General features: G+C 43.8%; 54 protein-coding genes and 4 pseudogenes (1 of these 58 running past the window's edge). 40 read left to right on the top strand and 18 right to left on the bottom strand.

Going from position 1 to position 57671, the window contains the following annotated elements:
• Positions 1–85 precede the first annotated feature (85 nt).
• From NSQ39_RS10500 to mutL, 16 genes are all read left to right on the top strand, one after another.
• The gene (locus NSQ39_RS10500; protein ID WP_046132857.1) at positions 86–877 is read left to right on the top strand and encodes a YmfK family protein; all 792 of its coding nucleotides are present in this window, start codon (positions 86–88) and stop codon (positions 875–877) included.
• A gap of 17 nt (positions 878–894) precedes the next feature.
• Positions 895–1800, top strand: a complete 906-nt coding sequence (locus NSQ39_RS10495) for a helix-turn-helix domain-containing protein (protein ID WP_175076232.1) — start codon at positions 895–897, stop codon at positions 1798–1800.
• Between the two features lie 62 nt (positions 1801–1862).
• Positions 1863–2444: a CDP-diacylglycerol--glycerol-3-phosphate 3-phosphatidyltransferase gene (gene pgsA, locus NSQ39_RS10490; RefSeq protein WP_175076233.1), complete on the top strand. Its 582-nt coding sequence runs from the start codon at positions 1863–1865 to the stop codon at positions 2442–2444.
• Between the two features lie 19 nt (positions 2445–2463).
• On the top strand, positions 2464–3714 hold the full coding sequence (locus NSQ39_RS10485) for a competence/damage-inducible protein A (protein WP_175076234.1): 1251 nt from the start codon (positions 2464–2466) through the stop codon (positions 3712–3714).
• Between the two features lie 184 nt (positions 3715–3898).
• Positions 3899–4945 (top strand): recombinase RecA, encoded by a 1047-nt coding sequence (recA, locus tag NSQ39_RS10480; protein WP_046132861.1) that lies wholly within the window; start codon positions 3899–3901, stop codon positions 4943–4945.
• Between the two features lie 344 nt (positions 4946–5289).
• Positions 5290–6849: a ribonuclease Y gene (gene rny, locus NSQ39_RS10475; RefSeq protein ID WP_046132862.1), complete on the top strand. Its 1560-nt coding sequence runs from the start codon at positions 5290–5292 to the stop codon at positions 6847–6849.
• An 85-nt stretch (positions 6850–6934) separates the two neighbouring features.
• Positions 6935–7732, top strand: coding sequence for a TIGR00282 family metallophosphoesterase (locus tag NSQ39_RS10470; RefSeq protein WP_216899022.1), 798 nt, complete (start codon positions 6935–6937; stop codon positions 7730–7732).
• A gap of 202 nt (positions 7733–7934) precedes the next feature.
• Positions 7935–8195, top strand: coding sequence for a stage V sporulation protein SpoVS (spoVS, locus tag NSQ39_RS10465; protein WP_003181955.1), 261 nt, complete (start codon positions 7935–7937; stop codon positions 8193–8195).
• 103 nt (positions 8196–8298) lie between these two features.
• Positions 8299–9213, top strand: a complete 915-nt coding sequence (locus NSQ39_RS10460) for a dipeptidase (RefSeq protein ID WP_175077294.1) — start codon at positions 8299–8301, stop codon at positions 9211–9213.
• A gap of 124 nt (positions 9214–9337) precedes the next feature.
• Positions 9338–10381 (top strand): L-threonine 3-dehydrogenase, encoded by a 1044-nt coding sequence (gene tdh / locus NSQ39_RS10455; protein WP_175077296.1) that lies wholly within the window; start codon positions 9338–9340, stop codon positions 10379–10381.
• A 15-nt stretch (positions 10382–10396) separates the two neighbouring features.
• The gene (locus NSQ39_RS10450; protein ID WP_175077293.1) at positions 10397–11572 is read left to right on the top strand and encodes a glycine C-acetyltransferase; all 1176 of its coding nucleotides are present in this window, start codon (positions 10397–10399) and stop codon (positions 11570–11572) included.
• Between the two features lie 131 nt (positions 11573–11703).
• Positions 11704–13233, top strand: a complete 1530-nt coding sequence (gene miaB / locus NSQ39_RS10445; protein WP_046132915.1) for a tRNA (N6-isopentenyl adenosine(37)-C2)-methylthiotransferase MiaB — start codon at positions 11704–11706, stop codon at positions 13231–13233.
• Between the two features lies 1 nt (position 13234).
• A complete protein-coding gene (locus NSQ39_RS10440; protein ID WP_046132866.1) occupies positions 13235–13666 on the top strand; it encodes a RicAFT regulatory complex protein RicA family protein in 432 nt (143 codons plus the stop codon).
• Positions 13667–13857: 191 nt separating this feature from the next.
• Positions 13858–14406 carry an outer spore coat protein CotE gene (cotE, locus tag NSQ39_RS10435; RefSeq protein WP_046132867.1) on the top strand — a complete coding sequence of 183 codons (549 nt, stop codon included), beginning with the start codon at positions 13858–13860 and terminating at the stop codon, positions 14404–14406.
• Between the two features lie 111 nt (positions 14407–14517).
• Entirely contained in the window at positions 14518–17124 is a 2607-nt protein-coding gene (gene mutS / locus NSQ39_RS10430) for a DNA mismatch repair protein MutS (protein ID WP_046132868.1), read from the top strand.
• Between the two features lie 16 nt (positions 17125–17140).
• On the top strand, positions 17141–19030 hold the full coding sequence (gene mutL / locus NSQ39_RS10425) for a DNA mismatch repair endonuclease MutL (RefSeq protein WP_175077292.1): 1890 nt from the start codon (positions 17141–17143) through the stop codon (positions 19028–19030).
• 833 nt (positions 19031–19863) lie between these two features.
• Here the strand turns inward: mutL and NSQ39_RS10420 are convergent.
• The gene (locus NSQ39_RS10420; protein WP_157759333.1) at positions 19864–20022 is read right to left on the bottom strand and encodes a hypothetical protein; all 159 of its coding nucleotides are present in this window, start codon (positions 20020–20022) and stop codon (positions 19864–19866) included.
• Positions 20019–21125: a Rap family tetratricopeptide repeat protein gene (locus NSQ39_RS10415; protein WP_046132870.1), complete on the bottom strand. Its 1107-nt coding sequence runs from the start codon at positions 21123–21125 to the stop codon at positions 20019–20021. The genes NSQ39_RS10420 and NSQ39_RS10415 overlap by 4 nt, the downstream gene beginning before the upstream one ends.
• Positions 21126–21402: 277 nt before the next feature.
• On the opposite strand from NSQ39_RS10415, the gene NSQ39_RS10410 reads away from it, so the two are divergent.
• From NSQ39_RS10410 to NSQ39_RS10400, 3 genes are all read left to right on the top strand, one after another.
• Complete coding sequence (locus NSQ39_RS10410) at positions 21403–23232, top strand: ribonuclease YeeF family protein (RefSeq protein WP_254416499.1); 1830 nt, start codon at positions 21403–21405, stop codon at positions 23230–23232.
• Between the two features lie 103 nt (positions 23233–23335).
• Complete coding sequence (locus NSQ39_RS10405) at positions 23336–23776, top strand: SMI1/KNR4 family protein (protein ID WP_046132461.1); 441 nt, start codon at positions 23336–23338, stop codon at positions 23774–23776.
• 73 nt (positions 23777–23849) lie between these two features.
• Positions 23850–24182, top strand: a complete 333-nt coding sequence (locus tag NSQ39_RS10400) for a hypothetical protein (protein WP_046132497.1) — start codon at positions 23850–23852, stop codon at positions 24180–24182.
• A 490-nt stretch (positions 24183–24672) separates the two neighbouring features.
• On the opposite strand, the gene NSQ39_RS10395 is transcribed toward NSQ39_RS10400, so the two are convergent.
• Positions 24673–25029, bottom strand: a complete 357-nt coding sequence (locus tag NSQ39_RS10395) for a hypothetical protein (protein WP_046132498.1) — start codon at positions 25027–25029, stop codon at positions 24673–24675.
• Positions 25030–25516: 487 nt separating this feature from the next.
• Between NSQ39_RS10395 and NSQ39_RS10390 the strand changes: the two genes are divergently transcribed.
• The 3 genes from NSQ39_RS10390 to NSQ39_RS10380 all read left to right on the top strand — a co-directional run bounded on the left by NSQ39_RS10390 (position 25517) and on the right by NSQ39_RS10380 (position 28318).
• A complete protein-coding gene (locus tag NSQ39_RS10390; RefSeq protein WP_175077290.1) occupies positions 25517–26647 on the top strand; it encodes a serine hydrolase in 1131 nt (376 codons plus the stop codon).
• Between the two features lie 1005 nt (positions 26648–27652).
• Positions 27653–27892, top strand: a complete 240-nt coding sequence (locus NSQ39_RS10385) for a flagellar brake protein (RefSeq protein WP_254416500.1) — start codon at positions 27653–27655, stop codon at positions 27890–27892.
• A 45-nt stretch (positions 27893–27937) separates the two neighbouring features.
• Positions 27938–28318, top strand: coding sequence for a flagellar brake protein (locus tag NSQ39_RS10380; protein ID WP_254416501.1), 381 nt, complete (start codon positions 27938–27940; stop codon positions 28316–28318).
• A 352-nt stretch (positions 28319–28670) separates the two neighbouring features.
• Here NSQ39_RS10380 and NSQ39_RS10375 read toward each other — a convergent pair whose 3' ends face one another.
• Both NSQ39_RS10375 and NSQ39_RS10370 read right to left on the bottom strand, forming a co-directional pair.
• Positions 28671–29054, bottom strand: coding sequence for a VOC family protein (locus NSQ39_RS10375; RefSeq protein WP_046132499.1), 384 nt, complete (start codon positions 29052–29054; stop codon positions 28671–28673).
• 757 nt (positions 29055–29811) lie between these two features.
• Entirely contained in the window at positions 29812–30105 is a 294-nt protein-coding gene (locus NSQ39_RS10370) for a YozQ family protein (RefSeq protein WP_065894524.1), read from the bottom strand.
• Between the two features lie 712 nt (positions 30106–30817).
• Here NSQ39_RS10370 and prpF point away from each other — a divergent pair.
• Complete coding sequence (prpF, locus tag NSQ39_RS10365; protein ID WP_254416502.1) at positions 30818–31888, top strand: 2-methylaconitate cis-trans isomerase PrpF; 1071 nt, start codon at positions 30818–30820, stop codon at positions 31886–31888.
• A gap of 49 nt (positions 31889–31937) precedes the next feature.
• On the opposite strand, the gene NSQ39_RS10360 is transcribed toward prpF, so the two are convergent.
• The gene (locus NSQ39_RS10360) at positions 31938–32480 is read right to left on the bottom strand and encodes an RraA family protein (protein ID WP_254416503.1); all 543 of its coding nucleotides are present in this window, start codon (positions 32478–32480) and stop codon (positions 31938–31940) included.
• A 5-nt stretch (positions 32481–32485) separates the two neighbouring features.
• Between NSQ39_RS10360 and NSQ39_RS10355 the strand changes: the two genes are divergently transcribed.
• The 3 genes from NSQ39_RS10355 (at position 32486) to NSQ39_RS10345 (ending at position 34958) form a co-directional block, all read left to right on the top strand.
• Positions 32486–33097: a TetR/AcrR family transcriptional regulator gene (locus tag NSQ39_RS10355; protein ID WP_175077289.1), complete on the top strand. Its 612-nt coding sequence runs from the start codon at positions 32486–32488 to the stop codon at positions 33095–33097.
• A 622-nt stretch (positions 33098–33719) separates the two neighbouring features.
• Complete coding sequence (ybaK, locus tag NSQ39_RS10350; protein ID WP_046132466.1) at positions 33720–34202, top strand: Cys-tRNA(Pro) deacylase; 483 nt, start codon at positions 33720–33722, stop codon at positions 34200–34202.
• A 300-nt stretch (positions 34203–34502) separates the two neighbouring features.
• Positions 34503–34958, top strand: a complete 456-nt coding sequence (locus NSQ39_RS10345) for a hypothetical protein (RefSeq protein ID WP_052948559.1) — start codon at positions 34503–34505, stop codon at positions 34956–34958.
• Positions 34959–35562: 604 nt separating this feature from the next.
• Here the strand turns inward: NSQ39_RS10345 and NSQ39_RS10340 are convergent.
• Positions 35563–35631: pseudogene (locus NSQ39_RS10340) on the bottom strand (putative holin-like toxin); the annotation flags it as partial.
• A gap of 243 nt (positions 35632–35874) precedes the next feature.
• On the opposite strand from NSQ39_RS10340, the gene NSQ39_RS10335 reads away from it, so the two are divergent.
• The gene (locus NSQ39_RS10335) at positions 35875–37224 is read left to right on the top strand and encodes an amidohydrolase family protein (protein WP_216899024.1); all 1350 of its coding nucleotides are present in this window, start codon (positions 35875–35877) and stop codon (positions 37222–37224) included.
• A 46-nt stretch (positions 37225–37270) separates the two neighbouring features.
• On the opposite strand, the gene NSQ39_RS10330 is transcribed toward NSQ39_RS10335, so the two are convergent.
• From NSQ39_RS10330 to NSQ39_RS10320, 3 genes are all read right to left on the bottom strand, one after another.
• Positions 37271–37948 (bottom strand): YqeB family protein, encoded by a 678-nt coding sequence (locus tag NSQ39_RS10330; RefSeq protein WP_236809869.1) that lies wholly within the window; start codon positions 37946–37948, stop codon positions 37271–37273.
• Positions 37945–38529 (bottom strand): TetR/AcrR family transcriptional regulator, encoded by a 585-nt coding sequence (locus NSQ39_RS10325; RefSeq protein ID WP_046132469.1) that lies wholly within the window; start codon positions 38527–38529, stop codon positions 37945–37947. The genes NSQ39_RS10330 and NSQ39_RS10325 overlap by 4 nt, the downstream gene beginning before the upstream one ends.
• Positions 38530–38701: 172 nt before the next feature.
• Positions 38702–40006 (bottom strand): glycosyl hydrolase family 8, encoded by a 1305-nt coding sequence (locus NSQ39_RS10320; protein WP_175077286.1) that lies wholly within the window; start codon positions 40004–40006, stop codon positions 38702–38704.
• Between the two features lie 1448 nt (positions 40007–41454).
• On the opposite strand from NSQ39_RS10320, the gene NSQ39_RS10315 reads away from it, so the two are divergent.
• Positions 41455–41631 (top strand): hypothetical protein, encoded by a 177-nt coding sequence (locus tag NSQ39_RS10315; RefSeq protein ID WP_046132471.1) that lies wholly within the window; start codon positions 41455–41457, stop codon positions 41629–41631.
• A gap of 190 nt (positions 41632–41821) precedes the next feature.
• On the opposite strand, the pseudogene alr reads toward NSQ39_RS10315, so the two are convergent.
• Both alr and NSQ39_RS10305 read right to left on the bottom strand, forming a co-directional pair.
• Positions 41822–43004: pseudogene (gene alr / locus NSQ39_RS10310) on the bottom strand (alanine racemase).
• Positions 43005–43328: 324 nt separating this feature from the next.
• On the bottom strand, positions 43329–43610 hold the full coding sequence (locus NSQ39_RS10305; protein WP_046132472.1) for a hypothetical protein: 282 nt from the start codon (positions 43608–43610) through the stop codon (positions 43329–43331).
• A 141-nt stretch (positions 43611–43751) separates the two neighbouring features.
• On the opposite strand from NSQ39_RS10305, the gene NSQ39_RS10300 reads away from it, so the two are divergent.
• Together NSQ39_RS10300 and NSQ39_RS10295 are read left to right on the top strand one after the other, a co-directional pair.
• Entirely contained in the window at positions 43752–44462 is a 711-nt protein-coding gene (locus NSQ39_RS10300) for a DUF421 domain-containing protein (protein ID WP_046132473.1), read from the top strand.
• Between the two features lie 170 nt (positions 44463–44632).
• On the top strand, positions 44633–45301 hold the full coding sequence (locus NSQ39_RS10295; RefSeq protein WP_046132474.1) for a YoaK family protein: 669 nt from the start codon (positions 44633–44635) through the stop codon (positions 45299–45301).
• 226 nt (positions 45302–45527) lie between these two features.
• Here the strand turns inward: NSQ39_RS10295 and NSQ39_RS10290 are convergent, their stop codons facing one another.
• Positions 45528–45866: a hypothetical protein gene (locus NSQ39_RS10290; RefSeq protein WP_175077285.1), complete on the bottom strand. Its 339-nt coding sequence runs from the start codon at positions 45864–45866 to the stop codon at positions 45528–45530.
• A gap of 211 nt (positions 45867–46077) precedes the next feature.
• Here NSQ39_RS10290 and NSQ39_RS10285 point away from each other — a divergent pair, with 211 nt between their 5' ends.
• Positions 46078–47463: an MFS transporter gene (locus NSQ39_RS10285; RefSeq protein ID WP_175077284.1), complete on the top strand. Its 1386-nt coding sequence runs from the start codon at positions 46078–46080 to the stop codon at positions 47461–47463.
• A gap of 354 nt (positions 47464–47817) precedes the next feature.
• Positions 47818–48129: a YbjQ family protein gene (locus tag NSQ39_RS10280; protein ID WP_175077283.1), complete on the top strand. Its 312-nt coding sequence runs from the start codon at positions 47818–47820 to the stop codon at positions 48127–48129.
• 44 nt (positions 48130–48173) lie between these two features.
• Here NSQ39_RS10280 and NSQ39_RS10275 read toward each other — a convergent pair whose 3' ends face one another.
• Both NSQ39_RS10275 and NSQ39_RS10270 read right to left on the bottom strand, forming a co-directional pair.
• Complete coding sequence (locus tag NSQ39_RS10275) at positions 48174–48815, bottom strand: TVP38/TMEM64 family protein (RefSeq protein WP_175077282.1); 642 nt, start codon at positions 48813–48815, stop codon at positions 48174–48176.
• Between the two features lie 35 nt (positions 48816–48850).
• The gene (locus NSQ39_RS10270; RefSeq protein WP_175077281.1) at positions 48851–49867 is read right to left on the bottom strand and encodes a serine hydrolase domain-containing protein; all 1017 of its coding nucleotides are present in this window, start codon (positions 49865–49867) and stop codon (positions 48851–48853) included.
• Between the two features lie 476 nt (positions 49868–50343).
• On the opposite strand from NSQ39_RS10270, the gene NSQ39_RS10265 reads away from it, so the two are divergent.
• From NSQ39_RS10265 to NSQ39_RS10255, 3 genes and pseudogenes are all read left to right on the top strand, one after another.
• Complete coding sequence (locus NSQ39_RS10265; RefSeq protein WP_175077280.1) at positions 50344–51528, top strand: macrolide family glycosyltransferase; 1185 nt, start codon at positions 50344–50346, stop codon at positions 51526–51528.
• 469 nt (positions 51529–51997) lie between these two features.
• Positions 51998–52390 (top strand): annotated as a pseudogene (locus NSQ39_RS10260) (amino acid permease); the annotation flags it as partial.
• Positions 52391–52458: 68 nt separating this feature from the next.
• Positions 52459–54014 (top strand): IS3 family transposase gene (locus NSQ39_RS10255; protein WP_231947364.1). Its coding sequence is split into 2 segments (ribosomal slippage): positions 52459–53116 and positions 53116–54014, totalling 1557 coding nucleotides; the frame shifts between segments, so codons are not numbered across the junction.
• 54 nt (positions 54015–54068) lie between these two features.
• Here NSQ39_RS10255 and NSQ39_RS10250 read toward each other — a convergent pair.
• From NSQ39_RS10250 to NSQ39_RS10240, 3 genes and pseudogenes are all read right to left on the bottom strand, one after another.
• A pseudogene (locus NSQ39_RS10250) lies at positions 54069–54263 on the bottom strand (DMT family transporter); the annotation flags it as partial.
• A gap of 11 nt (positions 54264–54274) precedes the next feature.
• Complete coding sequence (gene erbA / locus NSQ39_RS10245; protein ID WP_046132488.1) at positions 54275–54592, bottom strand: SMR family multidrug efflux transporter EbrA; 318 nt, start codon at positions 54590–54592, stop codon at positions 54275–54277.
• A 247-nt stretch (positions 54593–54839) separates the two neighbouring features.
• Complete coding sequence (locus NSQ39_RS10240; RefSeq protein ID WP_175076115.1) at positions 54840–55085, bottom strand: hypothetical protein; 246 nt, start codon at positions 55083–55085, stop codon at positions 54840–54842.
• Positions 55086–55215: 130 nt separating this feature from the next.
• Between NSQ39_RS10240 and NSQ39_RS10235 the strand changes: the two genes are divergently transcribed.
• From NSQ39_RS10235 to nrdI, 5 genes are all read left to right on the top strand, one after another.
• A complete protein-coding gene (locus NSQ39_RS10235; RefSeq protein ID WP_175076114.1) occupies positions 55216–55620 on the top strand; it encodes a YmaF family protein in 405 nt (134 codons plus the stop codon).
• 110 nt (positions 55621–55730) lie between these two features.
• Positions 55731–56675, top strand: coding sequence for a tRNA (adenosine(37)-N6)-dimethylallyltransferase MiaA (gene miaA, locus NSQ39_RS10230; protein WP_175076113.1), 945 nt, complete (start codon positions 55731–55733; stop codon positions 56673–56675).
• A gap of 40 nt (positions 56676–56715) precedes the next feature.
• Positions 56716–56937, top strand: coding sequence for an RNA chaperone Hfq (hfq, locus tag NSQ39_RS10225; RefSeq protein ID WP_006640257.1), 222 nt, complete (start codon positions 56716–56718; stop codon positions 56935–56937).
• Positions 56938–57087: 150 nt separating this feature from the next.
• The gene (locus NSQ39_RS10220; RefSeq protein WP_046132492.1) at positions 57088–57300 is read left to right on the top strand and encodes a hypothetical protein; all 213 of its coding nucleotides are present in this window, start codon (positions 57088–57090) and stop codon (positions 57298–57300) included.
• A gap of 248 nt (positions 57301–57548) precedes the next feature.
• Positions 57549–57671, top strand: the 5' portion of a protein-coding gene (gene nrdI, locus NSQ39_RS10215) for a class Ib ribonucleoside-diphosphate reductase assembly flavoprotein NrdI (protein ID WP_046132493.1). It continues 273 nt past the right edge of the window; 123 of the gene's 396 nt are visible here — the first part of the coding sequence; it begins with the start codon at positions 57549–57551; its stop codon lies beyond the right edge, outside the window.

The following is a 57671-nucleotide window of genomic DNA, read 5'->3' as shown; positions in this document are numbered from 1 at the left end:
ATATTCTGCTTTCTAATTGAGACAAAATGCTTTATGATAAAGGAAGGTAAATTTTTGCCACGATGATGGATAGGGAGGTTATCATTTGGCAAAGCTCGAATGGTATTTAGAATACGAAATCCAAGTCAACCGTCCCGGACTTCTGGGAGATATATCCTCTTTATTAGGTATGTTATCGATTAATATTGTCACAATTAACGGCGTTGATACGTCAAGAAGGGGCCTTTTGTTAAAATGCCGTCATATAGATCAAATCAAACGTCTCGAATCCATTTTAAACACGATGGAGACGATTAAGGTTACAAAGCTGAGGGAGCCGAAACTGAGGGATCGCCTCGCCGTAAGGCACGGACGCTACATTCAGCGGGATGCCGATGACAAAAAAACGTTCCGCTTTGAACGCGACGAGCTCGGGCTGCTTGTCGATTTTATGGCCGAACTGTTTAAAAAAGACGGGCATAAGCTGATCGGAATCCGAGGAATGCCGCGTGTCGGCAAGACGGAATCGATCGTGGCCGCGAGCGTGTGCGCCAGCAAAAGGTGGCTGTTTGTGTCTTCAACGCTTTTGAAACAAACGATCAGAAGCCAGCTTGTCGCTGATGAATACAACACGGAGAACGTCTTTATACTGGACGGAATCGTGTCGACGAGAAGAGGATCTGAACGACATTTGCAGCTCGTCAGTGAAATCATGCGGCTGCCCGCGACAAAAGTCGTCGAGCATCCGGATATTTTTGTGCAAAATACGGAATATACAATGGATGATTTCGATTACATTATCGAATTGCGTAACAGCCCTGATGAGGTTATTACATATGAACATGCCGAGGAACCGCAAATGTTTGACCATACTGGTTTTTCTGGCTTTGATTTTTAAAATGGAAGGTGTTTGTTGTGACTGAACTAGGAAATCGGCTCAAAGAAGCCAGAGAGGAAAAAGGGATGTCGTTAGACGACCTTCAGGCGGCAACGAAAATCCAGAAAAGGTATTTGACGGCGCTTGAAGAGGGAAACTATGACGTTATTCCGGGAAAGTTTTATGTAAGAGCTTTTATTAAACAGTACGCTGAAGCCGTCGGACTGAACTCAGAGCAGCTGTTTGAAGAGTTCAAAAAGGATATCCCTGACTCCTACAATGACGAGGTTTCTGATAAGCTTTCTTCGATCAAGCCTCAGAGGGAGCTTCCGGGGCCCGCCTCCAAAGCGCTTGAGCTTTTGCCTACACTGCTTGTCTCGGCAGGCGTGATTGTCGTGATCGCGATCATTTACGTCATTGTCCAGGCCGTGATGGGCGGAGGAAATGAAAATTCCGCCGAACAGACGAAAACGGTAGAGACAGAGAGCAAGTATGACGTCTCAAAAGATTCGCCGCTGAAGAATGAAAATCAAAAAAACGCGGACAACGAAAAATCAGGCGCTGAAGATAAAAAAGACGACGCCGCCCAGAAAGCCGCTGACAAAAAAGAGCTGACCATCAAGGCCGCAGACAGCCAGGGCTCTTCCACAACCTATGAAGTATCGGGAGCCGACAAGCTTGAGCTTGAGGTGACAACGACCGCGGATTCATGGGTCAGGGTGCGGGACGCGAAAGGAACCTCCCTTAAAGAAGGCATGATGAAAAAAGGAGATTCCTTTCAAAAAAATATTACCGACCAAGATCAGATCGAATTGCGGGTCGGATATGCGCCTGGCGTAGAAATCAAAATCAACGGAAAGGTTCTTTCCTACGAACTTGATCCGAAGAATGTGATGACACAAAACATAACGATTGAAAATAAAAAGGAGAAAAAGTCATCTTAACTGCCCGGATGACTTTTTCTTTCGTCCATCAGCAATAAAACGATACATAATGGAGGAACTCTATGTTTAACTTACCGAATAAAATTACGCTTTCGAGAATCGCCTTAATTCCTATTTTCATGATCATCATGCTCGTTCCGTTCAATTGGGGGTCGCTGTCTTTCGGAAACGAATCGATTCCGGTCGCACATCTGATCGGCGCTCTTTTGTTCATCTTCGCCTCGGTTACCGATTGGGTTGACGGCTATTATGCAAGAAAGCTGAAACTCGTGACGAATTTCGGGAAATTTCTCGATCCTCTGGCGGACAAATTGCTCGTGTCTTCTGCTTTGATCATTTTGGTCCATTATCACCTTGCACCGGCCTGGATGGCGATCGTCATCATCAGCCGGGAGTTCGCCGTGACGGGACTCCGCCTTGTGCTTGCGGGGACTGGCGAAGTCGTCGCTGCGAATATGCTTGGAAAGGTAAAAACGTGGGCGCAGATCATCGCCATTTCGGCTCTCTTGCTGCATAATCTTCCATTTGAGCTCGTCTCGTTCCCGTTCGGCTCTCTCTCGCTATGGGTGGCCGTCTTTTTCACCATCGTATCCGGCTGGGATTATTTCGCCAAGAACTGGGATGCTTTAAAAACATCGAACTAAACATAGGGAAGTGGATAACATGAAACTTGAAAGAAAAGCTGAAATCATCGCCGTCGGTTCAGAGCTTTTGCTCGGACAGATCGCCAATACGAACGCTCAGTTTATCAGCAAGCATTTGGCGGAAATCGGAATCAACGTTTTTTATCATACAGCGGTCGGAGACAACCCTGAACGCTTGAAACGGGTCATTCAAACCGCGCAGGAAAGGTCTGATTTCATCATCTTTTCAGGGGGGCTTGGGCCGACGAAAGACGATTTGACAAAAGAAACGATCGCCCGGGTCATCGGGCGTCCCCTTCAGCTTGATGAGGAAGCATTTCAATCGATTGAAGACTATTTCAAAAAAACGAACCGGACGATGTCTCCGAACAATCGAAAGCAGGCGCTCGTTCTCGAAGGTTCGGATGTGCTGCCAAACCGGTTCGGAATGGCTCCGGGGATGCTGCTTCAGCATGAATCGCGTTTTTACATGCTGCTTCCGGGGCCCCCGAAGGAACTTGAGCCGATGTTTGAAAACGAAGCGAAGCCGCTGATTTTGGAAAAACTCGGTTCAAAGGAGAAGATCGTCTCAAGGGTGCTGCGCTTCTTCGGAATCGGTGAATCCCAGCTTGAAACGGATTTGGAAGACCTTATCGATGCGCAGACGAACCCGACGATCGCCCCTTTGGCGGCAGATGGGGAAGTCACCCTCAGGCTGACGGCAAAACACGCCGATCCGGCTGAGACGGAGCGCCTTCTAAAAGAAACGGAAGACCGCATTTTAGAGCGCGTCGGCGAGTTCTTTTACGGATACGATGATACATCGCTTGTCGAAGAGCTTGCGAAAGCCTGCGTCCGCAAAGGACTGACGCTGTCTGCCGCGGAAAGCTTTACAGGAGGGCTTTTTTCCAGCTGGCTGACGGAATTGAGCGGGGCCTCCGAATACTTCAAAGGCGGCGCCGTCTGCTACACAAACGAATTGAAAGTGTCAGCGGCCGGCGTTTCGGAAGACATGCTGCAGCGGTACGGTGCGGTCAGCGCGCAATGCGCAAAGGAGCTTGCAGCGGGCATCAGAAGCAAAACCGGAAGCGACATCGGCATCAGTTTTACCGGTGTGGCCGGTCCGAATACGCAGGAAGGGCATCCGGCCGGGAAGGTATTTATCGGCATCTCGGTCGGCGGCAAACCGGAGGAAGCGTACGAGTTCATGTTCGCGGGCTCAAGATCGGCCGTCAGGAAGCGTTCTGCCAAATACGGCTGCCATCTGCTCCTGCACATTTTGGGTAAATAAGCGATAATTCCGTTTTCGGAGAATCTTCCTTTTAAAAAAAGACTGCTTTCGCTCTTTGCAAAATGATTTTTTATCGTTTAAAATCCGCTGAAAAAAATCGAATATGCGTTCGCTTTTTTCTTGGCAAATCCGAGCAAACAAGGTATAGTAGATATAGCGGAAGTGATAAAGGAGGAAAAAACAGATGAGTGATCGTCAGGCAGCCTTAGATATGGCGCTTAAACAAATAGAAAAACAGTTTGGAAAAGGTTCCATCATGAAACTCGGAGAACAAACCGAGACGAGAATTTCAACCGTTCCGAGCGGCTCTTTAGCGCTCGATACAGCCCTCGGGGTGGGCGGATATCCGCGCGGACGGATTATTGAAGTATACGGCCCTGAAAGCTCCGGTAAAACGACGGTGGCGCTTCACGCGATTGCCGAAGTTCAGCAGCAGGGCGGACAGGCGGCGTTCATAGACGCCGAGCACGCGCTTGATCCCGTTTACGCGCAAAAATTAGGGGTTAACATTGACGAGCTGCTGCTGTCCCAGCCTGACACGGGGGAGCAGGCACTTGAAATTGCTGAAGCGCTTGTCAGAAGCGGAGCCGTTGACATCGTCGTCATCGACTCCGTTGCGGCGCTCGTGCCGAAGGCGGAAATCGAAGGAGACATGGGAGACTCGCATGTCGGGCTGCAGGCCAGACTGATGTCCCAGGCGCTGCGGAAGCTTTCCGGAGCAATCAATAAATCAAAAACGATCGCGATCTTTATTAACCAGATCCGCGAAAAAGTCGGCGTCATGTTCGGAAACCCTGAGACGACCCCAGGGGGAAGAGCCCTGAAGTTCTATTCTTCCGTGCGGCTTGAAGTGCGCCGCGCCGAACAGCTCAAACAAGGCAACGACGTCATGGGGAACAAGACGAAAATTAAAGTCGTGAAAAACAAAGTGGCGCCTCCATTCCGGACGGCCGAAGTAGACATTATGTACGGCGAAGGAATCTCCAAAGAAGGGGAAATCATCGACCTTGGAACAGAGCTTGACATCGTCCAAAAAAGCGGGGCATGGTACTCCTATCAGGATGAACGCCTTGGACAGGGCCGCGAAAACGCGAAGCAGTTCCTAAAGGAAAACAAAGATGTGCTTTTGATGATCCAAGAGCAGATCAGGGAGCATTACGGCTTGGATAACAACGGTGTTTCGGCTCCAAAAGAAGAAGAGGAAGACATTCAGGAAGAGCTCGAATTTTAATTTTAAGGCTGCCGGCTGGCAGCCTTTTCTTTTTCTTTCGCAAATCCGCCGTCCCCTTCCAAAAATCTCCGGCCTGTTGCCGATTCAGCGGATGTATGTCCGGTGGATTGCTCATATCTTTTGAAACGTTAAGATCGTAAGCTTGACAAGTATTTGCCACACAATTACAATGAAATTGTATCACTTGTTTTTCTTAACATGATTGATAAACATTTAAACTTGACAAGGGCTGTGAAGCTTCTTCATTCCCTGTGAAGGTTCTGTATGTTGAGAAGAAAGTACAATGTACATGCCGACACTTACTTTTAGCAAGAAACAAGTTCATAGCAAGAGGAGGTGAAAGTATGAGTCCATTAACCATTCTCATCTCCATTTTGCTGAGCCTATTCTGTTTAGTTGTTGGCTACTATGTTCGTAAAATCATTGCCGAAGCAAAAATTTCAGGTGCGCGCAACGCAGCCGAACAAATTCTTGGAGACGCAAAGCGGGATGCTGAAGCGTTGAAAAAAGAAGCCCTTCTTGAAGCAAAGGACGAGATTCATACGCTTCGGATAGAAGCTGAACAAGAAGTTCGTGAAAGACGAAATGAGCTTCAAAAACAAGAAAACCGTTTACTCCAAAAGGAAGAGAACCTTGACCGAAAAGATGAATCGTTAGATAAACGGGAAGCGATGTTGGAGAAGAAAGATCATTCTCTGAATGAACGACAACAACATATTGAAGAGATGGAAAGCAAAGTGGATGAAATGATTCGTAAGCAGCAGTCGGAATTGGAGCGTATTTCAAGTCTGACGCGTGATGAAGCGAAGCAAATCATTCTGGATCGGGTTGAAAAAGAGCTTTCCCATGACATCGCGATCATGATGAAAGAAACTGAAAATCGTGCGAAAGAAGAGGCTGATAAAAAAGCGAAAAATATTCTTTCATTGGCTTTACAGCGCTGTGCGGCTGATCATGTGGCAGAGACGACGGTTTCCGTTGTCAACCTTCCAAATGATGAGATGAAAGGCCGTATTATCGGACGTGAAGGGCGAAACATCCGTACGTTGGAAACATTGACTGGAATCGACCTTATCATTGACGATACGCCGGAAGCCGTTATCCTTTCAGGATTTGATCCGATCAGGCGCGAAACAGCAAGGATCGCTCTTGATAAGCTCGTTCAGGATGGCCGCATTCATCCTGCCAGAATCGAAGAAATGGTTGAGAAATCCCGCCGTGAAGTGGATGATTATATTCGCGAAATGGGCGAACAGACGACGTTTGAGGTAGGAGTCCACGGTCTTCACCCCGATTTAATCAAAATACTCGGCCGCTTGAAGTTCAGAACAAGCTACGGACAGAATGTACTAAAACATTCAATGGAAGTGGCATTCTTGACCGGACTAATGGCTGCTGAGCTTGGAGAAGACGTTACGCTTGCGAAAAGAGCGGGCCTTCTTCACGACATCGGGAAGGCGATTGACCACGAGGTGGAAGGAAGCCATGTCGAAATCGGCGTGGAACTGGCCACCAAGTATAAGGAGCATCCTGTCGTTATCAACAGTATCGCATCACACCACGGGGATCAGGAGCCGACTTCCATCATCGCCGTGCTCGTGGCCGCAGCCGATGCGCTGTCAGCCGCAAGACCTGGAGCAAGAAGCGAAACGCTCGAAAATTATATTCGCAGGCTTGAAAAACTGGAGGAAATCTCCGAGTCCTACGAAGGTGTTGAGAAATCGTTTGCGATACAGGCCGGACGGGAAGTGCGGATCATGGTGAAACCAGACTCGATTAACGATCTTGAAGCCCATCGTTTGGCGCGGGATATTCGAAAACGAATTGAGGACGAGCTCGACTACCCTGGACATATTAAAGTAACCGTCATCAGGGAAACGAGAGCCGTTGAATACGCAAAATAAAGTGGTGCGCATGCACCACTTTATTTTTTTGTTTCCTTGTGTAACACTATTAAAGAAACCTATTGAAAAAAGAAAGGGTCAAAGCATGAGAATTTTATTTGTTGGAGATGTCGTCGGTTCGCCCGGCAGAGAGATGATTAAAACGTATTTGCCAAAACTGAAGCTGAAATATAAACCGCACGCCGTCATCGTGAACGGGGAAAACGCAGCACACGGGAAAGGAATCACCGAAAAAATTTATCATCAGCTCATTCAAGCGGGTGCCGATGTCATCACCATGGGAAATCATACGTGGGATAAAAGGGAAATATTTGATTTTATCGATAGCGCTCCGCAGATCGTCAGGCCCGCCAATTTTCCTAAAGGCACGCCTGGCAAAGGAATCGCTTACATCAAAACAAACGGCAGCAAGGAACTGGCTGTAATCAATTTGCAAGGCCGTACATTTCTGCCTCCGATCGATTGTCCGTTTGAAAAAGCGGACGAATTGATTGAAGAGGCTTCTAAAAGAACGCCGTATATTTTTATCGATATGCATGCCGAAGCGACGAGCGAAAAGCAGGCGATCGGCTGGTATACGGACGGACGCGTTTCGGCTGTTGTCGGAACGCATACACACGTGCAGACGGCGGACAACCGCGTCCTTCCAAAAGGGACGGCTTATATTACCGACGTCGGCATGACAGGTCCTTATGACGGCATTCTCGGCATGGAGCGGGAGACGATCATCAAACGGTTTAAGACGAGTCTCCCGGTACGTTTTGAAATCGCCGAAGGCCGTACGACGTTAAGCGCGGTTGTCATTGATATCGATGACCAAAGCAAAAAAGCGGTTAAGATCGACCGGATATTAATCAATGATGACCACATGTTTTTCGAATAGAAGAACGAAAAATCATTTTAGAAAAATATTAAAAAGAAAGCAGGAATATCCCAGTCTTTTCGTGAATATAGTAAAAATGGAAGGTACCCTGCTATTTTTGAAAAGCAATTAAAAGGGGATGGCTTTTTCAAATGGCAATATCTAACAATGATTGTTCTAATGAACACTCACTTATCCATTGTAAAATTAAGGGGGAGCAGGAATGGAAATATTAAAGGTTTCAGCAAAATCAAATCCAAACTCGGTTGCAGGTGCGCTGGCGGGAGTTTTGAGAGAACGAGGGGCTGCAGAAATTCAAGCAATAGGTGCCGGAGCATTGAACCAAGCGGTAAAAGCGGTTGCGATTGCCCGGGGATTTGTGGCGCCCAGCGGTGTTGATCTGATTTGTATTCCGGCTTTTACGGACATTCAAATTGACGGTGAAGAGCGGACGGCGATCAAATTAATTGTAGAGCCTCGCTGATAGAAAAAGAATGTATTGATTTCATATGTTTCAACCTGCTTACACATGTAAGCGGGTTGTTTTTGGTTTGGCTTTAAAAAATCTGTCATGGGAGGGATCGGTCGTGAACATTTTCGATGCCCATTCAGATTTGCTTTTGAAGCTTTGGAAAAATCCGCGGCTTAATGAATACAGCGATCCTTCGCTGCAAACTCCGGTCAGTGCGCTATTAAACGGAAAGGCAAAGGTTCAGTGTCTGGCCATTTTTCTGCCGGATACGGTGCCGGCGAATCTGCGCCTTGAAATGGCGCTCGTCCAAATTCAGCTGTTCTATGAAAAAGTCGCAAAATATGAACGAATCAAACTGATCAAAAGCAAGTCAGACATCGATTCGCTCAAATTTGATGAAACAGGGATTATCTTAACGATGGAAGGGTGCGAACCGGTATCGAAAAATGTAAGGCTGTTTGATATCTTTTTTCAGCTCGGCGTCAGAAGCTTCGGTTTGACATGGAATTGGGCCAACGTGTTTGCTGACGGCGCCTTGGAAAAGAGAAATGCAGGTCTTACGCAATGGGGGGAAAAATTGATCAAGATCGCCAACCGGCACCGGGTTTGGACGGACGTTTCCCATTTGTCGGAAAAAAGCTTCTGGGATACGGTTGCCCTTGCAAAATACCCGATTGCCTCCCACTCGAATGCGTACAGCCTTTGTCCGCATCCGCGAAATTTAAAAGATGACCAAATCAAGGCGCTGATCAAGAAAAACGGGGTCATCGGCATCACCTTTGTTCCCGAGTTTATAAATAAGACGCCCCGCATAAAAGACATTCTTTCGCATATCGACCATGTCTGCTCTTTGGGCGGTGAACGGCATATCGGATTCGGCTCCGATTTTGACGGGTTCGATAAGGTGATTCCGGGGCTTGAAGCCTACAAGGATTACGACAATCTGATCCATGCATTGGAGAGCCATTATTCTGCAAGACAAGTCAGACGGTTTCTCTATGAAAATTTCATCAGCCGGATTCCGTTTTAAAAAAATATTCCATATTTTTCAGAGGGTGTTCAGATGTCCATGCCACATGTACATCGATATTTACCGATGTATAAAATCGTGCTACAATCCTATTGTAAAGCGATTTGGCAAAGGGGGTATGTTCATCATGAGCGGAAAAATGAAAGCGCTTATCAAGACGCCGGGGGAGCCGGGAGCTGTTTGTGATCTTGTTCCGATACCGGAAATCGGCCAGAACGAAGTGCTGATTAAAGTCAAAGCCGCGTCGATCTGCGGGACTGATGTGCATATTTATAATTGGGATGAATGGGCGAAAAACAGAGTAAAGCCGCCATATGTTTTCGGCCACGAATTTTCGGGCGAAGTAGCGGCGGTCGGGGAAAATGTTTCATCTGTCAAAGAAGGCGATTTTGTATCGGCGGAAACGCACTTCGTCTGCGGCAAATGCATTCCGTGTCTGACGGGAAAACAGCATGTGTGCAGCAAGACGATGATCCTCGGTGTTGATACAGATGGATGCTTCGCCGAATATGTGAAGGTGCCCGAAAGCAACATTTGGAAAAATCCGCCCGGCATGCCTGAGGATCTTGCTTCCATTCAAGAACCGCTCGGAAATGCCGTTCATACGGTTCTGTCAGGCATTGCGGCCGGATCGAAAACGGCTATTGTCGGCTGTGGACCGATCGGCTTAATGGCAGTCGCTGTAGCAAAAGCAGCCGGCGCTTCACAAGTGATCGCCATAGATAAAAACGAGTACAGGCTCGAACTGGCCGTGAAAATGGGGGCAACGGCTACGATTTCGATCGAAAAAGAAGATCCGCTTAAAAATGTAAGCGTTTTAACAAATGGGGAAGGCGCAGACCTTGTATGCGAGATGTCAGGCCATCCGACCGCGATCTGCCAAAGCTTAAAAATGGCGGCAAATGGAGGAAGGGTTCACATTTTAAGCCTGCCTGAGCATCCGGTGTGCATCGACATGACCAATGACATCGTCTTTAAAGGCCTTACAGTTCAAGGGATTACCGGCAGAAAAATGTTTGAAACGTGGCGGCAGGTGAGCGGCTTGCTCCATTCAGGATCCATACAGATCAAGCCTGTCATCACCCACCATTTTTCTCTTGAGGAGTATGAAAAAGGCTTTGAGCTGATGAGGAAAGGACAGTGCGGCAAAGTCATACTGATACCATAGAAAGGAGAGATTGATATGAAAGAATTCACATTTTTACAAAAAGAGCTCGACACGATGAGGGAGCAGGGCACATTTCAAGAGCTGCCGAAGATCGAATCGTGTCAGGGACCGATTGTCAGGATGAAAGGAAGAGATATCATTCAGCTGTCCTCCAACAATTATCTCGGCCTCACCTCTCATCCGCGGCTCAAAAAAGCAGCCGTTGATGCAGCCGAGCGGTTTGGGGCGGGAACCGGCTCAGTCCGGACCATTGCCGGAACGTTCACAATGCATGATGAGCTTGAGAAAAAACTGGCCGGCTTCAAGAAAACGGAAGCGGCGCTCGTTTTTCAGTCCGGCTTTACGGCGAATCAGGGCATTCTCTCAAGCATTCTCACAAAAGACGATATCGTGATTTCGGATGAATTAAACCACGCCTCCATCATCGACGGGATCAGGCTCACCAAAGCAGGGCGGAAAGTCTATGAACATGCGAATATGGAAGACTTGGAAAAAATCCTGAAAAAATCAATGAGTTACAGAAACAGGCTCATCGTTACGGACGGCGTGTTTTCCATGGACGGGGACATTGCGCCGCTTCCGGACATTGTGAGGCTCGCAGAGCAGTACGATGCATTTGTCATGGTCGATGACGCGCACGCGTCCGGCGTACTCGGCGAAAACGGGCGCGGGACGGTACATCATTTCGGCCTTGACGGAAAGGTGCATATCCAGGTCGGCACCCTGAGCAAAGCGCTCGGCGTTTTGGGCGGATATGCCGCAGGTTCAAAGGTGCTCATCGACTATTTGAAGCATAAAGGAAGACCGTTTCTGTTCAGTACCTCCCATCCGCCGGCAGTGACGGCGGCATGCATTGAAGCAGTCAACGTGCTGATGGAAGAGCCGGCATTGATCAAAAGGCTTTGGGACAACACGGCATACTTCAAAAAAGGACTCGAAAACATCGGCCTTCCGCTCATTCAAAGCGAGACGCCGATCACGCCGATTTTAATCGGCGATGAAGCGGAAACATGCCGTTTTTCTGCTACCCTGTTTGAACTTGGCGTGTTTGCGCAGGCAATCGTATTCCCGACGGTTCCAAAAGGCAAAGCGCGCATCAGAACGATCATGACTGCGGAGCATACGAAACAAGACCTTGACAAAGCGCTCGACATCATCGAAACCGGCGCCCGAAAATCCGGACTGCTTTAGCGCTTAAAAACAAAGCAAATTACCATTGATAATCATTTTCATTTAGTGTACAATGATGGGTTCTGGGTTGTGCTGACAGCCGAGAACCTTTATACTGTAGGGTGGAGCTTTGTTTGAAAGGAGAAAAAAACATGAATGAGAAACAGCGAACTGAAAGCGGACAGGTCAATCCATCGGACAAAAAATCCGAGAAGGATTACAGCAAATATTTTGAAGCTGTGTATGTTCCGCCTTCATTAAAAGATGCAAAAAAACGCGGCAAAGAAGCCGTTAAATATCATAACGATTTTAAAATATCAGAGCAGTTCAGAGGCATGGGAGAAGGACGGAAGTTTTACATCCGCACGTACGGCTGCCAGATGAATGAACACGACACAGAAGTGATGGCCGGGATTTTCATGGCGCTCGGCTATGAGCCGACCGACTCGACTGAAGATGCAAACGTCATCTTGCTTAACACATGCGCGATCCGGGAAAACGCGGAAAACAAAGTGTTTGGCGAAATCGGCCATTTAAAAGGTTTGAAAAAGGATAACCCCGATTTGATACTGGGCGTCTGCGGCTGCATGTCCCAGGAAGAATCAGTCGTCAACCGGATTTTAAAGAAACATCCGTTCGTCGATTTGATTTTCGGTACACACAACATTCACCGCCTTCCAGAACTTTTGTCAGAAGCATATCTGTCAAAAGAAATGGTCGTTGAAGTGTGGTCTAAAGAAGGAGACGTTATTGAAAACCTGCCGAAAGTCCGCCACGGAAAAATCAAGGCATGGGTCAACATCATGTACGGCTGCGACAAGTTCTGTACGTACTGCATCGTTCCGTATACGAGGGGAAAAGAGCGCAGCAGACGTCCTGAAGACATCATCCAGGAAGTGAGAAGGCTTGCGGCTGAAGGCTACAAGGAAATCACGCTTCTCGGGCAAAACGTCAACGCCTACGGAAAAGATTTTGAAGACATGGAATACGGCCTCGGTCATCTGATGGATGAGCTTCGTAAGATCGACATTCCGAGAATCCGCTTTACGACAAGCCACCCGCGCGATTTTGACGACCATCTGATCGAGGTGCTTGCAAAAGGCGGGAACCTCTTGGATCATATCCATCTTCCTGTTCAATCCGGAAGCTCTGACGTCCTGAAGCTGATGGCGCGCAAATACGACCGTGAGCGCTATCTCGATCTTGTCGCCAAAATTAAAAAAGCGATGCCGAATGCTTCTTTGACAACCGATATTATCGTCGGCTTCCCTAACGAAACGGACGAACAATTTGAAGAAACGCTTTCTTTATACAGGGAAGTCGAGTTCGACAGCGCCTATACGTTCATTTACTCGCCTCGCGAAGGAACGCCGGCTGCGAAGATGAAAGACAATGTTCCGATGCGGGTCAAAAAAGAGCGGCTTCAGCGCTTAAATGACCTGGTCAACGAAATTTCCGCGAAGAAAATGAAGGAATATGAGGGGCAGGTTGTCGAAGTATTAGTAGAAGGTGAAAGCAAAAACAATCCTGATATTCTTGCCGGCTACACACGCAAAAACAAGCTTGTAAACTTTAAAGGACCGAAAGAAGCGATCGGCAAGCTTGTCAACGTAAAAATCCACCAGGCGAAAACGTGGTCGCTTGACGGAGAAATGGTGGGAGAAGCAATCGAGGTGAATTAAGATGACTCTTTACACGAAAAAGGATATCGTGGAAAAAGCGCGCGAGCTTGCAAAAATGATTGCAGAAACCGAAGAAGTCGACTTCTTCAAAAGGGCTGAGGAACAAATTAACGAGAATGCCAAAGTCTCAAATCTGATCAATCAAATCAAAGCTTTGCAGAAACAAGCCGTCAACTTTAAACACTACGAAAAGCATGAGGCATTAAAGCAAACGGAAGCGAAGATCGATGCGCTTCAGGCAGAGCTTGATGACATTCCGATCATCCAGGAATTCAGAGACTCCCAAATGGAAGTCAACGACCTTCTTCAGCTCGTTGCTCACACGATATCAAATCAAGTGACAAACGAGATCATAGCGTCAACCGGGGGAGACCTTCTGACGGGAGAAACCGGATCAAAAATCAAAAACTCACAACCCAGCTGCTCACTATAAAAAAGGCGCCTTTTTAGGCGCCTTTTTTTTCGCCGTGCCGGCTTATTTTTTAAGTCAAGTTTATCCTCGTTGCTGCATACACTTAAACAGATTCATTAAATGGGTGCTTTATTTTGTTTTCTTCTTAGCGCGCACGTGAGACAAATGCCCAGCATAAGATAATACGAGGAAAAACAAGGAGGCATGACCGAATGTCTGAATACAGGGAAATTATAACAAAAGCGGTAGTCGCGAAAGGCAGGAAATTTACCCAGTCCACACATACGATCTCCCCTTCGCAAAAGCCAACCAGCATACTGGGCGGTTGGATTATCAATCATAAGTATGACGCCGAAAAGGTCGGGAAAACGGTTGAGATTGAAGGGACATACGATATCAACGTATGGTATTCGTATGCCGACAACACAAAAACGGAAGTTGTGACAGAACGCGTTTCCTATGTCGATGTCATCAAGCTCAGATACCGTGACAAAAACTACTTAGACGATGAACACGAAGTCATTGCGAAGGTGCTTCAGCAGCCGAACTGTCTTGAAGTGACGATTTCCCCGAACGGGAACAAAGTCGTTGTTCAGGCCGAAAGAGAATTTTTATCTGAAGTCGTCGGCGAAACGAAAGTCGTCGTCGAAGTCAATTCCGAATGGACGGAAAGCGATGAAGAAGAGGCATGGGAAGAAGAGCTTGATGAGGAATTGGAGGAGATTAATCAGGAGTTTTTGGTCGGAGATCCGGAAGAATAAAAGGAAACTAGGGAGACGCCGCCCTAGTTTTCTTTTTTTTCGGAAGGAATGTTTGTGGTATAATCGTTCTTGGAATCAGTAGAAACGAGAGATACATAATGGGGGATTAATATGGCAGGCTACACGCCGATGATACAGCAATATTTAAAGATCAAGGCAGAGTATCAGGATGCCTTTTTATTTTTTCGTCTCGGTGACTTTTACGAGATGTTTTTCGAGGATGCGAAAAAGGCGTCACAGGAGCTTGAAATCACATTAACGAGCAGAGACGGCGGATCAAGCGAGAGAATCCCGATGTGCGGAGTTCCTTACCATTCCTGCTCATCTTATATCGAACAGCTGATCAAAAAAGGCTATAAAGTGGCGATCTGCGAGCAGGTGGAAGACCCGAAGGCGGCTAAAGGAGTCGTCAAAAGGGAAGTGGTTCAGCTCATTACGCCGGGAACCGTCATGGACGGAAAGGGCATTCACGAAAACGAGAACAACTTTATCGCGTCTGTCAGCGATTTTCAGCATACATACGGCCTTGCCTTTTCAGATTTGACGACCGGCGAGAACTTAGTGACGGCGATTGAAAGATTTGATGATGTCGTTTCCGAAATTTACTCCGTCGGAGCGCGGGAAATCGTCGTCTCCAGCCGGATCGGCGAACAAGAGAAAACGGTTTTAAAAGAGCGCTGCGGAGCGACGATTTCCTTTGAAGACGAACAGGCAAATGAGACGCCTGACATCGTAAAAGATCTGCCGTCAAAAGAGCTTGTTGATACATTCATGAAGCTGTACACCTATTTGAAGCGCACGCAAAAGAGAAGCCTTGACCATCTTCAGAAGGTTGAGCCTTACGAATTAGAAGAAGCGATGAAAATCGACCTTTATTCGAAGCGGAATCTGGAGCTGACGGAGACGATCCGCTCCAAAAATAAAAAAGGCTCGCTTCTCTGGCTTCTCGATGAAACGAAAACAGCTATGGGCGGCCGCCTTTTAAAGCAATGGATCGACCGGCCGCTGATCAGAAAAGGGCAGATCGAAGAGCGCCAGGAGATCGTCGAAACGCTGATCGCCCATCTGTTTGAACGGGAGGATCTGCGCGAGCGGCTGAAAGAAGTGTACGACCTCGAACGGCTTGCCGGCCGGGTCGCATACGGAAACGTCAACGCAAGAGACTTGATCCAGCTGAAAGAATCGCTAAAACAAGTCCCGGCGATTAAAGATCTAGTCGCTTCTCTCAATCATCCAAAGGCAAAAGCGCGTGCTGAAAAAATCGATCCGTGCGGCGATTTGCTTGAGCTTTTGGAGGAGGCGCTCTACGAAAATCCGCCGCTCTCATTAAAAGAAGGAAACTTGATAAAAGACGGCTACAACGCAAAGCTTGACGAGTACCGGGATGCGAGCAAGAACGGAAAAGACTGGATTGCAAAGCTCGAGCAGGAGGAGCGCCAATACACAGGCATCCGTTCGCTGAAAGTCGGCTTTAATAAAGTATTCGGCTACTATATCGAAGTGACGAAAGCGAACATCCATCTTCTCGAAGAAGGCAGGTATGAACGGAAGCAGACACTCGCAAATGCTGAACGCTATATCACGCCTGAGCTGAAAGAAAAGGAAGCGTTGATTCTCGAAGCGGAAAACAATATTTGCGAGCTCGAATACGAGCTGTTTTCCGGGCTTCGCGATCAGGTGAAAGAATATATTCCTCGCCTGCAGCGGCTGGCGAAAATGATGAGCGAGCTCGATGTGCTGCAATGCTTTGCGACGATCAGCGAAAACCGCCATTACGTTAGACCTGAGTTTTCCGAAGACGTCGTTCAGGTTGTCGACGGACGGCATCCGGTCGTTGAAAAAGTGATGGACAGCCAGTCGTATGTACCGAACAGCTGCGAAATGGGCGAAGGCAGACAAATGCTTTTGATTACAGGACCGAACATGTCAGGTAAAAGCACGTACATGAGACAAATGGCGCTGATTTCCATTTTGGCGCAAATCGGCTGCTTCGTTCCCGCGAAAAAAGCGGTTTTGCCGATCTTTGATCAGATTTTCACGAGAATCGGCGCAGCCGATGACTTAATTTCGGGACAGAGCACCTTTATGGTGGAAATGCTTGAAGCGAAAAACGCGATCGTCCATGCAACGAAAAACAGCTTGATTTTATTCGATGAGATCGGGCGCGGGACATCCACATACGACGGAATGGCGCTAGCCCAAGCGATCATCGAATATGTGCATAACCATATCGGCGCAAAAACGCTTTTCTCCACGCACTACCATGAGCTGACATCTCTTGAAGAGAAGCTTTCCGACCTGAAAAACGTTCATGTTCGGGCGGAAGAATACGAGGGGAAAGTCGTCTTCCTTCACCAAATTAAAGAAGGCGCCGCAGACAAAAGCTACGGGATCCATGTCGCCCAGCTTGCGGAGCTCCCCGACGATTTAATCAGCCGGGCCAAAACGATTCTGCAAGAGCTTGAATCAGGCGCAAAAGAACCGGCCGTTTCCCAAGCCGTTCCAGTTCAAGCGGAAACAGCCGAAAAATCTCAGGCGCCTGCGGTTGAGCCGGCGCAGCTGTCCTTCTTTGAGACGGACAAGCCGCAGGAAAAGCAGGCCAAGCTGTCCAAAAAAGAACAGGGTGTGCTTGACGAATTTAAGGCGCTGAATCTGCTTGATATGACGCCTTTACAAGTGATGAATGAGCTGTACAGGCTGCAAAAAAAATTAAGATAAAGAGAGGTGACCGCACTTGGCAAAAATTGTTCAGCTTCCCGACGATTTATCAAATAAAATCGCGGCGGGAGAAGTTGTCGAAAGACCGGCCTCTGTCGTCAAAGAGCTTGTTGAAAATGCGATTGACGCAAACAGCTCGGTGATCGAAATCGATGTCGAAGAAGCAGGGCTTTCTTCCATCAAAGTTCTTGACGATGGCGAAGGGATGGATGCGGAAGACTGCAAAACGGCTTTTTTGCGCCATGCCACAAGCAAAATCAAGGATGAAAACGATCTGTTCCGCGTCAGAACGCTTGGGTTTCGCGGAGAAGCTTTGCCAAGTATCGCGTCTGTCTCACATGTAAGCATCAAAACGAGCACAGGGGAAGGCGCGGGAACCCATCTGACGCTTCAGGGAGGAAGAATCATCTCCGAGCAAAAATCGTCAAGCAGGCGGGGAACCGAAATTACGGTGTCCAATCTGTTTTTCAATACACCGGCAAGGCTGAAGTATATGAAAACGATCCATACGGAGCTCGGCAATATTACAGACGTCGTCAACAGAATCGCCCTCGCGCATCCGGAAGTGTCAATCAGGCTGCGCCATCAAGGGAAAACCTTGCTGCAGACAAACGGAAACGGAGATGTCCGCCATGTGCTGGCGGCGATATATGGTACGGCCGTCGCAAGAAAAATGATTCCGCTTCATGCGAGTTCCCTCGATTTTGAAGTGAAAGGCTATATCGCGCTCCCGGAAATCACGAGGGCTTCACGGAATTACATGTCATCTGTCGTCAACGGCAGATACATTAAAAATTTTCCGCTCGTCAAAGCGATTCATGAAGGCTACCATACGCTGCTTCCAATCGGGCGGCATCCGATCACATTTATTGAAATCAACATGGACCCGCTTCTGGTCGATGTCAACGTGCATCCGTCAAAGCTCGAAGTCAGACTGAGCAAAGAGACCGAGCTCCATGAGCTCCTTCGCGACGCCATCAAAGACGTCTTCAAACAGCGGCAGCTCATTCCTAGTGTACAGGCGCCGAAAAAAACGGCGTCGCCCATCATCAAACCCGAGCAGCAAAAGCTGGACTTCGACAATCGGCCTGAACCGGCTGATGAGCCAAAGACAGAACGGGAAACAGCTCCGGCCTACTCACCGATGAAATTAAGCTCGGTTGTCAAGGAAGCGCCGATCCAGACGGAGGAAAGGGAAGAAAACATCGCACAGGAAGCGCCGCCCGAACCGCCGGAAATCGAAGTCCGCATGCCGGATGAACAGGATGAAGCGCCTCCGTATATCGAACAAGAGCACGAGGAAGAGGCGATCGAGCCGAAAGAACGCGTCCCGATCATGTATCCGATCGGCCAGATGCACGGCACGTACATTCTCGCCCAAAACGAAAACGGCTTGTACATCATCGACCAGCACGCCGCACAGGAGCGGATTAAGTACGAATACTTCCGCGAAAAAGTCGGAGAAGTCGAACCGAATGTCCAAGATCTCCTCGTTCCTTTGACACTGCACTACTCAAAGAACGAAGCGATCATCATCGACGAGCACCTGGAAGACCTTGCAAAAGTCGGCGTCTTTCTAGAATCATTCGGTGCAGGCAGCTATATCGTCCGCTGCCACCCGACATGGTTCCCTAAGGGCGAAGAAACGACGCTGATCGAAGAAATCATCCAGCAGGTTCTCGATAACCGGAACATCGATATCAAAAAATTGCGCGAAGAAGCAGCGATCATGATGAGCTGCAAAGGCTCCATCAAAGCCAACCACCACTTGCGCGACGACGAAATCCGAGCCCTGCTCGACGAACTCCGCCGGACGTCCGACCCCTTCACATGCCCGCACGGACGCCCGATTATCATTCATTATTCGACGTATGAGATGGAGAAGATGTTTAAGCGGGTGATGTAGGGAATAAGTTTCGAGTATTACGTTTTTAAGTGTGAGGCACTATGTGTCTCACCTTTTTTTATTTATGTCATGAATTATTGTTGAAATAACGTTTTACAAGAGTTTTTAATCAACGGGGAAGGCCGGGGTCTTGTTGGCAAGCTAGCAATGGATGTACTGCGGGAAGTTTATACGGATACCAATACTTATAATTTAAGCGCTGCATCAGTTGTATGGAAAATTAAAGAGGAAGGCTGTTCGAAGTTTTATTAAATAGTCCTATATTTATAAATAGTGAAGTGTTTAAATTTTCCACCTTTAGCGTGCCGTCGATAAGAAGAAAGTTAGGGAGCTGAACCTATTTCGTACGGGTGTTCTGTTATAAGGATTCTAAAAAGGTTCGGATTACGGAAGGGATTTAAAAAGGGGCACTTCCCGCAGGGAAGATGCCCGCGACTTACTGCTGGAAATGAAGGATCATCAAAGCGAATTTTCAAGGGAGCTTATCTTTTCCCTCGATTGCGCGATCACATTCTTTTAATAGAATTAATTAAAGGTTAGCCAAATGGAAAGGGCACTAAAACAAAGATTTGATGTTATGAATTGCAGATCATAAAGGCCAAGTATCCTTCTTCAAAGAAAATCAAGGATATTGAGATTTATATGGGGATGGGGCTGAAAAAGGACAAATATTATCAGGTCAAGCGGCAGGCCATGTATAACCCTGCGATAGCTCTCGGGATTATTTAAATGTGGGTTTTATAAAAGAAAAACGGGCATTAAGCCCGTACATCACACTTAACATTTAATTCTCAGCCCATTACCTACAGTTATTCATAACTTTGAGGCGTTGATTAATCAAATACAGCTCTACTCGCTATATTCACATTATGTGCCGCTGAATATTCAGAGTTTTTCCCCGCTGCAACTTTATCATGAGAATGAGTTGAAACAGAGCTGGTCATAATGACTGATAATGTTAATGCGGTAAAGAAAATAGTCAATTTTTTCACTGTAATTCCTCCGTCACTTTAAAGATTTGGTTTTTAGCATGAATGACTTTATCAAGATAAATCACAGTTTTACTATCCTCGCCTTTTTGTCTGAAATAATCCGCAACATCTTGAGCGAAGTCCTCTACATCTGGCCATAATTTTAAAGATTCAAGATATTGAATATTTTCATCTACAATAGTCAGATCTTCATTTTCATATAGAGCTTCAATGATCTTGAGTTTTGCATGATACTCGTCATTTTGCTTTTCATCTGCCATTATATTTCCTTGCTCCAGATAGTGACGGGCTTCTTCTTTTGCGCCGATTTTGTAGAGAACTCTTGTTAAATCCGAGATGGAATTAACTCCTACTGATGAGGAAAGATGTTCAGGGATGGCGATGGCTGCTTTGAGATTCTCTTCCGCTTTGTTGTAAATTTTTCTTAAAGCATAGCTTATTCCAATATTATGATATGCTTTCCCGGTTAATGCGTGATCCTCGATTTTCTTTGCACCTTCTAAAGCTTTCTGATAATGGGCCTCAGCTTCATTATAACGGAATAAATCAATTTTGTTTGCTCCTAAAACCATTTCACAATTAATTTTCCGTTTTATGTATAATTCATGAGCTCTGAATGTTTCGAGTGCAGTTTCAGCATGTCTAAGGGAAAAGATGTTTTGTTTGATATAGTAATAGGCGATGGACAGTCTGTAGTGAAATTCTGCGTTCTCAATTTCATCAGGAATTTGTTTAAGTTTGTTTTCTGCAATTTGGTAATAGTTAATGGCTTTAATGTAATTCTTGTTATGAAATTCATTCTGTCCCGAAAAAAAATAGAAATAATACTGAATGACAGCATCAGTTTTTTCTATACCCTTCTTTTGACTTTCAAGCTTTTTGAAAACCTTCTTAGATTCGTTGAAATTTTCTAACATCATTTTGTGTCGAAAATCTAAAAGATTGAAATATATAAGTAAATCCTGATCTTCTTCCATATTCGGTAAAGTATGTTCAATTTCATCCTTCATAGCCACAGCTTGATCAACATTTTGTTGTCTAATCAAGGTGTACCAGTGATTTAGCATCTTCGCAACTTTTTCAGATGCAATTTTCGTCTCCAATTTCCACCAATCCTTTCGTGTGGTTGATTTAAAATATTCAAAAAATGAAAGATATACATTTCCTTTTTCTGTATATCTTTCATTTTACAGAAAGGATCATTTTTTGACAATGATTTTCCTTTTTTGGAATTCGGAAAAAGTCTGTCTAGCATGTTAGGTTTTAAGACCTACTCAATAAGATTCATTTTCATGGATACACAGGATTTATTCACCAATTCCTTTCCGTAAAGTGGTAAACTCTATACTGATTGTAACTTTAGTATTAGAGGAGAATGCCATGAAGACTCTTGATGTCCATGCGTTGCACCATGCAATTGATCAAACGCTGGAACAATTAAAAGACCAATCGAAAGAAATCGCAAACCTCAAAAAAAGCGTTGACGGCATCACATCTCTTGACGATGCTTTAAAAGGTAAAGGCGGCGATGCGATTCGAACCTTTTACGAAGAATGTCACACTCCTTTTTTGCGGTTCTATGAATCATTTATTGAGGAATATCAGTCAACGCTCAAAAAAATCAAAAATGCACTGAATTCCCTCGAACCGAATCACAACGGTTATATTTCGCAAGCCTTTCTCGATCATGAACTGGAACAAGGCTTAAACGCAGCCGATCGAACAACGAAACATTTGGTATCCAAAGCCAACGCCACGATTTCAAAAGTCAGCCATATTGTTGATTTGCCGGATTTGAATGACAATGATTTTCATGAACAGAATAGAAAAGCATTGAAAGACATCAACCAAACAATTGAGAAGCTGCATACGTTTGACAGAGAACAGACAAACGCCCTCAAAACCGCTGAAAACGACTTGGAGACAATGCAAAGATACATCGAAAGGCTTGAAAAAATGTACACAGGCCCTAAAATTGAAATCACTGGCTATCAAAAAGGCTCGATTTTAAAACCGGATGAGATGGATGCTTTGCGCGGGGATCAAGAGACAGCGATGGGAGCCATGTTGGATAAGCTTGATAAGAGATCAAAGCTTGAAAAAGAGATTAGCGAAGTTAGCGAACATGATATCAAAATTTCTAAGTTAAAGAAGAAGCTTGATGATTATGACTTTTCAACAGCTTCAGAGTTTTATGAGATTGCCAAGGAAATTGGATATGAAAATCTTTCCCCTTGGCAACAGCGGTATTTCAATGGAATTGAAGGCTCTCGTAATTTTGGCAACGCAATTAAAGGAAGCGGTGAAGGATTCAAAAATGCGGTTGTCGATACGGCAACAGGCATTTGGGACATGATCGTTCACGCAGACGAAACGATTGAGGGCATTAATTATACGATTCACCATCCTATAAAAGTATTCAATATTATGAAACAGGGAATTGAAGAGTCTTACGAGCGAGATGTAGTCAATGGCGATTCTTATACACAAGCCAGATGGTTTAGCTATGCTGCTGGAATGGTCGCGACATCGATTGTTGGTTCAAAAGGTGTCGATAAAGTAGGGAAAGTTGCCAAAGCGGGGAAAGTTGGACAGGTTGCCGCGAAAGCGACTAAAGCTTCTAAAAAAGTAACGAGTAAAACGATTAAAGCATCGAAAGAAGCGGTGGAAAAAAGCGTTGCGTCTGTCAAAGAATCGATACAAAGGGTCGCTTCAAAAGTAAAAGGGATTCAAATACATAATCCTTTTGCACCTCAAGTTCAGTTGGTTGGTGGGGGGAAAGTACCTTATCATGCTATTGATGGGGAAAATTTTAAAAAGATGCTTATTCGGCGTATTGAGAAAGTTTTCGGGGACGAGAAAGGTGTTAAAAATTCAAGGAAGATTGATTATGATTTAGCGAAGGATTATATTAGAGATGTAGAGGCAAAAACCGGATTGAAAATTCACAAAAAACAAACTGAACAATTAAAAAATGCTTTGAGAAACCACAAATTTGAAAAAATGACGCCCAAAGAAACTATGAAACATAGAAATAAGTTTAACAATGTAAAAGACAAGCTTATTAGTGAATGGGAGGAAAAAACAGGTCAAAAGTGGCCAAGATATAAAGAACAAGTATTTGATAAAAAAGGGAGAGTTGCTAGAGACATCGGACAACCTTATGATGCTCATCATATAATAGAAAATAATTTTGGGGGGACCACATGAATGGTGGAATATACATCCTGCTAAATTTCCTGATGAGCATCAAGCAGGTATTCATGGTAAAGGTGCACCATCTAATAAATTATTTCCAAGGAGGTAAATGATAATGGGCAAATTTGATTTTGTTGTGAAAAATAATAATCATAAGTTTTATGAGTTAAAAGAAAACGATTTAACGGAAGCAGAAGAAAGACTTGGGTTTTCATTTCCTAAAGAACTCAGAGAATTTTATTTAGAGATTGGATACGGGTTTATAAAGGGGAATAACGAGAATGCAATAAACAGACTTTTGGATCCCGATACTATCGCAGATATCACTTTAAGGGAAGATATTTACGAATTTGATCCTGATTTAGACGGTATATACGAAGAAGAAGACAAGCTTGTTTTTTATGAGGTAAATGAAGGTGTATATTTAACACTTGACTTAAATGAAAACGAAAAGTCTCCAGTATTCTTCTTTGATACAAAAATAGCTGACTCCCTAGAGGAATTTATAAAAAAAGTTGATCAAGATGATCAATATTTTGCAGACATGGTAGATTAAATATTTTTTAGGAAACTTAACCTTGAGTGGCTATAGCCATTCAAGGCTTTTTATTTAGAGGGGAGTTATTATGATGGACTTTATTTATGTGGAAGTACTCAAGGATTCAAATCTTACTAAGTACATTTCGTTATTAAGAAAAACATCATCTAAACCTATTAAGGAACTAAAGCAGGCGATTGAATCAGGAAAACCTGTTATTGAATGTGATTACTATGACACAGAAGAATTGAAATCATTAGTAATCATTATAGAACAGTTACTCTCATTGGGAGCTAGCATTAAAATTTATGAAAATGATAGAGAAATAACTCTTGAGATGTTAAAGAACTTGATCGAAACCTATGAGGGTATTGCAAAAGACCGAGAAGAATTGGATGAGTTATTATTTGGTGATGATGATTAATACTTATTAAAGGATGAGTTGAAAATATAAATAGTATTCACTTTTTCTACCTTGATTGGCTTTTGGCCTTTCAAGGTTTTTTTGTTCCAATCCGAGAAAAATCCGACAAAAAGGGGGATAAAATGGGGGACTTTTTCTATTCCATTTTGTCATACGATAGAGACAAGAAAAACGAACGTGAATATTCAAGTCCTAGACGGAGAGCCTGCGGACGCTGATCTTTTGCACACGAATGTTGTGCAGCTGATTAACGGCCGCTTTTCTAATGGCCAGAACTGGAGACGCACCTATCCCTTATCAAGTGTGCACCGATGTATCGAATGATGATGAAGATCGTCAGTTTCACAGGAGGAGCGGTTGGAGACTATGCAGTATTGCGCACGATAGTCAGGGGGAATGCAAGCGGTGAGATCCCGGTTTTGCACAGGCAATCATTTTCACATGGCTTCTTTTAATCCTTGCGTCCTCTTGGAGATTTACTGGAGATATTTTAATCATATTCAATAACAACACTTTTGTTTTTTGCATTTTGAAGAAAATGAATAATCTCGCGAACTAATTCCACCATTTCTTTTTTAAAGCCATCTGATGTATCTAGTTTGTTAACATCAAAATTTTTCATTTGGTTTATGGTTAAGTGAACGTCTATCATCCAACGTGGGTCATCATACCACCCTTCTTGATAAAAATATTCTTTGATAATTCCTTCTTTTTCAATATTGTTGTCCAATAAAGAATCTAACAAAGTCTCAAAGTATCCATTCCAGATGACGAGCTTGTTTTCTCCATCAGATAAGACAAGTTCAGGTTCACCCTCAAAACCATCGTAAAATTTTGTATTTAACAACTCGATCAATCCTTACAATTCCTTTTTACGTCTTATGTCCTTCAATCCCTCGTTTTCCCTGATTTTAAAGAATTTTGTGGTTGTTGTCCATGAATGAAAAGAAAGAGGTTTGATAGTAACGACAGCAGGGGAGTTGCTCAATAATCTCCAGTCCATTATGTAATCTAAGAAATTCCTTGTAATCGTTTTTTCTTCAAAAAATGGATTTTTATTTGAAGTTGCATGTGGGTCTTTTTTTGCCTAAATCTGTTCAACCCTTACGGCATCCTGGTGAGATTGGCGTCATCGTTTGAATTCATTGAGGTGAACAGCCTTGATTCCATCTTTCGAGCTTGAGAAAACCGTGAAAGTATTTCTATAGGCGGCGCAAGTGCTTATCGGGAAAAGCAACGTTGCTTAGAACTGTTTTACGATATAAAATTGAAACTTTTCATTTTTTCAATCGTAGCTATAGTAATTTGAAAATGAAACTATAGGGAGTGAAAAATTGAAGATTGCACTATGGATTATAGCGGGTACAGTAATTTCTATTGGCTTGGTAATAGCAATCGGAATTTTGATGTTTCGGAGGGAAGTAAAAAAGTTAAATCCTGAATATATTGTACAGTTTGTCAAAGCAAAATCAGGAAGCAGAAATGTCTCATTGTCCATAAAGCACAACGATGAAAATTGGATAGATATTAACGGACATGAGCAACTTCCTCTGGCAAGTACCGTCAAAATCATCTTAGCAATTGAATATGCACAACAAGCAGCGGAAGGGAAAATTGACCCGCAAAAAGAAGTAAGGTTAAAGGAATTAGATACATTCTATATTCCGAAAACAGATGGTGGTGCACACGAAGCATGGATTTCTCAATTGAAAAAAGACAAAGAGACAGATAGTGTTCCATTATGTGAGATAGCAAATGGGATGATTGCTTACAGTTCTAATGCAAATACTGAATACTTAATTGAGGTGCTGGGCCTTCAAAACATAAATGATGTTCCAAAGAGCTTAGGTATCTTACATCACGAGCCTGTGTATCCCATTGTCAGCGCACTGTACATACCCGCCCAACTGATGAATGAAAAGAACTTATCGAAAAAAGAAGTGCTAGAAGTGATGAAAAACATGGACATGGATGAATACCGCAATAGAGCGATTGAAATTCATAACAGATGGCTGGGCCAACCGCTAACCGAACAAGAAAAAAAACAAATAAGCAAAACATTGGACATGGATTTTCAAAAAATTTGGTCTGATCGTTTGCCACGATCAACTGCTAGAGACTATGTATCTATTATGAAAAAACTAAACAGCAAAATACATTTTAATGCAAATGTATATAAATATCTTGATCCAGTCATGGAACAAATAATGAAAAAACCAAACAATCGTGAATGGCTTGTTCATGCGGGACAAAAGGGGGGATCTACTGCGTTTATTCTTACAATTGCAATGTATGCGACAGATAAAGAACGAAATCAGACAGAAATCGCATTTTTTGCAAACGATTTAAATACATTAGAGATAGCAAGACTTTCTCGAAATATGAATGGTTTTCAGCTGAAATTTTTAAAAGATTCGAAATTCCGCACACATATCAAAAAAGAATTATCCAGTTTGGATTTGTAAAATAGTTAAAGGTCAATTTCATATAAGGAAATTGGCTTTTTTAATTGAAATGCCTGCTGTATAAATTTCCGAAATGAGAGATATACAAACGTTAACGGCTTATAGCGTTGAAGAATAAGCGCCTTAATCTTAAGAATTACTAACTTGTCATTTGCGCGAGAAAATAATTCCTTGCCTACGATTGCCGCCGTCCGACAAGCAAGGGTTTACACATTTGGAAGATATGGAATTGTTATCCTTAACATATTTAGATTATAATGGAAAAACAGAGGATAGCCTCATCTGTCTCAAAAAGATGGTCTATACTCAAAACCAAATATTGAAAGGGGAATGTTTGATATGAAGTCTAACATGAAGATTGGCTTAGGGGTTCTTATTATTGGACTCAGCTTTCTTTGTCATGTGTCCACCGATAAAGTGGATGTAGCTTCAAGAAACATAACAAGCGCACACAGTCACTATTTCTTTGCTTAATCAAAAAATATAAATTTTTCATTTCTTCTTGGAGCCGTTTTTAACGGCTTTTTGTATGCACATGAAAATACCCTCTTCAATTTTACATGTATAATAATCCCTTAAACCTTTGATATGCAAAGGTTTTCCCCATCAGCCCATTCCATTTCGAGCTTGATTGTTGTATCTTGCTATATCAAAGTGTGTTCGAAACGCTGAAATGAAAGGGTTTCCCGTTTTTCTTGATCACTTAAAATCATACTTTATTATGGGAGCAAATTGACGTGCTCAGGCAGCATCATAGATGTCCATTAGATGGTTCCCCGATGTTTTAAGTTGCCGTCTTTCATGATGTTCATTTTCTTAATTATGAGTTTACAGGAACTTTTGTTCTGGGCCGAATTAGAATAACGAAGCAGCTTTTAGAAGTGTGGAAAGCACTTAAGATAAATTTTAAGATAAAAGAAAAGACTCTCAATGGCTTTCTTTTCTTTAATTTATGTGTCATAGTACCGATATAATAATTAAGTAGAATTGAAAGAGTGATGCCCGATGTTATCCATAGGAGATACCATAACAATAGAATTTGAAAACGAAAATCAAGAAAATATCATTGCGAAAAGCAAAGTGTCATCCATTGAGGAAAATGTTTTAAGAGTACATTATCCTGTTGATGTAGAGACAGGGAGAACCATTATTATACCAACAAACACAATTGCTATGATTCACTTTGTGAATAAGCAACAGGACCTATATAAATTCACCAGTGTAATACAAGGGCGAGATATATGAAACGATATACCTATATTGAATATATACTTGCCTGAAGAGGATCAAATGATAAGAATTCAAAGGCGGCAATTTTTTAGAGTAAATGCAACGATTCCTGTCACTGTTCGTCCATATGGATCCGGTTCAATGTTTAAAACATATACAGCAAATATCAGTGCTGGAGGCGCTGCATTAATTATTGAAGAGACGCAAAAACACAAACCGGAAGAGGATTTGAATTTAAGCATCTCTTTACCAAATAAGGGGCATGATGAAACTGTGATTGACGTTCATGCTCAAGTCAAACGCACTTATCTTGATCGTAGAACAAACAAACTGATCATGACAGTCGAATTTATCATGATGAATGAGCATGATAAACAAACACTTGTACAATATTGCATAAAATGCCAATTGATAGAAAGAAGAAAACTTAGATCTGAATAAATATTAAGTTTCATCCATTATATAAATAGTTTTTAGATAAGCTTATCGTGTGCAGACAGACGGCAAAAAATCGTCAAGATAGAGTATGTTAACCCTCCAAAAGTTGAGGAAGACAGTGATCTGCCCAGGCCCTCTTAATTTTAAGAGGGCTTTTTCTTTCTCGATCATTTACCTGTTCTGTTGTCTGAACATGTTATTAAATTGATCTTCGCAAAACATGGCAAAGCAATGATCAACATCTGCCCTTGCCAGTTTATCTTTATGCAGCTTGGACTGATTTTCCATCGACAAATGCATATGTTGATCATCTTCCGTCAATAAAGACGTTAAGAACCGTTACTTCGTTATGAAGTTACTTCTGTATGATCTGAATAAGGTTTCCGCATGTATCGTCAAAGACAGCTATTGTGACTTCGCCCATTTTTGTCGGCTCCATAGTAAACTTCACGCCGTTTTCCAATAATCGTTCGTACTCTTTGCGAATATCTGCAACGCCAAACATTGTTGCCGGGATGCCTTCGGCAAACAACCTGTTTTGATAGTCTTTGGCGGCAGGATGTTCATTCGGTTCGAGTAAAAGCTCTGTTCCGTCTTGATCATCGGGAGAAACAAGCGTTATCCACCTATATGCTCCGCTGGGAACGTCATGCTTTTTTGCAAAGCCCAGCGTTTTTGTATAAAACTCTAATGCTTTGTCTTGATCTTGAACAAATATGCTGGTAATAATGATTTTCATCATGTTTTGGCCTCCTTTGATATTTGCGATGGATGGATCTCTTCTTACACTATGGCTGTAAGAAGAAAAGCTCATACATTCGTGGTTCGTTATTAAATCAATCTACCCATCCTTTCAGCAATTTTCAAGTGGTTCGTTGTTATATAAGTACTCAATATTTTTCGTCTTGATTTAAAGCCTTGCATCTTAAGCCGCCGGAGCGAATGCCAAGTGCTTTGAAAATTCATTTTTGTCCCAATTCATCTATCGAGTATCTGCAACTTCGTGGATGTTTCTAGCGAAGCAACTGTATGGTTCCGTCATAAAGGAACCGTATCATGCCATCTTAACAAGTTAAAGTCACATTTATAGTAGTTTGAACCAGAAGTCGTTCGCGGCATCCAATCACCCGGCGGGATAAGATTTTGGCAACGGGACGTGCAGGGAAGGGAGATGAACATAAACTATAATAATTGGATAGAAATGATTAAAGTGCTGAAGGACTTTTCATAAAGGGATTGGACTGATATATAATTTGCATGAATAGAGGGGTGCATTAAACTTATTCACGAGTTGAATCAAATTTTTGCTGAAAGTGTGGGAGTCAGCCCGGTCATAGAACACAACTTTCATTGTGACTTGGGGATCAATACTTAAAGCCAGATTTACTTTGTGTTTTTGGAATAGTTAATCTTTGATGAAAGGACAGTCATTTTTACTGTTGATGTTAATCAAAAACGGAACGAACTTGAAAGGTAAGTTGGTTCCGTTAGAATGACTAGTCCAAATTTTGATCGATTGTCCCTTCAAAATAGTCATCACTGACCTGTTCATGAGTTTCAGCCAATCCTTTTTCCAATTGCGTGGTTCCTTTATAATCCGAAGTGTTGAAGTGTTTTCCAGCCAGATCCGTTGTGCGATCTATGTTTTCTTTGCTATGAGTTTGTGTTTCAGTGTTTACATTCTCTGTCTTAGCGCTGCCATCTAAAGACTGCTGAAAATCATATTCACTGTCTGATGAAGAAAATCTTTTGTAATCATTCGGTCTGTCTGCTCCGTTTTTTTGAGTCATGTTACTCACTCCATATTATTGAAATTTTAGTTTGTCAGATGGGATTGATGCACATCTGCTTTAAAAGCTGTTTCGGTCTTATGGTCATTTTTTATACTTGAATTTTACTCAATGGGTTTCACTCCTTTACAAAATGGAAATATCAACTCTTCTTATTCTGTCTGTTCAGAAGGTATTCATTCGTTTTTTTCGTTGACTCGTTCCCGTTCGTCAAGAGAGCAGGCGGGCGTATATAATCCGCTAATTGGATGAACATGACCGGAAAGGTCTCCGGGTTTTTCCTGAACTTGAGGAATGGCCGCAGGATGAAATGAAAGAGGCCTCTCTGAACATTGATTGCCCAATCAAACGAGCAGGGGATTTGGTTATTTAGTCTGACCGTATTGTATTGATGCCGTTTGTTCAAATTTCAACTGGCGGAAATGTACAGTCATACTTGCAAGGGCCTTTTCTTATAGAGGTTATGGTTTTTAAGAAGTCTGTTATTTGTTTATCGAATAGCTGGATATCGAATATAGTTATTTTTTTATTCTAAACGCTGTAATAAAATATTTCTTATAAGAGTGGTGTAAAGTACTTTTATTCTTTTTTATGAACGGAAAGAACATGGAGGGAACGACGGTGATGAGTAAACGGGGAAAACAAATCAAAATTCCGGCAATTTATATGAGAGGCGGAACAAGCAAGGGCGTTTTTTTTTCTTAAAGAAGATTTGCCTGCTGATCCATCTGAACGTGATAAAGTTTTACTGCGTGTAATAGGCAGTCCGGATCCTTACGGTCAGCAGATCGATGGCATGGGTGGTGCCACATCGAGTACGAGCAAGGTGGTTATTGTTAGTAAGAGCAATCGTCCTGGATGTGATGTAGACTACCTATTCGGACAGGTGGCCATAGGACAGCCGTTGGTTGACTGGAGTGGAAATTGCGGGAATCTTACTTCAGCTGTAGGTCCTTTTTCGATATATCGGGGTCTGGCAGATGCCCCTCAGGATGGCATGGCTGCCGTGAATATCTGGCAGGAAAATATCGGGAAGAAGATCGTGGCGCATGTCCCGATGAAGGACGGAGAGGTTCAAGAGCTTGGAGATTTCGTACTGGACGGGGTCACTTTCCCTGCAGCTGAAATAAAGCTTGAATTTCTTGATCCGGGTGCCGATGGGGGAAACATGTTTCCGACCGGGAATCCGATCGATATTATTCATGTCCCAGGTGTAGGAGAGGTGGAGGCCACTTTAATCAATGCTGGAAATCCTGCCATCTTTGTTTCGGCATCCTCGATGGGATTAACGGGAGCTGAACGGCAAGGTGATATCAACGGTGATGCGGATCTATTGGCGCGTTTTGAAGCGATTCGGGCGCATGGCGCGGTGATTATGAATCTGGCCGAAAGCGTGGAGTACGCAATGGCCAAGCGACAGCACACGCCGAAAATTGCGTTTTTTGGAAAGCCGGCTAGTTACACAACATCCGATGGAAAAGAAATACGTGAAGAGGATATCGATATCTTGGCACGGATCCTTTCTATGGGCAAGCTTCATCATGCCATGACCGGAACAGGCGCTGTAGCAATTGCTGCCGCAGCTGTGATACCGGGAACGATCGTCAGCAGAATTTTAGGAGGTACGAGGGCTGAGCTTCGCTTCGGTCATCCATCCGGTATTTTGAAAGTGGGTGCAGAAGCTGCTCATGATCATGCAGGATGGGTGGTGACAAAAGTTGCCATGAGCCGAAGCGCTCGAAGATTAATGGAGGGTTCGGTTTTGATACCGAATCATGAATAGCAGTTCATAAAAGGGCTGCATGGATGGCAGCCCTTACGTTTATACTCAGTTATTTGGAAATGACTGAATCTAAGTATTTGATCGTCGCTTCTTTGTCGCCAGAAATCGATGATTCCCGTTGTTGATCTTTGAGCAGCTTTTCCTTGGCTTTTTTTAGCGTTTCTTCTTCTAATTCCTCCGGGACCACAACAACGCCGTCTGCATCTCCGACAATAATGTCACCGGGTTTCACTGAAACACCCCCGCAAGAAATTGGAACATTTAATTCGCCTACACCCGCTTTACCGCTTGCAGCGACAGTTGTCCCTTTACAAAAAACAGGAAAATCCAATTCCTTTATCCCCTTCATATCCCGGATGACTCCATCCGCAACAATGCCGCCTAATTCCAGTGTTTTGGCCATGCCGACGACAAAATCTCCTGCGATTGCTCTGTATTCATCGCCTTTGGCATCAATTACAAGAATATCACCAGGTTTTGCTGTTCTAATGGCTTTAAGTACGGCTGCATTATCACCAACGGGCATCTTTATCGTAAAAGCTCTTCCGCTAAGGATGTATTCTTCTTTTAGCGGCTTAATGCCCGGATGCATCACAAATGCTGAAAGAGAACGATGAACTAAATAACCGAATATTGGAGACTGCTCTATCTCTGTTTAATGAGCACGGAATTGAACACGTAAGTATGCATAAAATCGCTAAAACGGCAGAGGTCGGACAAGCAACTCTTTATCGCCGCTATGCGAATAAAAGCAAATTATGCATTGCTTTAATGGAGAAGAAATTTAGCCGCCATCAGCTTGAGTTACAGACTTACCTCAAAAATAAAAGGGATCAACCAGTTTATAAACGTTTACTATATTTGCTTGTACAGCTCAACCTTATCGTTGGGGAGCATTTAGATTGGATGAGGATGTTAACGACATCTGGAACGCTTGAAGAAACGAGCAGAGATGTCTATAGCACCTGTTATTATAAGAAAAACCATCAACTGATTTATGAATTATTAGAAGAGGCAAAGAGCAAAGGAGAAACGAACATTACTGACATAAGATTGACCTCTTTTATGTTAGCTTCTCCGATTTCTCCGGAATTAATGTTTTATTTACATGATATGGGTTATTCCCTTAGGGAGATTGCTGAAAATTTCGCTAAAATACAACTCGATCCGTTATTCGCAGAGAACGGTGGCACAGCATTAAGGATATGAAAAAATTTTGATGTCAGATATCCGTTTAACAGTCTTCTTCCGCCAAGCACGCAAGAAAGGATTAGGATAAGATTGGCAATAAGTATGCGATTCCGTTTCCGTATCTTTGCTGACCGGCTTTCTCTTCAACAGTTGGAGAACTTTTTTATAGAGTTTGGCTTCAGACCCGCTTGGAAATATGGTTTGGACCGTGGCCGGCTATCTTCCTTACATCCTTTGGGCAAGCTGGCACATGGTGCTTCAGGGCAATGGTCAAGGGATTGTCGATGCTACAGCAGTAATAGCTAACCACGGTGTCACAGGTATTCAATTAATACCGAGTTCCAAACAATCCAAAAAGGCGAAGATCAAAATAAAGGTGTTCCCATGTTTTGTTATGTTTATAAATGATGCCGTGTTAATTATCTTTTTTTCTGATCGGGTCTTATAAGGCGGGTGCTCCATATGTGCGGCTTGTAAAAGTTAGGACTCATCTGACTATCAGTGAGTTCTATTTTTATATTTTGGGAGGCCGGTTAGTAGAATATGGTTGTCACTCATGTTAGTATATATATGGTTATTTCTTGGCTGCAAGTAAAAAGACGTCAATAAATTTAGGAACTTTTTTTAGTAGGTGAAGAGCATGGCGAAAAAAATGGCAAAAACAAATGCAGTTCGTTTGATTGAACAGCAAGACATCTCCTATGAGCTATTAGGTTACAAAACAGAAGCCGGGCAACCGGTAGATGGCATCACTGTTTCTGAAAAAATTGGTTATTCTTGCGAGTATGTATATAAAACCTTGGTTGCAACGGCAGGAGCCAAGCATTATTACGTCTTTGTTGTACCCGTTGCAGAGGAGTTAGATTTAAAAAAGGCGGCAAAGGTAATAGGCGAGAAGAAACTGGAAATGGTTGCTATGAAGGAACTTCTGGGGTTAACCGGCTATGTCAGAGGCGGCTGCTCGCCGATTGGCATGAAAAAATGGTTTCCGACATATATTGATGCAAGCGCAGAATCGCTTGATTTTATGATTGTCAGTGCAGGGAAAATCGGCATGCAGCTAAAATTAGCTCCACAAGATTTAGCCGAAGCATGCCATGCAAAATTTGCAGCAGTCGTTTAATCAAATAACCATTCCCTTAAAATACGACTTCATACATATTGAATATACTTGTTCAGATGGCTCACCTTCCTTGACAGGGCAGAGCTTTTTTGACCATAAATTTTTCAAAACGTCTTGAAAAAACATAAAAATAAGAATAGATTAGGAATAGATGATATATAAGGCGAATTTTGATTATGAAGCGTGAGACGCTGTCTGTTTCGCGCTTTTTTGTTTGAAAGATAAAACGGAATAGGGGCAATCTGCTCGACGCCTAGGAGGATAGAATAACAGCAGGTCAACTGTTTAGGAGGTTTTAAAATGGATAGTAAACGGCGCGCTAAGCGATTTATCATGTCATTGGTGGTTGCCGGAATCACTTTCACAGGAATGTTTGTCTTAACGGGTAAAGCCGAGGCTGCTTGGTCAGGCTGGCAAACCAGGAGCGGATACACCGCAAAAGTGTATACAAATGCCGCGGCTTATACGACAAAAGACCACTCTATTAAATGGAGAATCAAGAAGAGAGGCAATAAAAAGCTTTATTATAAAGCTTATATCTGCAAATGGATAAACCGCGGCTTATATAGCGCGGGGAGTGTGTCGGGATCATTTAAATCCACCACCCCAATCAAAACATTTAAAGTGAAATCGGTCAGAAATAAGCTGGGCAGCGGAACGTATATCGTCCGCGTATTCGTTTTCAAAGACTCCAAAAAGAAAAAAATAATCGGAAGCTTTAACTCTAAAAAAATTCGGATTACAGAAGGGATTTAAATAAGGGGCTTCCCTCTGACTGAGAGAGAAGAATGGTGAATGACATTTTTGTCATACGATAGAGACATAGAAAATGAATGTGAATTCCAAGAGGGACAGCATGTGGCCGCTTATCTTTTGCACATGATTTGTGCAGATGACAGGCGGCCGCTTTTTTAATGGACAGATCCCCATCATATTTGCTTGTTTTGCAAATTGTTAAACCAAAATAAATATTTTAAAGCCGAGGAAAACAGAGCTGCCATTGGAAAGACGGAACGTCCGCCATTAGTATAAAGTCTTATTATAGCAGGAATATGGATAAAGACTTCTTGTTGCCAGATGAAGCTCATGCATACGGCCGGTGAATTCCGACTCTGCCAAAATTGCGTGGCCCGATGCTGGAGACGCTAAGAGAAAGGATTGTTACTTTGAGAAATTAAATGATTTTTTGAACAAACGTATCAAAACATGTTTTTCGCAGTCTCAAATTAGTATCATCATGGTATGAAGTGACCGTTTTAACAGAACTCTTCATTGTAGATACTACATGTATCAAGGGAGGCTCAAACGCAATTTTGGAAATAGACGTTCTCTTTGAACTTTTGCGCGGCTCAAGGGAAGTCTATTTTTCTTTCTTAAACAACACGGCAATTAACATGCCGAACGCAATCATTAAAGAGATTGTTTCGAATTTGTCATGTGCACCGCCCCCTTTTCAGAGGGGATAAGCCAACATCCCTTAAGTGAACCGAAACTTCGCAAAATGAATATTTTAACATATCACCCACAAAGCCGAGGGTGTTTTTTATTATCCGAAGGTGCATATTCATATGATTCACATATTTAATGTTTTAAAATGGTAGATAAGGGGATGGTTTACTGGATTTAAGAACGATCCCCAAGCTTTTACTCTTTTAAGAAAGGGGAAGCCGCCATGCAAAAAACACTTTTTCGGGGTGCAGCGATCGTCACCCTTGATCCGAAGCTTAAAAATATCGAAAAAGGGGACATGCTGATTGAAGGTTCAACGATTGTGGATGTGGCCGAATCAATCCAAGCTTCCGATGCAGAGGTGATCGATGCCTCAAATATGGTGATCATGCCGGGACTTGTCGATACGCACCGGCACGTATGGGAGTCCGTCATTCGGGGAATCGGCGCCGACTGGTCGCTGCAAACCTATTTAAACCGGATTTATTATGGGAATTACGGAGCGATGCGCAGGCCTGAGGATGATTGGATTGCAAATTATTCGGGAGCGCTCGAGGCGCTGGATGCAGGCGTAACCACCTTGCTTGACTGGACGATGATCGAATCGCCTGATCACACGGATCAGCTGATTGCCGGTCTGAAGGAAGCCGGGATCCGCGCGGTATTCGCCTTTGGAACGTCAGGCGATGCGGCATATTGGGACAGAGACAGCACCCTTTCCAACATGGATGAAGCAGAACGGGTGAAAAAAGCCTACTTTCAGTCAAACGATCAGCTTTTGACCATGGGGCTTGCGATTCGCGGTCCTGAGTTCTCATCATGGGATACATCGGTTTTTGAAATCAAAACGGCCCGGACGCTCGATGTTGTATGCAGCATGCACATCGCTTTCGGCAATTGGGGAGCGAAAGACCGTTCAATTGAAAAACTGCATCAAGCCGGCCTGCTCGGTCCTGACTTGAACATGGTGCATGTTAATGCCATTAGTGAAGAGGAGATGAAAATGCTGGCGGCGCACGGAAGCTCAATTTCCGTTACGCCGGAAATTGAGATGATGATGGGACACGGCTATCCAGTCACTGGACTTGCTCTGGAACACGGAGTGCCCCCAACCCTCGGCGTTGATGTTGTCACATCAACGGGGGGAGATTTATTTGCCCAAATGAAATTCGCCCTTCAGGCAGAGCGCGCCAAACAAAACGAAACACTGCTTAAAGAAGGGATCATGCCGGGGCCCGAATTAGGCATATTCGCCGAACAAATTCTAAAAGCAGCAACGATTGACGGCGCGCGGACCTTAATGCTGGATCATAAAATCGGCTCGCTCACACCAGGCAAAGAAGCCGATTTCATCATGGTAAAAACGGACAGCCTCAATTTGCTTCCGCTTTCTGATGTCATAGGGGCTATCGTTCAGTGCGCACATCCCGGCAATATAGACTCCGTATATGTTGCAGGAAAGGCGGTAAAGCGAAATGGAAAATTGCTTGGAGTCGATCTTGATGACGTGAAAAAAAGAGCAGTGGCGGCTCGCGATCATATACTATCCCGCACTCCTGAAGCCGCTTTTTAAAATAAGACAAAACACAGCCCTTCCTAAAAGAAGGGCTGCATCATTTTTATATCATTCTTACATATTGTCTTTTCTCTTCATCTTGAATGACGACTCCAAGTTTTGCCAGATCTTTGCGCAAGATTTTTGCCTCATCATGATTATTGTTTTGTATGGCTCTCTCCCGTGACAGCAAAAGAGCATTTACATGTGGGGGGAAGTCGGGATGATCCTCAACCCAGCGCTGATACTGATCTTTAAAAGGATCTTGTTCTGTCCAATGATAACCGTGATTTTTAAAGGCTTCTGCAACATGTGATTTCTTAGAATCAATTTGTTCACGATACAATTCATTTTGATCAACACCGAGAATAACGAGATGCTTATTCTCAATATAAACTGCATAAATGTCTTTTTTCTCAATGATTTCTTCTTTTTCTTTAAATCTTAATCTCACGTTTTGTTCGGAAATGTAGACTTCAAGAATTTCGTTGAAAACATAATGAGAAAAGAACAAACCGGCAATGATGCCCAATACAGCAGCAATAACCGATACCCATAAGTGATTGAATGTAACAATCAATTCGATAGGTCCTTTAAAAGGAACGAAAGGAATGGTCAAAGCCCAATTTGCAATAGCAGGAAAAAACCACCCAAGAGCGGCCCCGAAAACGGCCGGAATGAGTAAAATGAATGCTTTCTCCAGTTTTGACGGTCCAATATACGTTTCCTGAGTCAATATCATTTCCTTCCTTTCATGGCATGACGAACGGCGAGTTCCCATGTTTCTTCAACATTCATTTCAACGCCCAGCATCATAAAGTTGCTTACATTATCAAGGACAAGCGCGAGGATATGTGCATTCCCTTTCGTATGTTGGGAAGAGACGACGCCGAGTTCAACGCCGTAAGAAAGCAAAGAGTCAAATCCTTCCAGAAAGTGCTGCATCATTGCTTTCAGTTTTTCTTCATATTTTGGTCTGCACACTGCGCTTAAAACAAACTCATGCACCACTTTCAAAGCAGGGGAGCTGTTTTTATATTCTTCAACATAGCGCAGTCCATCTGCTACTAAACGTTTCTCAAAGTTTTCTTTCGTGTACTCATCGATCGGAAAATAAGCAGAGAAATGATGTTCATCAAATATTAAGTGAAAAAGGTGATCGATCAAATGTTCTTTGGACGGAAAATAATGATAGATCGCCGGTTTTGAAATGCCCACCTTTGCTGCAATCATCGATAAGCTCGTACCCTGCAGTCCATGCATGGAAATAAGAGTGAACGCCGCTTCAACAATCGCCTCTTTTGTTTTGCTTTCCTTTTTCAATAAAATCAGCCCTTTTTACAATCTATATATTTTATTTTACTTACCGGTAAGTAAAAAAACAAGGGAGGATATTTAAGGAATATCGAAAGAATTTGGCGGGATTCGCATGAAAAAGCGCAAATTTCCTCAACATCAATAAAACCCTTCTCTGCAGAGAAGGGTCATTTTGATATTACATTTTTTTAGGCATATACATCGTAAATTTGCCGTTTGCCGCCAGGCTGTTCAGCATGTACAGGCAGGATCCGTAATAATCGTCAGGAATATAGGCGCTGTTAAACGCATTGGCAAACCCTGTCCTTAATGAGGCATCGCTTGCTGCAGTCGCGCCGCCTGCATTGGCCGCGACCAGACCCATCGCACTGCCTTTTTTAACGGCCGTTCCATTCAGCATATATTCATGGGCCGTTCTCCCGTAGTTTTCCCGTTTCATAAACGTCAAGAACTTGTTAACCGCTTTTTGCTCGCTGGCGCGATATGCGTTATCTGCCGAGGACCACAGCGTATAATCCATGGCGACATGAGACACCGTCCGCCAGGCATCATAGCTGAAATTGCGGTCTGTTTCCGTTGAGGAATGCGCCGCGTCGCTTACACCGTCGAAGCCGGCTTCATCTGGGAAAAGGCCGGTGGCTGCATTGTTAACGGTTGATCCGTTATGTAGTACGCTTTTAAACGTCGTTTCAGACAAGTATTTTCGGGACTTGTTTTCCGCGTCTTTCCAAAAATACTGTTGGCTGCTTCTGGCACTTTTAGCAAATAGCTCGAAAAAAGCCGGCACATGATACGAAGGATCCGTCCAATTGACATAAGGGCCGAATCGAACCATCGCATAGCGCGGATCATTGCCGTTTTTAATAAAAATCCTTGATTCCTTGCTGGCGTTTGCGTATTCACCGTCACCGGCCAAGGCGTCAAGCATGTCCTGGGCACGCGCTTTGTAATCATACGGGTATTGTTTATCTCCCCAGCGGCCGGATGCCATCATGAGGGCTGCAGCAAACCAGACTTCGCCGTCAGATGCTACGTTCTGATCAATTGTTTGCACGTCAGAGCCGTTCGTTTTCATATGCCAGCGATGATAGCCGTACAAGCTGTCATTTTTGTCGGTATGGCGCATATATTTGCGGACGAAATCCCACAACCTTTGGAATTTATACTCATCATTCATTTGCAGAGCGATCATCATCCCGTAGCTCATGCCTTCCGTTTTGACGCTGTAGTAGCCATTGCCAAGGTCATCGTCCAACGTCGAAGCGATGTAAGCCGAACCGTCTCTCATATAATGAAACAGCGAGCCGCCTTTCCCATCGCCTTTTGCATCAAAATATTTTTTGTAAGCCTGGTTCAAATTTGTTTTGCCGGTTGTACCGAGAATATCCGGAGTCCTGGAATGTACGGATGCCACGGCTGTTTGGGCAAAAGCTGCAGAAGGCATGTTAAACAAACAAAGACAGCCGCGATCCATTTTAAACATTTACGCTTCATTTCATTCTCACCTTTCTAAAATTTGTCATGATGACAGACTAATATTAATTAATAGGGCTGGGAGTGTATAGATGATATTGAACTATTTTGTTTGGGCCGAAATGATTGATTTTACTCGGAGGGGCGAGGCGGCATAAAATTGAATGGGGGAGCGGAGTTGGTGATTCAAACGAATAGAAATTACTATTGTAGGAGATACAAAAGTAGTAATAAATATTGAAGAAGTAGCGGTGTTTGTTGAAGAAATACAAAACACTACAAATAAAAAAGTCGTCCATTAATGAGCGGCTTATCTTGCCTTCCTTTTAGTCCAGGTTCTTTCGCCTTGCTTAAATCTTCCTTGCCGTCATAAGTTAATAAGATTTATAAAAATAATGAACGTTTGGATTGTTTTTATAAATTACCCGATCCAAAAATTTTATTGCCAAAACATTTATCTCGCCCTTGGAAAATGCGGAAAATTTTAAAGAGAGAGGGGAGATACAGGTGCTAAATTCCTCTTATTTCTTGATATCCCATGTTATACTGAAAACCTAAATTGTTTCCTTACTGTATAAGCAAAACGAGAGGGGAAATAAACAGAAGTGTTTTACATATTTATGTTACTTTATATAATCGCGGTACTTTTACTTAATTTTTTAAATGATTTAAGCAATGTCGTTTTAACTGTTTTGTTTACTATTTTCATTGGGGCGCTAGTGATTTATAGAATTGTTGAACGAAGCAAAAGGTAATGGGGGAAATTCCTGATGAATGGTGAATGATGCAGTTCTTCAACCGAAAAAGAGAGCTACTTTTTAGCTCTCTTGCCTGTCTTACTATCCCATGAAAACAGAGAAAGAAGTAGATCCAGCAAACCCACTATGAGTTCCAGTACCCACATCACTTGTCACCTCATCGTAAATATCGGCAAATATGTTACCTTCATTAACCTGACTTCTTGGTGCTATTCCATTGAGACAGAGACATGACATAGAATAAAGAAACAATAGAACCAATGATAAATAATGTCCCAACCATCAGTTTTGTCAGTGTTCTCATATTACATCTTTTAGTCGTATAAGAGAGTATAAAAGAAAGTTATTTACAATGATAGGAATTTCATAAGATTTTAAAGAAAATTTAAGCTGATAAGCATCGTTTATAACAAATCTGTAAGGGAGGCCGTATAGAGAAAGAAAAGGGCTGAAATGAGCTATGGACTAAACTTTAAAAAAATGAATGGATAGTAAAAACAAAGTATTCATCAGGGGAATTAACTCAATTATTCGATTTTTTTGTAAAGCCATAAAGAAACATGTTAGGGTTAATGTGTTTAAAAATTTTAAATAATTATCCAAAGGATATAGTTTTATTTTTCGTATATGTAAAAATTTAAGATTCTCGGGTGGCAATCAAATATGCACCGAGAATCAATTGCTAAACGGGGTGAACTTAATGAACAACAAGAAAATTATTTTTGATATTGTGATGTACATTATTTTCGGTGTAATAGGTCTTTATTTAGTATCAAAAACTGATTTTGGAACTGGAGTATTTGTGTTTATTGCAATTTTATACCTCGCTGCAATTGCTTATAAAGTAAAGCAAGTATTTAGTAATTCTGATTCGTAAAGTGTAATATGAGGAGGGAATTACAAGAAAAGTAAGGATGCCTGACACATTTTATAAGTTATGATGTATACTCGAAGTGATTTTGTTCTATTCAAAAGCAAAACCCCCTCTAGGGAAGGGATCTTGATTTTGAATAAAAGAGGGATTTTAACGTACAACCTCGCATCTGCAAAAATAACTCTACAAATATCTACACGTATAGTACTGGAGTTGACACCTTCATAATCTCGCCATCCCTTATAAAAAAACGGGGGATGCGGCGGCTTAATGTAGAGACGATTTCATAGTTAATCGTGTTAAGCATTTCAGCGACTTCATCAACGGAAATCTCGGCTCCTTTTTGCTTGCCGTAAATCACGACTTCTTCTCCTTGTTTACCTTCACCGTTCTCTCCTAAACTGACCATGATCATATCCATTGTTACTCTTCCCGCCACTGGCACTCGTTTTCCGCGATGAAGAACAAATCCGCGATTGGAAAGGGCACGGGAATAGCCGTCAGCATAGCCGATCGGGAGCGTAGCAATTACTTCATTAGGTTCTGCGACATATGTAGCACCATAGCTGACGGTTCGGGGTTCTGTCCGCATGGTTTTCACATAAGCGATGCGCGCCTTTAAACTTAATGCAGGCTCAAGCTTAACAAGGCCTAGCTGCTTGATATATGTTGAAGGATATAACCCATATAAGCCTATACCTAAACGAATCATATCAGCGCTAAACTCCGGGAAAGCGATGGCTGCAGCCGTGTTGCACATATGGACGGTGGGCAGCTCAATGCCCTGTTTTTTTAAAAAGCTGAGAAAACTGATAAATTTTTCGTGCTGCAGTTTGGTGAGTGTTGTGTCCGGTTCATCAGCTGTTGAAAAATGTGTAAAGATCCCTGTCCACTTGAGGAATTCGCTTGCCTTTAGCGCTTTCACTACTGCTAAAAGTTCTTCTTTAGTGCGTACACCTAATCGGCCCATGCCGGTATCCACGTTAATATGAACAGCCAGCCGGTTAGCGCTCGCTTCTTTTTCCAATATCTCGTTTGCTTCTTTAATCCAATCAACCTGAAATGCTGATAATGTTATATTCCAAGCCGCTGACTTCTTCACACAACTAAGGGATGTAAAACCAAGTACAAGGATAGGCGCTGTAATTCCCGCTTTTCGTAAAACGATTCCTTCCTCCACACTGGCTACAGCAAGCTCACTCGCCCCGTGTTCCAGTGCATGGCGCGCCACTTCTACCGACCCGTGACCATAAGCGTCGCTTTTACAACGGCCATAATTTTGCTCTTATTTGGAATATGGTGGCGAATCGCTCGTAAATTTTTTTTATCGCATCAAGATTGACTTCGATCCAAACTTCTCGGCAAAGCTTATTCATCAACGATTCCTTCCTTCCTATAAAATAGTAAAACTCACTGACATCAATGGTAGGGTCTCTCTTAATCTAATTTTTATTCAACTTTAGCTGAAATCATTCAACAGTAAACCCATGATATATGAGAGGATCTCATCGATGCCCTGTAATATGACTGAAAAAACATCTGAGCAAAAATCATCAGCCTAAGTTGATGTGTTCGTTATTCATTAGCCTTCATATGAAAATAGCTAGAAGGCCGCGGGTAAAGTTTATTGGTAACATCTATTGTGAATCATGCATGAGGGAGGCTTCTTGCAAAAACAATCTTTTCTAAGTCGTACGCTGTTATGTCCGGCTTTGGTTCCGAAACGATGTAACCGTTGTTTTCAGCGATGCATACGATCCGATAGCGGCATAGCCGTAGAAACCGCCCATAAAGATACCGGCTATGAGGCTGTGCCGATGGCTGATGCAGACAGATATAATCAAACCGAGAGCCAGGGAAACTGTAGGCACATACTTTTTTGGAACCTTTAAAAAGATTTTGATGAGCTGTGTTATGAAGATGATAATTGGTACCGCTGTAACAGCATCCCATACATTCGTATGTATAATCGGGAAATCCATAAAAAGCACCACCTCACGAAATAGTATTCCTTTTTGAACAGGAAATATTTCAATTTTTCCGCTGGGACGGCCGACAGTATATATTTTTTTTCCGGTGTCCAGACTGGTTGTAGTGTCTATCCAAAAGATGGGGTGAAACCTGTGAACGAATATATCGATCTCATTATTCGGGCGGTTATTGCTTTTGCGATTTTATTGGCGGGATCAAAACTGCTAGGGAAACAAACGATTTCGCAAATGAATATTTTCGATTTCATCGCATCGATCACGCTCGGAGCGATTACCGCGAATTTGACTTTCAATTCCAATATTAAAATCCACCACCATGTAATAGCTTTTTTTATGTTTGTGGGCGTCATTTTGGCGACAGCGTACATCTCGATGTGGAGCCAAAAAAGCCGGACGTTTTTTGCGGGTGATCCGACAGTGGTGATTCAAAACGGAAAAATTCTCGAAAAAAATATGCGCAGCATGCGCTACACCGCGGACTATCTGAATCAGCAGCTCAGGGAAAAAGATATTTTCAATATTGAAGAAGTGCTCTTTGCCATTATCGAGACTAACGGCGAATTAACCGTACTAAAAAAACCGCAGTTCCGGCAGGTGACAAAACAGGATTTATGGCTTTCGGCTGCACCTGAATCGAAGCTTCCGATCGAATTGATCATGGACCGGAAAATTAAGAAGGACAATATGAAAGAAAATCAGCTTACCGAATCATGGCTCATGTCTGAACTGCAAAAACAAAACACCGCATTGGAAGAAGTATTTTACGCAGTCTTATTGCCTAATGGAAAAGTTTATATCGATACATACAAAGACCATATCCAATTCCCGGTTGATAAAGAGTAAGGTTACATCCCTAGCTGGTTTCTTTCGGCCCGATACGGTCATCATTATGGTAAAATGGTACTCGTGTGAAAAAAGCAAATGAATGAATCGGCGGAGAATATCGTGTCTTCCGCCGATTCACCGTTTCGCTGTTCATGCCGAAAGGTCTGTTTAGAAAGGATGGAATCACATTGAAAGCTGCGTATTATCGCTACATCATGCTTTTGCTTCTCTGTTTGACCGCAGGGATAGTAGATGTAATAGGGTACTTAAGCATCGGCCACGTCTTTACCGCCAACATGACTGGGAATATCGTACTGCTCGGACTGGCCCTCGGAAACTCTCTCCAAAAAACCGCCATGTATTCTCTCATCGCATTGCTCGGCTTCATCATCGGCGTAATCATTGCGTCTTTGATAGCCGGTAAACAGGAAAAATCCTTCTGGCCGTCATCCGTAACGACAGCGCTAATTGTCGAGGGGGGCGTTTTGCTTCTGTTTGCATGTCTGTCATCATTGCAAACGTCAGCAGACATATTGATTATACTGCTCAGCATTGCGATGGGGCTTCAGACAACTGCGGCTAGAAAGCTCGGTATCGCCGGTATTTCAACAACTGTCTTAACCGGGACGCTGGCCAACTTTTTCGAAGATATAAGCGGACGGTTTTTTAGCAAAAAAAAGCAAAACATTTTACATACAGATGCACTGCTCCGCGCTTTAACGATCGTGCTGTATTGTCTCGGAGCCGTCATTGCTGCGGTTGCCGAACCGGCTTATTCATTTGCGGTGGTATGGATTCCGATCGTCATCATTCTCTGGATCGTTATCACAGCGGGAATCAAGTTTAGAGGGGTTTGAAAATAAACATGCTTTGTACGGGATGAAGCCGGCCGAGGTTGCCCCGAAAAGCCACACCAAGAGGGAAGGGGCTTTTCGGGACTTCACAGATGACAAAACATAAACGATCATACCTTTTGATTATCGATTGTGATGGCGGCCTTGTTGCGCTTGTCATCATTTATGCCTCAATATCAAACTGAAAACGTCGAGCAACACATTGACACCATTCGTTTATTAACGCGGCCTATTCCTGTATTACCGTCAATTCTCCGGTGCCGTAAATAAGTGTGACGGTCTTCCCGTTCTTTTCGTACGTTCCAGCAAGGCCCGTTTGTTCGAGATGATGCCAGCCCTGCTCCGCGATTTTCATCAGGTAAACCGGGCTCGGACCGTTTTCTTCTTTAGCCGGAAAGTAGGTATATGCAACCGCTATTTTCCCCTTCTCGTATTCGTTCGTTTCCTTGATTTTGGCGAACAATGGTACTTGGAATGCCGATTCAGCGGCGGAACTTTTAAAACTGTAAAATAGAAACAAGCCGAGCGATAATAATATAAACATCCACAAAAACAGCGTTTTTTTCATCATTCTATCTCCTTCCACCATATATAGTCGAAAGAATAAAAATAAAGATACATAGATGCACAATTCTTGATTTGGTATATAATGAGAACATCCTAAATAAGGAGGCGTTTTTATGAAGTGCAGAAAAACAATCGGGGTACAAACTAAGGGGGGAAGCGCATCATCTGCCCTATAAACTGCGTGATTCCCCCTGACATGCGGGGGTATCATTTTGGTGGAAAAGGATTTATATTCAGAGACGGAAAAATCCGTTCATCAGGGAAAAACAGCGTTTGGCTGGCTTAGCTTTGTCGCGTTTTTCAGCGTCATGAACGAGACCGTATTTAATGTCGCATTGCCCGACATTGCAGCGGATTTTGGCGTGCAGCCATCCGCGGCCGGCTGGGTGAATACAAGCTTCATCCTTTCGTTTGCCGTCGGCTCGATCATTTACAGCAGAATTTCCGATATGTACGGTTTAAAAAGACCGCTTCTCATCGGCCTCATGACATATGGAGCCGGCTCTTTATTTTGCATGCTTGCACACGCATATTTTCCGGCCGTCATTTTCGCGCGCTTTTTGCAGGGCGCCGGCGCATCGGCCGTGCCTGCGCTGATCATGGTGATGATCACGCGCTTTGTTTGTTCAGAAGACCGCGGAAAATCGTTTGGAATCGTCGGTTCATTGGTGGCGGCGGGGGAAGGCGCCGGTCCGGCGATCGGGGGAATGATCGCCCATTATATTCATTGGTCATTTCTCTTTCTCCCGCCGATGGCAGTACTCTTGTCTGTTCCTTACTTTTCCAGGAGGCTTTCTGATGAAGCGGTCTCGAAACGAAGCATGGACGTTCTGGGGATATGCCTGCTGTCGTTCGGCATTGTGATGTTTGCGCTGTTTACCGCACAATACCGCGCAGTCTATATCGCGGCAGGCGTTCTGGCGCTCTGCGGATTTGCGTTTTACATCCGCCGGGTAAAACATCCTTTTATCGAGCCGTCTTTATTTTCAAATCGAATGTTTGTCGTGATCGTTTTGTCAGGATGCATATTATTGGGAACCGTTGCCGGGTTTATCTCAATGGTGCCTTATATGATGAGAGCCGTATACCATATGAGTGCCGATACGATTGGAGGCGGAATTATATTTCCCGGAACGATCGGCGTCATCTTTTTCGGTTTCCTAAGCGGTGCATTGGTAGATCGGTTCGGCAATCGTCCGGTGTTTTCTCTCGGAATAACACTTATTGCGGCAAGCTTTGTCGCCGCATCGCAAATCGGCGATCGGGCGCCGTGGGTCATGACCGCGCTGCTTGTGTCCACGTTTTGCGGCCTCTCGTTTATCAAAACGGTAATTTCCAGCAGTGCCTCAGAAACTTTGAAGGAAGAGGAAGCCGGGGCAGGCATGGGAATCCTGAATTTCGCCTGCTTCCTATCTGAAGGAATCGGCATCGCCTTTGTCGGCGGCCTGCTTGCAATGCCCAGGTTTGACATTCCATTCCTTCCGGTGATGGGAGATGAAAAGGCTGTGAAGTTCGGTTATATGCTGTTCCTTTTCACAGCTTTTGTGCTGGCGGGCGGCTTGCTGTATGTACTGACTGGCAGACGGAAAAAACGTTGAATTGTTGCTTGAGCGGCTGGGTTTGTAATATTGACCCGGCCGCTTTTTAGCATGCTTGGGACGGCTTCTGCATCATTAACCTTCAAAAGTCGGGCTACTGGTATCACCGGGAGCCCGATGGATCTCGTCATGTCAGATGGCGTACAACTGCTTTGACCGCTTGAAGTGATCCCTTTAAATAGTAGTGCATGGGGTAATTTCGTCAGATGAGATATTTTTGCTGCAGGAAATGAGGTGAACCTTTTCTTTTTAAAGGATTTTTCTGCGAATTTTCAGGAAAACCATCTCAACATTTTTAAAATCTGTCCGATATGATTCATAGATTAAAAATTGTACGGCACAGGAGGAGACCATATGCTTATCGTGACAACGGATACGATCGCGGGTCATAACATACAAGAGGTTAAGGGAATCGTCACAGCGAGCGTTGTTCAATCGAGAAACATCGGAAAAGATATTTTGTCAGGTTTGAAATCTATGATTGGCGGAGAACTGAAAAATTATACAGAAATGCTTGAGGAATCGAAGAGAATGGTGAAAGAACGCATGGTGAAGCAGGCGGAGGAATCGAGAGCAAATGCGATCGCCGGGCTAAGGTTTGAACTCTCTGCAGGACAGGGTACCTCTGAATTAATCGGGTATGGAACGGCTGTCATCATTGATTAAACTTTCGGAGTATCAGGAGCAGGCAGTCCTTAAAACGCCTTATATCAAGGCGTTTTCTCCGACTGTTCCGATCCTTTGCGGCCTGTGAAAAGCTGGGGATATTTTCGATAGATGATGATCATCATGTATATGCCGTAGATGCCGAAGGAAAGCAGCTTATGTTTGCCGAAATTGGCGCCTGCAATCGATATGATGAGAGCGTTTGGGATTTTTCCCAGCGTTGAAGCGGCAAAAAAGACCGCCCATTTGATGTTGCTCAATCCGCAGACCGTATTCATGACAATCGCAGGAATGACGGGGATCAGCCTGCCCGTAAGCACGGCGGTAAAGGCATTCTCGTTAAAATAGCCTTCATACTCACCGATTTTCGGGAATTTTGAGGCCTTTTTTCTTGCCCAGTCCCTGAATCCGTAACGGGACAGAAAGAAAAGCAGCATCGTGCCGAGCATCGATCCTGATAACGTGATCATAAGGCCGCTTCCGATTCCGAAAACCGCACCGTTCATTCCGGCGGTGATGGCAAACGGAACGACAGGGAAAAAGGCGCAGGCCGCCATAAGCAGGATGCTGAATGCGACCGAATAGCTTCCGCCTGCTTTGATCATTTCAAGCCAGGCTTCTTTATGTAAAAAACCGATTATGATGATGGCAATCATCATAGCGATGCTGAGTAGTTTTTTTACCATTCTGATTGTTTCGCTGCCTCTCTTCACAATTTACGTTACATCTTTAACAAAGCGCTTTCCAGATAAGCCAAGATGTCATCGGCTTTTGACAAATTGCAATTGCTGAGCATGATGAGAACCTTCTTTTGATCCATGTAACGGTTGATCGAGCTGATAAAACCGTGGACTTCACCGTCATGCCATATTTTATGCTTATTTTGTTTATTAATGAACCACCCGTATCCGATCCAATTGTTTTGAACGAGCGCGTCTAGCGGACCTTCGCTAACAAAAGCCGGCTTGTTGATACAGCTGTACAAGGCTTCTTTCATCGATTTTTTCGTCACCAACTTCTCAGTATACAGCGCCCGGTCCCACAAATACAAGTCTTCGACAGTCGAGTAAAGCCCGCTTTCCCCATGACCGTATATGATGGGGGCTTGTACCGATCCACGGTTGAGGGCTAGATAACCGACTGTCGGGAAAATATCTTCCGGTGACGTGAAAAACCCCGAGTTTTCCATGCCTAACGGATCAAGTATCAACTGTTGAATGTTGTTTGCATAAGAATCGCCTGTGACGGTTTCGATGATTTTAGCGAGCAGGATATAGCCCGAATTGCTGTAATTAAACCTTTGGCCCGGATTGAATTCGAGCGGTTTTTCCATAAAGTGGGAGATGTATCGGTCGAGTGGAGAAAGCTCTAATTCGATATCGAGCAGTTCTTCCCCCAAAAAGTCCGGAATACCTGATGTATGGCTTAATAAATGTTTGATGGTGATCCTGTCGCCGTTTGGATAGTCGGGCAAATAGAATCGAATGGGGTCTGTTGTGCTCAGCAGCCCTTTTTCTTGCAGCTGCATGACTGCAATAGCGGTAAACTGTTTTGTCAAAGAAGCGATTTGATAGCGTGATGCCGGCCCGTTTTTCATTTTATCCTTGTAATTGGAGTATCCGTAGCCTTTGGACAAAATCACGCCATTGCGGTCGGCCAGCAGGATGCTGCCATTGAAATGATTTTTGGATGCTTGTTCCATTAAATAGGCATCGAGATGATCTGCTGTATATTCCAATAAAACCAATCCTCTCATATTCTATAATTCATTAAGTAGAAAACGGTATGTTGAAAAGGAATGTAAATAGCTGGGCGCGCCAAACATAACATTATAAAAATTTTCGGAGATTTTCCATATTTCTCGGTATAATTTAAGCTAAATTTAAGTAAAATGAAACAAAATTATGACAAAATAGTGTTGGCACTTGGGAGACGATTTGGCTGTTTCCCAGGTGCCTTTTTTATCTAAAATGAAACAAATATAAGGCGGCAGTAATGAAATGAGGAAGAAAGTCGAGGTTGCGCCCGGAGATGAGTCTAAAGATCCTCCTTTTATTTCTTGAGAAAAGGACTATATTAGTATTTTTTAATTTTACTTTAATTTTGAAGGGTTTTTCCTTTATTATCTATAATATGTTCATTACTATGTATTGGAAGAAGCCTTTCGATGCGGCGCTTCAGCTGCAGGCTTAAAACATTGCGGGAGGTAATAAAATGGAACAAAAACATATCGCCATCTTCAATATTCCGGCTCATGGACATATTAATCCGACACTGGCTTTGACGAAAAAACTTGTTGAGCGGGGGTACCGGGTGACGTATCCAGTCACGGAAGAATTCACAACTGCTATTGAAGAAACGGGGGCAAAACCGCTTCAATACCGTTCAACCTTAAATATCGATCCTCGCCAAATTCGGGAAGTGATGAAAAATAAAGAAACGGCACAACAGATGCCGGAAATGTTTAAAAAAGAAGTTGACGAAGTTCTTCCTCAGCTTGAAGCGTTTTATGAAAATGACCGGCCGGACCTCGTCATTTTTGACTTTATGGCGATGGCAGGGAAGATCCTGGCGGAAAAATTTGGGGTGAAAGCAGTTCGGCTTTGCTCGACATACGCCCAGAACGACCATTTTCACTTCAGGGCGATGGCGGAAACGATTCAAATGGGAAAGAACGCAGAACAGCTTCCTGACTTGAATAATGCCAATATTCCGTATTTTGAAGAAATATTTCAGCCGGCAAACCTTAATATTGTCTTTATGCCGCGCGCTTTTCAGCCATACGGTGATACGTTTGACGAACGCTTCCGGTTTGTCGGTCCGTCTCTTGCCGAGCGTAAATTCCAGAAAAAAGACATACCGCTTGTCAAGGATGACGGCCGCCCTGTCATGCTGATTTCACTGGGGACAGCCTTCAATGCCTGGCCTGAGTTCTATGAGATGTGCATCGAAGCGTTCAGGGATACGAAGTGGCAGGTCATTATGTCGGTTGGAAGGACGATCGATCCCGAAAGCTTCAAAGACGTACCTGAAAACATATCGATTCATCAGCATGTTCCGCAGCTTGAAATCCTTAAAAAAGCAAAGCTGTTCATCAGCCACGGGGGAATGAACAGTACGATGGAAGCATTGAATGCAGGCGTTCCGCTCGTCGTCATTCCGCAAATGCCGGAACAGGAAATCACGGCCCGCCGCGTGGAAGAGCTCGGGCTTGGAAAGCACCTGCAGCCAGAGGAAACAACTGTTCGCTCCTTGCAGGAAGCCGTTTCCAAAGTTGACGATGACGCACAAATGCTAAACCGGGTAAAGGACATGCAAAAGAACATCAGGGAAGCAGGGGGAGCGGAAAAAGCCGCCGATGAAATCGAAGCGTTTTTCAAATTGTTGACTGTAAAATAATTATGTAAACAATCATATTTCTGGGGGGACCTTTCGGGTTCCCCTTGATTTTTTCTGCTGCCTTCTGGCGGCTTTCATGGTTTTGAAAAAATGCTGACCGAAGCGGCGATCGCCAGATGGTTTAATAACTTCGCAGAAACCGCTTTTGTCTCTGCATGGCCTGAGTGACCCGGCCGGCATCATCAAAAGGATACAACCATTCACTTGCCCGGTTTAAGTAAATAAATCGTATTGTCTTATGTTGCAGCAAATCCGGGTTCTCTTTTAGCAAAACCTCCTTTTATACCCCGCTATTCGTCTTGTCCTCCCGGCGACCCAGGGCTTTTGTCATCGCGTAGAAGCATCTTAAAGACCGCCTGTTGTTTAACGAAGTCAGAAAGATGCTAAGAAGTATACAGTGCCACATTTTGAACATACTACATCTATTCATGTGTCACTTTTTAGAACGTACTGACTAGGAGGAAGCATTATGTCAAAACAGGGCAAATTCAAAAAAACGATGACATTGCTTGATCTTATATTGATCGGTATGGGAGCGATATTCGGTTCAGCCTGGCTGTTTGCCGTCAGCAATGTCGCATCAAAAGCGGGTCCGGCAGGAAGCTTTTCCTGGATTATCGGAGGGGTGATCATCCTGTTGATCGGTCTCGTGTATGCTGAGCTAGGCGCAGCTTTGCCGCGTACGGGAGGGATTATCCGCTACCCGGTTTATACGCACGGCCACCTTGTCGGCTATTTAATTTCCTTCATTACGATCGTTGCGTATACGAGCCTGATTTCGATTGAAGTAACGGCTGTCCGACAGTATGTGGCCTATTGGTTTCCCGGCTTGACGATAAAGGGGTCTGAATCACCGACGATCATTGATATGCTCCCCTAAAGGTAGACAGATGAAATAAAAAAATCTGTTTGCCTTGGGGGAGTTTTTTCATGGCTGGAAAATGGTTTTCAAAAGAAGAAAAATTGAATATTCTATCAGAATGTGATCAGGGCAATAATTCGGTGAAGGAGATCGCAGAAAAATATGGCATTCATGCCGAAACGATTCGTGAATGGAGAACATCGCATGATATGGCGGGTGTGGAGAGTTTGGAACGTTCAAAGCGCCATAAGTTCTATCCCGCAGAATTAAAATACAATGCCGTGAAAGACTTCTTATCCGGACGCTACTCTCAAAGAGAAATCTCGAGAAAATATAAGATTTCCAGTAAATCCGTACTCATGAAGTGGGTTGAGCTTTATAATGGTCATAAAACGTTAAAAGACAGCGGGAGAGGAAGGAATCGTTTGATGACCAAACGGAAGAACGTTTCATTGGAAGAACGGATTGAGATTGCGAAGGATTGTCTAGCTCATGGAAAGGACTACGCCAGATCAATGGAGATTCATCAAGTCTCCTACCAACAGGTGTATCAATGGGTGAAAAAGTATCAAGAAGGCGGAGAAGAGGCCTTAAAAGACAACCGAGGGAAACGCAAAACCGAAGAAGAACTGACACCTGAAGAAAAAATTCAACGGGAAAACAAACGGCTGGAACAGGAAAATGAGCGTTTGCGCGCAGAGAATGCGTTCTTAAAAAAGTTGGAAGAGATCAAAAGGAGGCGGTTCTAAGTCAGGTTCGGTACGAAGATCGATATCTCGCCATTTTAGAGCTGAATCGAAAAGAAGGCTTTTCTGTCCAAATGTTATGTGAGATTGCCGAAGTTTCGCGCCAGGGGTATTACAAATGGAGGAGCCGAGTACCTTCAGCGAGAGAAAAACAGAATGAAAAGATTATCGCCAAAATGGCGCTACTTCACGAACAAATTGGCGGTATCTACGGATACCGCAGAATGACCTTAAACATGAACCGCCGCTTTAAAGAGCGCCTCAATCATAAGCGCATCTATCGGCTGATGAAAATTGCCAAGCTGGAGTGTGTCATTCGGCGGAAGAAAAAACGTTACGGCAAAGCGACGCCTCAACATGTGTCCGAAAATATCCTGAATCGAGAGTTTAAAGCGGACAAACCAAATCAAAAATGGGTGACTGATGTGACAGAGCTAAAATACGGCCATCGGAAAGCGTACCTCAGTGCCATTTTAGATCTTCATGAGGGAATGGTCGTGTCTTATGTGCTGGGGAAATCCAATAATAACGCCCTTGTGTTTAAAACCTTGAACCAAGCGCTTGAGGCAGCCCCAAACGCACGTCCTCTCCTTCACAGCGACAGAGGTTTTCAATACACGTCCCACCAGTTTAGAAGGATGATTGAAAACGCAAATATGACACAGAGTATGTCCCGCGTCGGCCGCTGTATTGATAACGGCCCCATTGAGTCGTTTTGGGGGAAATTAAAATGCGAGAAATACAGACGGAATTCGTACGAGACATTTGAGGCACTTCAAAGCGCAATTGATGAATATATCCACTTTTACAACCACGATCGTCTACAAGAAAAACTAAACGGCCTCAGCCCAGTGGAATACAGGGCTAAAGCCGTCTAGTGTGTTTTAGTTATTTCCACTGTCTACTTGACAGGGTGCAGATCACATTGATATGCCTGCCCATGTGGCATATGCCGATGACAGGGCGAGCGTTTTTAGAGAAAAGCTGAGAAATGTAAAAGAAGAAGCAAACCCGATCACGACGCCGATTGCAGGAACGGGGGCGCTGAAACCTTCCGAAAGCTTCAGCATCGTGCTTCCGAATACTTCTGAAAGAATGGCCGCCGCTAAAAATAGAATTCCTTTCATCTAATCCCTCCTTACGACAAATTGATCAGCACAACACCCGCAACAAGGCAGACGATGCCAAGCATCGCCCGGCGGTTCAATTTTTCTTGAAACCACAGGACGCCGATGACGGTCGTAAGCACTGTGCCCGCGCCGCTCCATGTCGCATATGAAAGGCTGAGCGGAATGGATGTTAATGTCAGCGACATCATGTAGAAGGCCAGTGCATATCCGATCACAACGAGCACCCCCGGCTGCCATCGCTTAAATCCGTCAGAGACTTTCAGCATTGCGGCGGCTGCCGCTTCGGACAATATCGCGACTAGTAGAAACAGATAGCCTGTGATCATTAAAAAATCCCCCTTCACGAGATTCGGCGGATGTGCTCATCTGAGAGCTTTTTTTTTGAAAGCGTCAATTCAAACGTTTTTAACATTTTCCCCACCTCGCCGAGCGAAAACGCTTGTCCATTGCGGCGAAGGATTTTTAGACATAAAAAAATCCCCCCGCAATGATGTACGGCAGGCAAAGTTCATCATAAATGATCCGAAAGTTCCAAGTCAAGGTAAAAAGGCCCCGTCCAGGGACCTTTTTTGATTACCAATAGTAAGGATACGGTCCGTAAGGATATCCATATCCGAAACCGGGGCCGAGGAGCGCTCCTGCTGTCAGACCGCCTAAAAATCCGCCGAAAAACGGTCCCGGTCCGAAAAACGGCCTGCCGAAGAACGGCCTCCCAAAAAACGGTCTCCCAAAAAACGGTCCGCCGAAAAACGGTCTCCCAAAAAACGGTCTGCCGATGATTCGCTCATCCTCCAAATGATCAAATCCGAAATGATTCATAAAAAAGTCCCTCCAATAATAAAATGATATCTGACTACCATCAATGTATTCCGCCCGGTTGTTTTTGCTTGGGCAGGCGTTTATGCAATGCCCGATTTTTAATGAATCAGCCCGAAAAGGGGAGAAAGAAATGGGATTATATCAGTCAGACTGGTCGAAGGCCCCTGCGCATGCCCATGCATACAGGGCGAGAACGTCTGAAGCCGAAGGCCATATTCATTTGATTGAGGGGTTTACACAGCCGGCAAACGGAAGCAATACAGATTGTCATGTCCATTTTTATTCAGGGATTACGTCCTTTGAGAGAGGACACTATCATAGATACTACGCGATTACGGGGCCTGCCATACCGAGAGCGGACGGTACGCACTACCATGATATCGAAGACACTACTTATTTGGCTTACAGCACAGCTCTCCCGATCAGATACGGAGGCGTCGTTTATGTCGGTGAAGGACGCCGCAGGAAGACGCACAGACATGCATATAAAGGGATGACGAGAGAAGTGGTCGGAAATGAGCCGCTCGGCTGGTAAGGAAATGGAGGAAATGTTTTCCATGGGGCAAAAACGGGTAAAATGAAATAGGTGTTTTTGTGTGTTAAATGGTATAATGGGAGCAGCTTGCTTAAAGAGAGTGATCATTAGTGAATAAAAGGAAACCGCCGGTTATCGTTTTGATCGGACCGACCGCTGTCGGCAAGACGCAGTTAAGCGTGATGCTGGCCGGAAGTTTAAACGCGGAGATTATCAGCGGCGATTCGATGCAGATTTATAAAAGAATGGACATCGGCACAGCAAAAATCAAAGAAGAGGAAATGAATGGAATCCCACATCATCTTCTTGATATCAAGGAACCGACCGAATCTTTTTCCGTTGCTGAATATCAGGAGCTGGTCAGGGAGAAAATGGCTGAAATCGAAAGCCGCGGGAAGCTGCCGATGATCGTAGGCGGAACCGGGCTGTACATTCAATCTGTGCTTTATGACTATTCATTTACGGATGAAGCAAGCGATCCCGCTTTCCGGGCGGAAATGGAGAATATCGCGTCACAAAAAGGATCAGATTATGTGCACGGCCTGCTGTCAGAGCGCGACCCGGAATCGGCGAAAGCGATTCACCCAAACAACACGCGCAGGGTCATCAGAGCGCTAGAAATTCTACATACCTCCGGAAAAACGATGACTGAACATATGGAAGGACAGAAAAGAGAACCTTTGTACAATGCGGCCCTCATCGGGTTAACGATGGACCGCGAAGCGCTTTACGACAGAATTAACAGGCGGGTCGACCAGATGATGGACGATGGGCTTTTGGAAGAAGTGAAGCAGCTCTATGATGAAAAGGTCAGAGACTGCCAGTCTGTTCAGGCGATCGGCTACAAAGAGCTTTATGCATATCTTGAGGGCAGGGAGCCGCTTGAGGCTGCAGTTGAGACTTTAAAGCGAAACTCAAGACGCTATGCCAAACGGCAGCTGACGTGGTTCAGGAACAAAATGGACGTCGCCTGGTTTGATATGACGCCCCCTGTCAAAATTGAGCAGAAAAAACAGGAAATTTTCGCTTATATAGCAGGAAAGCTCGAACTTTAATCGAAACAATATGTTATAGAGAAACAAGGAGGACCAGAATATGAAATCGATAAATATTCAAGATCAGTTTTTGAATCAGATCCGTAAAGAAAATACATTTGTCACGGTCTTTTTACTCAATGGATTTCAACTGCGCGGACAGGTAAAAGGATTTGACAATTTCACAGTATTGCTTGAGACAGAAGGAAAGCAGCAGCTCATATACAAGCATGCCATTTCAACATTTGCACCGCAAAAAAACGTCCAGCTTGAACTCGAATAAGGATTCGCGGCTTCGAAAGACCATGCCCCCTGCATGGTCTTTTTTATGTCCGGGCGGCGCGATGCATACAAATTTACAAAGCAGCCGCGAATCGATAAACTAGGTATTGGTTAACACATAAGTTTTTAAATGCAAAGGAATGAGCGTACAATGAAACCTAAAATTGTCATCAACCATTGGGAAGAAACGTGTGAAGACGAGTCCTGCTACGAATACGGCACAAGCATTCTTGTAAACGGAAAAGAGCTGATCCGCGAGGCATCCATCCTGACGGCCGTTAAATCCGTGCTTGAAGAACTCGGAATCGAAGCCGATATTAAAGAAGTATGCGAGAACAAGTGTTGCGACGCTTACAAAAAATAAGTGAAAAAGTCTAGTCTACTAACTCAATTTTTTTCGTGTTATGATAGATTTCGGTTTGATGAGTAGGGTGAGCGTCAGCTCTCATTCTACTCATATTTCTTTGGCCTGTGGCTCCTCAGCTTGGAGCAAATTGTGAACTTTCTCGACTTGCGTATCAATATATTGTGTTTTTCTGAATGATAGTATACTATATATTGTGTAAGGCGAGTTGAGAGACTCGGGAACAATTTTAATAGGTCGTGATAATGATGATTCAAATCGTATTTGATTCAAAGACGGGGAATGTTCAGCGCTTTGTAGATAAAACGCCGTTTCGGAATAAACGGAAAGTCAGCGCAGACGAGTATTTAGACGAGCCGTTTATTTTGATC

The sequence above is a fragment of the Bacillus sp. FSL W8-0848 genome, from assembly GCF_038007805.1.
Classification (GTDB): domain Bacteria; phylum Bacillota; class Bacilli; order Bacillales; family Bacillaceae; genus Bacillus; species Bacillus glycinifermentans.
This window is presented reverse-complemented; position numbering and strand designations above follow the sequence as displayed.

What these genes read in the sequence shown, in the direction of transcription:
- hfq (WP_006640257.1), top strand. Translation starts at nt 56,716, where the DNA reads ATGAAATCGATAAATATTCAAGATCAGTTTTTGAATCAGATCCGTAAA.
- miaB (WP_046132915.1), top strand. Translation starts at nt 11,704, where the DNA reads ATGAATGAGAAACAGCGAACTGAAAGCGGACAGGTCAATCCATCGGAC.
- NSQ39_RS10405 (WP_046132461.1), top strand. Translation starts at nt 23,336, where the DNA reads ATGGGCAAATTTGATTTTGTTGTGAAAAATAATAATCATAAGTTTTAT.
- NSQ39_RS10440 (WP_046132866.1), top strand. Translation starts at nt 13,235, where the DNA reads ATGACTCTTTACACGAAAAAGGATATCGTGGAAAAAGCGCGCGAGCTT.
- NSQ39_RS10275 (WP_175077282.1), bottom strand. Translation starts at nt 48,815, where the DNA reads ATGGTAAAAAAACTACTCAGCATCGCTATGATGATTGCCATCATCATA.
- NSQ39_RS10220 (WP_046132492.1), top strand. Translation starts at nt 57,088, where the DNA reads ATGAAACCTAAAATTGTCATCAACCATTGGGAAGAAACGTGTGAAGAC.
- rny (WP_046132862.1), top strand. Translation starts at nt 5,290, where the DNA reads ATGAGTCCATTAACCATTCTCATCTCCATTTTGCTGAGCCTATTCTGT.
- NSQ39_RS10290 (WP_175077285.1), bottom strand. Translation starts at nt 45,866, where the DNA reads ATGAAAAAAACGCTGTTTTTGTGGATGTTTATATTATTATCGCTCGGC.
- NSQ39_RS10375 (WP_046132499.1), bottom strand. Translation starts at nt 29,054, where the DNA reads ATGAAAATCATTATTACCAGCATATTTGTTCAAGATCAAGACAAAGCA.
- NSQ39_RS10485 (WP_175076234.1), top strand. Translation starts at nt 2,464, where the DNA reads ATGAAACTTGAAAGAAAAGCTGAAATCATCGCCGTCGGTTCAGAGCTT.
- NSQ39_RS10330 (WP_236809869.1), bottom strand. Translation starts at nt 37,948, where the DNA reads ATGATATTGACTCAGGAAACGTATATTGGACCGTCAAAACTGGAGAAA.
- NSQ39_RS10315 (WP_046132471.1), top strand. Translation starts at nt 41,455, where the DNA reads ATGAACAACAAGAAAATTATTTTTGATATTGTGATGTACATTATTTTC.
- NSQ39_RS10240 (WP_175076115.1), bottom strand. Translation starts at nt 55,085, where the DNA reads ATGAATCATTTCGGATTTGATCATTTGGAGGATGAGCGAATCATCGGC.
- NSQ39_RS10450 (WP_175077293.1), top strand. Translation starts at nt 10,397, where the DNA reads ATGAAAGAATTCACATTTTTACAAAAAGAGCTCGACACGATGAGGGAG.
- NSQ39_RS10400 (WP_046132497.1), top strand. Translation starts at nt 23,850, where the DNA reads ATGGACTTTATTTATGTGGAAGTACTCAAGGATTCAAATCTTACTAAG.
- pgsA (WP_175076233.1), top strand. Translation starts at nt 1,863, where the DNA reads ATGTTTAACTTACCGAATAAAATTACGCTTTCGAGAATCGCCTTAATT.
- erbA (WP_046132488.1), bottom strand. Translation starts at nt 54,592, where the DNA reads ATGATCACAGGCTATCTGTTTCTACTAGTCGCGATATTGTCCGAAGCG.
- NSQ39_RS10265 (WP_175077280.1), top strand. Translation starts at nt 50,344, where the DNA reads ATGGAACAAAAACATATCGCCATCTTCAATATTCCGGCTCATGGACAT.
- NSQ39_RS10385 (WP_254416500.1), top strand. Translation starts at nt 27,653, where the DNA reads ATGTTATCCATAGGAGATACCATAACAATAGAATTTGAAAACGAAAAT.
- mutS (WP_046132868.1), top strand. Translation starts at nt 14,518, where the DNA reads ATGGCAGGCTACACGCCGATGATACAGCAATATTTAAAGATCAAGGCA.
- NSQ39_RS10320 (WP_175077286.1), bottom strand. Translation starts at nt 40,006, where the DNA reads ATGTTTAAAATGGATCGCGGCTGTCTTTGTTTGTTTAACATGCCTTCT.
- ybaK (WP_046132466.1), top strand. Translation starts at nt 33,720, where the DNA reads ATGGCGAAAAAAATGGCAAAAACAAATGCAGTTCGTTTGATTGAACAG.
- spoVS (WP_003181955.1), top strand. Translation starts at nt 7,935, where the DNA reads ATGGAAATATTAAAGGTTTCAGCAAAATCAAATCCAAACTCGGTTGCA.
- recA (WP_046132861.1), top strand. Translation starts at nt 3,899, where the DNA reads ATGAGTGATCGTCAGGCAGCCTTAGATATGGCGCTTAAACAAATAGAA.
- NSQ39_RS10360 (WP_254416503.1), bottom strand. Translation starts at nt 32,480, where the DNA reads ATGCATCCGGGCATTAAGCCGCTAAAAGAAGAATACATCCTTAGCGGA.
- NSQ39_RS10370 (WP_065894524.1), bottom strand. Translation starts at nt 30,105, where the DNA reads ATGACTCAAAAAAACGGAGCAGACAGACCGAATGATTACAAAAGATTT.
- NSQ39_RS10345 (WP_052948559.1), top strand. Translation starts at nt 34,503, where the DNA reads ATGGATAGTAAACGGCGCGCTAAGCGATTTATCATGTCATTGGTGGTT.
- NSQ39_RS10355 (WP_175077289.1), top strand. Translation starts at nt 32,486, where the DNA reads ATGCTGAAAGAGAACGATGAACTAAATAACCGAATATTGGAGACTGCT.
- NSQ39_RS10410 (WP_254416499.1), top strand. Translation starts at nt 21,403, where the DNA reads ATGAAGACTCTTGATGTCCATGCGTTGCACCATGCAATTGATCAAACG.
- NSQ39_RS10280 (WP_175077283.1), top strand. Translation starts at nt 47,818, where the DNA reads ATGCTTATCGTGACAACGGATACGATCGCGGGTCATAACATACAAGAG.
- NSQ39_RS10470 (WP_216899022.1), top strand. Translation starts at nt 6,935, where the DNA reads ATGAGAATTTTATTTGTTGGAGATGTCGTCGGTTCGCCCGGCAGAGAG.
- NSQ39_RS10380 (WP_254416501.1), top strand. Translation starts at nt 27,938, where the DNA reads ATGATAAGAATTCAAAGGCGGCAATTTTTTAGAGTAAATGCAACGATT.
- NSQ39_RS10235 (WP_175076114.1), top strand. Translation starts at nt 55,216, where the DNA reads ATGGGATTATATCAGTCAGACTGGTCGAAGGCCCCTGCGCATGCCCAT.
- cotE (WP_046132867.1), top strand. Translation starts at nt 13,858, where the DNA reads ATGTCTGAATACAGGGAAATTATAACAAAAGCGGTAGTCGCGAAAGGC.
- NSQ39_RS10335 (WP_216899024.1), top strand. Translation starts at nt 35,875, where the DNA reads ATGCAAAAAACACTTTTTCGGGGTGCAGCGATCGTCACCCTTGATCCG.
- NSQ39_RS10305 (WP_046132472.1), bottom strand. Translation starts at nt 43,610, where the DNA reads ATGGATTTCCCGATTATACATACGAATGTATGGGATGCTGTTACAGCG.